Below are 56,641 nucleotides of genomic sequence, written 5' to 3'. Positions count from 1 at the left end.
CATAATCGCCTCCTTGGCGAAGGGGTTTGGCGTCGGGGAGCTGCTCCCGATTTACTCTTTTGTGATCTTGGCTTTTCCTATTGGCTTCATCGGTCATCGGGCGGAGGTCAAGAGAAGATTTCAGGATAGGGTGACGAGCGGCGAGCGGCCGGATAACGGCCTGTCCATGGGTTTGCAGTTGCAGCTGGTCTTGGTGATTGCGGTCGCTGCGTCTTTCGGGGCGCTCTTTTCCATGTCGGCGTCGTGATGAGATTAAGTGGGCCCGGATGGCGGGCGCTGCCGACTTTTGGGGAATGACGACCTCCTGTCATCTCCATGCCTATGTGGTGGTCCGTCGTTGTGATCAACGTGGCTGTATTCCTGGCATTCTGCGTCACGCTCATGCCGAACCGGCGGTACAAGATTCAGGTGTCTTACGCTCCGGTGGGTGGAGCAGTGATCGCCTTGGTGGCCAGATTTGTGAAGCATATGGATACGCATACATTGCTGGCGCTGTATTCGAGCGTGATGCTTGGAATCCCTCTGGGGCTGCTGGGGAATCGGCGGGAGATGAAGGAAAAAGCTCGGGATGTAGCGATCCACGGGAATCGCCCGGAGAATAGGGCGTCCCGCAGGATTATGGTGCAGCTTCTGACCACGCCGGCTGTCACGGCAGCGCTCGCGGCATGGCTCTCACGGCGAAGCCGTGAACGGGATATGGCCGCCGCGTCTGGCAGGGCCGTAGCGAGGCTGCTGCCTTCGGGCTCCGGAGTTGCATGACACGCCACGGCCGTCATCCGCTCCGCCCCGTCCGGCCGCACGGTGGACGGGCGTCTGGCGCATCCCGGCGGTGTCGCTTGGACAGCACCGCGGCTCTGGTTACCCCTCGTGGGCGGCCCACGGCGGCCCACGGCGGCACCGCCTGACCAGGCGAAAACGCGGAGGGCTATCATGTGAGCGCCGCCTAGCTCGAAAGATGAACCTGTGACTGTCAACGACGACTCGTTCACCAATTGGAAGCACCGCGAAGAGATCGCGGAGTCCATGATCCCGATCATCGGAAAGCTGCACCGGGAGCGTGATGTCACGATCCTGCTGCACAGCCGCTCGCTGGTGAACAAGTCGGTGGTGAGCATCCTCAAGGCGCACCGCTTCGCCCGGCAGATAGCGGGTGAGGAACTCTCGGTGACCGAGACGCTGCCGTTCCTCCAGGCCCTCACCGCGCTCGACCTCGGCCCCGCCCAGATCGACCTCGCCATGCTCGCCGCGAGGTACAAGGCCGACGACCGCGGACTCGCGGTGGCCGAGTTCACCGCCGAGGCGGTCGCCGGCGCGACGGGCGACAACAAGATCGAGAGCCGGGCGGGGCGCGATGTCGTGCTCTACGGCTTCGGCCGCATCGGCCGCCTCGTCGCCCGCCTGCTCATCGAGAAGGCGGGCTCCGGCAACGGCCTGCGGCTGCGCGCCATCGTCGTACGCGGGGGCGGCGGCCGGGCCGCCGAGGATCTCGTCAAGCGCGCCTCACTGCTGCGCCGCGACTCCATCCACGGCCAGTTCCAGGGCACGATCACCGTGGACGAGGCGAACAGCACCATCGTCGCCAACGGCAACGAGATCAAGGTGATCTACGCCAACGACCCCTCCGAGATCGACTACACGGCGTACGGCGTCAAGGACGCCATCCTCATCGACAACACCGGCAAGTGGCGCGACCGCCAGGGCCTCTCGGAGCACCTGCGCCCCGGCATCGACAAGGTCGTCCTGACCGCGCCGGGCAAGGGCGACGTCCCCAACGTCGTGCACGGCGTCAACCACGACATGATCAAGCCGGACGAGCGGATCCTGTCCTGCGCGTCCTGCACCACCAACGCGATCGTCCCGCCGCTGAAGGCGATGGCGGACGAGTACGGGGTCCTGCGCGGCCACGTGGAGACCATCCACTCGTTCACCAACGACCAGAACCTCCTGGACAACTACCACAAGGCCGACCGCCGCGGCCGCAGTGCGCCGCTCAACATGGTCATCACCGAGACCGGCGCCGCCTCCGCTGTCGCCAAAGCCCTGCCGGACCTCAAGGCCCCGATCACCGGTAGCTCCATCCGCGTCCCCGTGCCGGACGTCTCCATCGCCATCCTCAGCCTGCGACTCGGACGCGAGGCCACCCGGGAGGAAGTCCTCGACTACCTCCGCAACGTGTCGCTGACCTCGCCGCTCAAGCGCCAGATCGACTTCACCAGCGCCCCCGACGCCGTATCGAACGACTTCATCGGCTCGCGCCACGCCTCGATCGTCGACGCCGGCGCCACCAAGGTCGACGGCGACAACGCGATCCTCTACCTCTGGTACGACAACGAGTTCGGGTACTCGTGCCAGGTCATCCGCGTCGTCCAGCACGTGTCGGGGGTGGAGTACCCGACCTACCCGGCGCCGGTGGCCTGACGCCGGGGCATCTCCCGGCCGCGCCTGCGGCGGCCTCGGGAGTCCATGAGAGGTCATGGTCGTAGCCGCAGTCTGCGTAGATGGCCCGTGCCTTCCGTTCGGGGCCGTCCTCGCCGGCCCCGAACGGGAGGCACGGCGTCGGCCAGAGGGAGAGGCCGGGTGACGTCGTTGCGATGGCCGCCGGTGAGGGACACACGAGGCGAAGTGCCCGCTCATGGGGGAAATGGCGGTCGTCGCAGCGGGTCCCACTCCACGTGTGCGGCAGGTCGAATGCGCATGGACGGTCAACGAGGTCCTCGTGTTTGCCAGTCGAGACATCAGACTTCTTCCTCAACAGCACGAGGACCTCGCTCATTGCGGGACCGGCGCAGTTCTCTGGTCTGTGGCCAGACCGAAGGGCCTCAGTAGTCGATCTTCCCTGTGGCGCGTTCCGTTCCTCCGAACTGCAAGTAGAACTGGGCGCCATCGTTCACGTTTGATGCGGCCAGCCCCCATTGGCCTGCGCGGAGCGTCCGCCACTTGTTGCAGGGGAGGGTCTTGATGCAGGCCCGTACTTGACGGTCGTGATTGAGCTTCAGGTTGATGTCGTTGCACCGGTCCGTGGCCTTTGCATAGGTACCCCTGGCGGGCCAGAACGCGGGGTCCTTGGGGCCGGTACCCGGTGAGCTGGTGAAGTTGGGCGCGTCCACGGTGCAGGGCCGCTGGATGCTCACGTCGGGGGTGTTCGAGGCCGCGGCCGGTCCTGTTGTAGCGGCAGTCAGGCCGCTGCCCAGCAGCAGGGCAGCTGTTGCCATCGGTATGATCTTGAGCTTCCTACGCACGATCCACCTCATTCTTTTCCGGTTTTCCAGTGCATGCGCTTGGGACACGGCCGTCGTGCGTCCCTTCGTTCACGGATGGCTATCTGCTCGTCCTTTCGTCGGATCCCCACATCCGCCATTGGGCGCGGATCGTGACTGTGCGCTGAATTCACTCCGCTTGGCGGGGGTGGAGTCCGATCTCGACCTGCCCGGCAGGCACGCAGTCTCTGCCGGCAGGTCCTGCTGAGCCGCATCGGCACCGGGACATGGCGCAGATCGTCGATGGCCCGTGAGGCTCACAGGCGTCTCAGCAGTCGGCTCCCTCACGTCGGCGTCAAGGTGAGCGGAATGGGCCGTCGTGTTGTCACCGATTGGATCCCGACGTGTCCCAGCCGCTGCCGGTGTTGATGAAGAACAAGCCGAGATCGCGCCTCCTCTGTTGGGCCGTGCCGCTCGGTACGGCACCGACTCTTGGTGCCGACGGGTTGTCCCGCACCCCGTGGACGTGTTTCGCAACAAAGACCGGGGTTGTTGTGCTGCCGCGGCTGTACCCTGCATCAACTGACGCGAACAGCCCTGGAGAGTAAGGGAGTTGGCTGGCAGGTGCCTCAGCTGATCGCCGGGCTGGGGTGGGCGGGGAGGGGCCGTCGACGTCTATGGGGGAGGTCGGTGATGGGACGCAAGGAGAAGCCGGTCGATCCGCAGGGTGGCCCCGCCGCGCGGTTCGCGTTCGCGTTGCGCGAGCTGCGCTACGAGGCCGGCAGTCCGCCCTACCGGACCATGGCTCACCACGGCGGCTACTCGGTGTCCGCGCTGTCACGGGCTGCTGGGGGCGAGGTGCTGCCGTCCTTGCCCGTGGTACTCGCATATGTGAGGGCCTGCGGCGGTGATGCCACCGAGTGGGAGCACCGCTGGCGCGAGGCCCAGCGCACGGAGGCCGCCCAAGTACCCGCCTGGGAGGAGGAGCCGGCTGATGCTCCCTATCGGGGGCTGGCCCGGTTCGAGGTGCGCGACAGCGCTCGGTTCTTCGGCCGTGAGACGCTCACCGACGACCTGTTGCGCCTGGTGGGTGCGCACCGGTGCGTGATGGTGTTCGGTCCCTCGGGAAGCGGGAAGTCTTCCCTCCTGCGTGCCGGGCTGATCTCCCGCTTACAGAACGCCGTGGACGCGGGCCCGCGTCCGGCGGCCATCCGGATCTTCACGCCCGGCCCCCGGCCGGTGCAGGACCACGAGGAGCTGTTCGTACAGGCCTCGGCGCCGGGGGAGACCTGGCTGATCGTGGACCAGTTCGAGGAACTGTTCACCCTGTGCACCGACCCCCACCAGCGGGCCCGTTTCTTCGAGCTGCTGTCCACCGCTCAGGAGCCGGGCAGCCGGCTGCGAGCGGTGCTGGGCGTGCGGGCGGACTTCCTCGCCCGCTGTCTGACCCACCCGGTCCTGGCCGCGGCGGCGCAGGAAGCCAGCCTGCTCATCGGTCCCATGGCGCCGGCCGAACTGCGCGAGGCGATCGTCAAGCCGGCTGCCGCCCAGGGCCTGATCGTGGAGAGGGTGCTGACCGCCCGTCTGATCGAGGAGACGGGTCCGGAACCCGGAGGACTGCCGCTGCTGTCGCACGCTCTGCTGGAAACCTGGCGCCGACGCCGGGGCCGCACCCTGACGCTGGACGGCTACGAGGCGGCGGGCGGCATCCACGGTGCTATCGCCCAGACCGCCGAAGACCTCTACCGCAGCCTCTCTCCGCTACAGGCCACGCATACCCGCCGCATCCTGCTGCGACTGATCACTCCAGGCGAAGGCGCCCCGGACACCCGCCGCCCCGTCGACCGCACGGAGCTCGACACCCGTAACCCCACCGACACCGAGCTGGTCCTCGAACGCCTGGCCCGGGCCCGGCTGATCACCCTTGACGACAACCTGGTGGACCTCGCCCACGAAGCGCTCATCACCTCCTGGCCCCGGCTGCGCAACTGGGTCGAGGAGGGTCGTGAACGCCTGGTGGCCCACCGCCGCCTGACCGAAGCCGCTGCCCTGTGGGAGGAACTCGCCCGCGACGCGGGGGCCCTGTACCGGGGGAGCCGGTTGAGCACGGCCGAGGAGCAGTTCGGCCCGCCTCACGGTCAGGACGACTTCACCGCTGTCGAGCGGGACTTCCTGGCAACCAGCATCGAGGAGCGTGACCAGGAACGGCGTACGCTCGCCCGCCGCAACCGCCACGTCCGCTACCTCGCGGCCGGCCTCGCAGCACTCCTGGTCGTGGTGACCGGCGCCGGCGTGCTCACGGTCCGCCAACGCCAGGAAGCCGATCACGCCCGCCTGCAGGCCACCTCCCGGCAGCTCGCCGCGCAGGCGGTGTCCCTGGCTCCGACTCGCCCGACGGTGGCCAAATTGCTCAGTGTGGAAGCGTTTCACACCGCTGCCACTCCCGAGGCACGCAGCGCGCTGCTGACCATGTCCACCTACCAGTACCACCAGGCCGAACTCACCGGACACAGCGACGCCGTCTCCGAGGCCGCTTTCAGCCCCGACGGCCTGCTCGCCTCTGTCAGCCGCGACCGGAAGATCATGCTGTGGGACCCGCGGCGCCGCACCCACCTGGCCACCCTGACCGGTCACAACACCTGGCTACGGGCCGTGGCCTTCAGCCCCGACGGCGCGACGATGGCCACCGGAGGCGACGACAAGAAGGTGGCCCTGTGGAACGTGGCCACTCGCAAGCGCACGGCGACTCTCAGAGGCCACACCGAGCTGATCAAGAGCCTGGCATTCAGCCCCGACGGCCGCACCCTGGCCACGGCTTCCGCGGATCGCACCGTTGCGCTGTGGGACCTGCGCGACCGCGCTCGGCGGCACACCCTGACCGGCCACGCGGACACTGTCGGCGCCGTGGCTTTCAGCCCCGACGGCCGAACTTTGGCCACCGCCGCGGGTCGCATGGTCACGCTATGGGACACGGCGACCGGCAACCGTCGAACAGTCCTGAAGGGCCACACCGGTACCGTCGAGGCACTGGCCTTCAGCCCGGACGGCCGCACCATCGCCACCGCCGGCGAGGACCAGAAAGCGATGCTGTGGGATGCCGGGAGCAGCAAGCGCACCGCCATCCTCACCGGACACACTGGGCAGATCCGCGCCCTGGCCTTCAGCCCCGACAGTCGCACCCTGGCCACCGCAGGACTCGACCGCACCGTCATGCTCTGGGACCCCGCCCGTGCCGTCCGCACCGCCATCCTGACCGGGCACGGCACCAACGTCTACGGCCTCGCCTTCTCACCCGGGCCACGACCATTGCTCGCCTCGACGGGAGAGAACGGCGCTATCACCCTCTGGGATCCGTCCCGTATCGCACTGACCGGCCACCGCGACCGCGTCAACAAGGTGGCCTTCAGCCCTGACGGCACCACCCTGGCCACCGCCAGTGACGACGGAACCGCAGCACTGTGGAACCGACAGCGCGGCACTCGCACGGCGACACTCGACGCAAGAAGCGGACAGGTCAACTCAGTCGCCTTCAGCCCGGACGGCCGCACTATCGCCACCGCCACCGGGTCCGCCGTCCACCCGCCGCGAGCCCGTGACTACACCCTGACCCTATGGCGCGCGGCCACCAAGGCCCTCCCCGAAGACCTGGCCGAGAAACCGCCCGGCCCTCCTGTCCAACTCCTGGCCCGACTTACCGGCCACACCGCCCGCGTCACCGACGTCGCCTTCAGTCCCGATGGCAGCACAGCGGCTACCGCGGGCGAGGACGGCGCTGTCATACTCTGGGACACCGCCCGAAAGGCCCGCCTGGCCACCCTGCGCCAATCGGCCCGCTCCGCAACGACCACCGCACCCTCCGCCGAAGAGGCCGCAGGCATCAACGCGGTGGCCTTCAGCCCCGACGGCCGATCTCTCGCCTCGGCAGGTCACAACGGCACCACCGTCGTGTGGGACGTCGCCACCCGCACCCGTCGGCTCACGTTGTCCGGGCATACCGGATCCCTGCGGGCGGTGGCCTTCAGTCCCGACGACCGCACTCTGGCCACCGCCGGACTCGACCACAGAGTCATCCTCTGGGACGCCGCACGCGGCACTCGCGAAGCGGTCCTCACCGGCGACTCCTCCGTCATGGCCGTGGCCTTCAGTCCCGACGGCACCAGCCTGGCCACCGCCGGCGAGGACACCTCAGTCGACCTGTGGCAGGCGGACACTCGCCGACACCTGGCCACCCTGACCGGCCACACACGCCAGGTACGCACCCTCGCCTTCAGCCCCGACGGAAGTACTCTGGCCACCGGAGCCGTCGACGGCAGGGCCGTGCTGTGGAACACCGATGCCGAGCGCACCGCGAAGCAGTTGTGCGTCACCGTCGCCCGCAGTCTCACCCAGGAGGAATGGAAACGCTTCGCCCCTGAAGCTCCGTATCACCGCACTTGTCCGTGAAAGCCGAGTCGCCGTCAGTTCTTCCGAAGCCAGGGAGCGAACACTCAGCCGACGTAGCAGAATATGGGTTCGCCGCGGATCTGGGTGCAGATCGCAATCTCCTTCGAGGTGATCTTTGTCCACTCCCCGTGAATGGCGGGATACCAATGGGTGCCTTCGTCGAAAGTCACGTAGTAGTCCGAGTGGTTGTAGGTGAAGGCGTCGACGTCATCGCCGCTGAACCACCCGCCCTTTTTCGTGTAGGGCTTGAGAGTTTCCTGGTCACACGGTAGGTGGCGCCAGTGTCGGTCCGCTCCGCCCTTTCCATTCCAGACGTCGCAATATCCATTCCCTTTGCCGAGATCGAGGGTGTAACTCATCTCCGTGCTCGTATGATTGCGCACTTCGCCGCAGATCACATCGAAGACACATCCGGCGGCGGACGCGGGCCCCGCTGTGGCCAAGCCACCCCCGAGGGCCAGAGCCGTAACAGCGATAACGACGGTTAACCGACTGCGCCGACGCATCTCTCCTCCTCATGTCACGCTTTCATGAACAGCGTGCCCAACACCCTAGAGAGTCCTCGATCCCGCGCGCGCGTGCCGATTCGGCCAGTCATACGCGGTGAATGCGCACGGCGGGCCTGGCCGTCCGCCACTCGACCAGGCCCCTCCTGTGGCATCTAAGTTCATGCGACACCCAGCTCTGCGAGCGTGGGAGAGCCGAGGCTGCTGCTCCGGGATCTGGGGTGGGGCCAATCGCCGCCTGCGACCGTGCCCACTCGGTTGGCGTTCGCGCAGCCGCGTGGGCACCACGGAGCGCGTGCGGGGCGGCAGCTTGATGCTCGGAGTGTGATCCAGGGGAGAGTGGCGGGGAGTTGTAGGCACCGTGGTGAGCGGACCGCAGCTCACATCAGGGTGATGTGCATGCCGCCCTCGGCCAGGACATCGAGGACCTCGGCGAACAGGTCGTAGGGCTGGCCATCCGCCGTCAGGACCTGGGTCAGGTGCTCGCGTGCGGTCATGGCGTCCCGCCAGAGCAGGGTCGCGGGGGCGGTGTAGCCGAAGTTGCCGCGCAGGCAGTCGTCGAGGGCGGTCAGGCAGCCGCCGAAGTAGCCGCCCGGCCCGTTCACCGCCTCGCCGAGCGCCAGGTAGAGACTCGGTTCGTCGATGACGTGCCGGCCGTCGAGCTCGTAGGCGTGACCGGCCGGCCGGTCACGGCGGACGCGCTGACAGGCTCGCTCCCGGACGAGATCGAACCAGGCCCCGCGGCACCGAGTGCCGAGACCGGCCCAGATTCCCAGGGTGTCCGGCGGTCCGGCGAGCCACCGCTCCCAGATGGGCCGGGCGTATTCGGGAACGGGCAGGAAGAGTGCCCCGGCGAGCTCCAGGTCGATCAGGTCCTTCCCGTAGGAGGATGGGCTCCAAGCACTGACTCGCGGCCACAACAGTCGTTCGGTGAGCGGCACGCCCCGGTCATCCCGTATCTCCAAGGCGGCCTCGTCCAGATCCAGCGCCCGCCGGGTGCCCTTCATCAGGGCCGTCCGCAGCTGATCACCCGGGGCGAGTCCCCGCAGGACGAGCGGGGGTACCGCATCCTCGGGCGGCAGGATGCGGGCGAACCCCTGACCCGAGCCCAGCCACCGGCGCTCGTCGTGTACTCGGACGGGACCCGTGTGCCCCTCGGGCGGGCCTTCGTAGTCGGTCCAGGCCGGTGAGCACGAGACTGTCTGTCCTGGGGAGCCGCCTCAGGCTTTCCGCGTCCTCCAGCAGCCAGGGCTCAAGTGCCCCGTCTTCCGGCACCAGCCACACCCGGCTGCTGATCCAGCCGTGCACGTCGGCTCCCGGAACCCAGCCGAACAGCTCGTACGTCCCACGCCGAGGGGCCCCGAACAGCCCCTCCGCCTCGGCGCAGACACCCCAGACGTGCCCGTACTCCGTATCGGTCAGCGTGTACCGCATGCGCCCGCGAGGGTTCTCGTTCTCATGCACGGTGGGAATCATGCCCGGACCAGGCTTTGACGGCGAATCTTCACCGGCGCGTGAGCCTTTCCCTATGCGCCACGATGTCCCTCTCCGCGAGCGCCCCGAAGCCCTCACGCCCACGCTGCACGTCACGCTCGGTGCGCAGACCATCCAGCCCTGGAGGCAGCCGGGGAACGTCGATGTCGACCTCCTCCAGCCCCTCGCCCTGGAACCGGGCCACAGTCTCCGGGTCGGTGACCACCTCGACCCAGGCGAACGATTCGAGGACCTCCCGCTCGGAACGTGCTCGGACGCACCACCACGAACCGCCCATGCCGTAGTCGTGCAGAACGAGGAAGGGGCGCTTGCGCGCGTCAGCGTCATCGATCATGAAGGCTGAGCCTGGCGAGGCCCGTTGCAGGGCTGTTGGACCGGCCGAACACGTGGGGCATCAGCAGCCGCCCCCGGCGGTCACCGAGCAGCGGAGGAACGCGGGGCTGTCGTCATCGGCCGTGCTCGAAGCCCCCTGCCTGCTCACTACGCGGACCGGGGCCCAGGGCGGCGCTCTGAGAAGTCGGGCCACCTGGGGCGCGTTCCCCGGGTGGCCCGGCTCCGGAAGCCTTCGCTGCGTAGTCGCTTGGGCTGCCGGCTGGCACTGCGACGTGAACAACGCTGCGGATCAATACGTCTAGCGAGTGGTGCGGATGATGTCGACGGCCTCGGGGAGTCCCATGTACGGCAGCCGGATCTCCGCCATGTCGTCGGTCCATCGCTCGGCCAGGGCGTAGCGTTCCTTGGGCGTGGTCTCCAGGAGCCTGCGCCCGGGGAACACCTCGTAGTCGCGCAGGAGGGATCGGTGTGCCCCCATGCCCTCCTGGAACAGTTCCTCGCGGTGCAGTACGAACTCTTCGGAAGGCAGGTCGTCCCACAACTCGCGTCCCCGGCGGATCAGTTCGATCAGACGCGTGCGGTACTCGGGGTGCTCGCTCAGGTGCTCGCGCACGATGGAGCTGCCGACCGTGAGGTGACGGATCTCGTCGATGGACGCGCCTCGGGCGATCTCCGCTGCGGCCGGGTCCAGCCGTCCCCACTTGCGTTCGCTCAGTTCCGCGGCGGGGGCCAGGACGCCTTCGATGACGATGGTGAACACGGCGACGGCGCCGAAGAAGTCGCCCTCGTCACGCACGATCCTCGTCGCGAACTCGGCGATGGGGTTCAGTACGCGCCGCGTGTAGTCGGCCCCCTGCTCTGCGATGAGGTCCAACAAGCCCTCCTGGGGCACCTCCAAGTCCGTGAGGTGCTGCCGGAAGACCCGTGCGTGCCGGGACTCGTCGACGACCTGCGTGGTGAAGAACTCCTGTTCGGCGATGCCCGGCGCGGCGATGACGTAGTGCGACAGGACCTGTACGGCACGGGACTCGGCGAGGGAGCGGTTGCCCAGTTCGAGGACAAGCGCCTCGCGCAGCGGTCCCGGCGCGCGCATATAGGCCGGGGTGATGGCGTCGTGACCGCGCTCGGCGCGGCCGCGGAGCGTTCCCTGCGCCACGGCTGACAGCCAGTAGGCGAGGTCGCACTGGTCCGCGGTCAAGGTCAGTTCCTGGGCGCCGTCGAGCAGGTTGGGCGCCTGGTCCCAGTCGGCCTCGATCGGTAGGTCGGTTGTCATGACACCTCACTGTTGCGGGACGAGGGTTCGGACGAGGGTGTGATCACGGGGCACTGGAGTCGGCCGGCGAAGCTGAGGATCGGCTGCCCGCTCTCGTGCGCGCCGTCGATCACCTCGGCAAGCAGCAGATCGTGGTCGCCGACGCGATGCCGGCGCAGTATCCGGCAGGCCATGTGCGCGAGGCTGTCGGCGAGCAGTGGTGCGCCGGTGACTGCGTCGGTGGACCACCGGAGGCCGGCGAACTGGGCTTCACCCAAAGGTCGTTCGGCGTTGGCGAAGTGACGGGCGAGGGCCGCCTGGCGGGTGCTGAGCACGTTCACGGAGAATGTTCCCGTGCCCCGAGCCATCGAGGCGAACGCTGACGCGGGGCGCAGGCAGACGCCCAGGATGAGCGGGTTCCGGGACATCGCGATAACCGCGCTCGCGGTGGTGCCGTGCCGCACGCCGTCCTGGTTGACTGTCAGGACACTGATACCGGAGGCCACCTGACGCAGTGCCTGCCGCCCGGCGTCGCTGCGGTCGGCGGTCGGCGGCTCGACCGCCGGGGTGCCATTGCCCGTACGCTCCGTCAGCGGACCGGAGGAGCGGCTCACTGGCCGGCTCCGACCCGGAGTTCGCCGCGTTCCCCGTCGGCCGGCCGAGGCACCCGGTCGCCGACCGCGCGCGATGCCAGCATCGCCGTCACCTGGTCCACGACAGGGGTCGGTTCCGGTTCGAAGGGCAAGCCGAAAGACTTGAGGAAGTTGCCGAACACGCCGCGGTCGCCGAAGACGTGGAAGGGAAGCGCCAGCAGCGCCCACTCGGGTCCGACCAGCCACCACCACACCGCTCCCACGGCGGCACACGTGATCAGGCTGTGCATGCTGTTGTACAGCACGTAATACGCCTTGGCGATGCGCCGGTCAGGGCTGCGCCGGTAGGCGATGGCGCCGGGAATGTAGCCGATGAGGTCGATGTAGAGGAACAACGCGATGGCCGGAATCCAGCGGATCTCGCCGAAGTGCACGATGATCAGGGCGATGGTCACGACGAAGCCGACCAGGTACTCGGCCCGGTGCAGTTTGAAGGTGACGGGTGATTCGATCGGGTTCTTGATGTCCATGAGGGGGCCTCTTCCAGTGGCGTCGGGTCAGGACAGGCGCAGCGGCGCGCCCGCGAAGTACGCGGCCAGCTCAGCGGCCACGCTGCCGCGGGACGGCGGATGGAAGGCCAGCGCGCGCACCGTCGAGGCCAGGTAGGCAACATCGGGCGAGCCGATGAACGCCATGCCGCCGAGCAGTTCCGCAGCCTCGTCGACCGTCCTGGCGAGCAGGTCCTGAGTGGCGTAGCGGGCGGTGAGCACCGCCACGACGGCCTCGTCGCCCGTCAGTCCGTCCTGTAGCGCCCGTGCTGCCCCCTCGACGAGGTGCACCGCCGACTCCAGGCGCACGGCGAGTGCGGAGCGGTCCTGTGCGGTGCCCCGCTCACCGGCCAGCACCTGGTCGACGAGTGCGGACGCGGCGCCCAGGTAGGACGATGTGGTCAGCAACTCGAACCAGGTGAAGCCCGCCGTCTGGAGGTCGTCGAGCCGGTCGTGGTCCTGTGGCGTGCTGAGGATGACGAGTTCCTCGGATACCTCGACGTCGGTGAGGCGGACCTCGTCGCTCTGCGCCGCCGCCAGGACGGGCGTGCCCCAGAAGGGCCTGGTCACGATGCCGGGCGAATTCGCGGGAATGAGCATCAGGGCGAGGCTGGCGTGGCCCGTCGCATCAGTGACCATGACGCTGGCGGTGAGTATGTCCATCGACCGGGAGAGGCTGCACGGCTTCTTCACGCCGTTGACCCGGTATCCGGAGGGGGTCCGCCGCGCGGTCACGGCGGGGGAGAGGATGTTCTGGCCGGTACTCCCCTCGGCCCAGCCCGATGCCAGCAGGAGCCCGTCGGAGGCCACCGACGAGAGGACCTTCAACTGCGCCGGCGTCAGCCGGGAGGCGGAGGCGGCCAGTTGGAACAGCATCGCGACGGTGAAGTGATGCATCGCCGTCGCGACGCCCAGCGAGGGCGAGACCGAGGAGATGGCCCGCTGCACACGCACTGCGTCCAGCGGGCGCGCCGCCGCGCCGCCGAATGCCGCGGGTACGAGCAGGCCGGGGCCGGAGTGCTTCCGGTATATCTCGACCACCGGGCTGTCCGCCGCTTCCCGGTCCGTCAGTGAGATGGATTCGAGCTCGGCGAGAAGGCCCGGGTGATAGGACTCGCAGACGTCGCGCGCTGTCATCAGGGAACGCATCTGTGTGCTCTCCTCGTGAATTGAGACTTGGCATCGGGGAGTTACAGCTGAATGGCCGTTGCTGTTTCCTCGCATATTCAGGAGGACAGCCTTGCAGGTAACACCTGACGGTGGCCTGATAGCGCCCTGAACCGCAAACGGCCCGGGCGCGGTTCTGGTGCGTCGCTGACCGCCGTCTGACCGGGGCATCCGATGGCCTTGTGCAGGGGCGCCGAAGTGTGTGATAAATCAGCGACCGCTCGACGTCGAGTGCCGTGCGAGAACGGAAAACACATGGTCATGGCCTACAGAACTGAAGAGTCAGAAAAAGGGTCAGAAAAAGAGTCAGACCTGGCGCTTGATGCCATCCGGCGCTATTCGGAATCCAGTAACCCCAGCGCGTATTTCGCCTTCAACGAGGGGAACAGCTACTTTCGGCTGCCGGACGAGCCCGGGCTGATCGTCTACCGGCCGGTCGGTCGCTATCTCGTGCAGTTCGGCGGGCCGTTCGCGCCGTCGGCGTCCCGGTCGCGCCTGCTGTCGGCCTTCTGCGATCTGGCCCTTGAGCAGGGGCGGGAGATCGTCGCCGCGCAGGTGCAGTCCGCCGATGCCGATGCGTATGTGGCGCAGGGGTTCACGGTCAATCAGATGGGTGCTTCCTACGCCGTCCGGCTCGATACCTTCACGCTGGCCGGCGCCAGGTTCATGCAACTGCGCAACAAGATCTCGCGGGCCCGGCGCTCCGGTCTGGACATCCACGAGGCCCCCTACGAGAAGTGGGCGGAGGCCATAGCGGAGCTGGACGCCAGGTGGCTGAGCACGAAGGGCGAGGGGGTCAAGCCACTCGAATTCCTGATCGGCGAGACCGGCGGTCGATACCAGTCATTGCGCAGGCTGTTCGTCGCGGAGCGGGACAGCGAGCTGATCGGCTATGTGTCGTACGCACCCGTCTACGGCTCCCAGCCCGGGTGGATGCACGATCTGAGCAGGCGCAGGCCGGATTCTCCGCCGGGAGTGATGGAGGCGGTCAACAAGGCCGCCATCGACGTGTTCGCCGCCGAACGGGAACCGTGGCTGCACTTCGGGTTCACCCCGTTCACCTCGCTGACGGCCCCTCGGTTTCCCGGCTACAGCCGGGCCTTTCACTGGTTGATGGAGTACTTGTCGGAGCACGGTGCACACATCTATCCGGCACGTACCCAACTCGACTACAAGGAGAAGTGGGCGCCTGATCTGATCCTGCCCGAATATGTCGCCTTCCAGAACGGCGCCAGCCTGCCGGCCCTGGTGCACATCTTCCGGGCGTGCAACGCGGTGTGATTCCGTGCATGAACCGGCTATCACTGCCGAAGGGAGAAATCACCATGCGTGAGAGCATCGAGATTCAGGGCGAGAAGGTCGTTGAATCGTTCACCCGGTGCACAGTCGATCCCGACGACCGGGCCGTGGGCGAACAGGCCGACCGTGAACTCGGCCGGTTTGAGGAACTGCTCCGGGACGCGGAGTCCACGCCGTAAGCCGTAAGCCGTAAGCCGTAAGCCGTAAGCCGTAAGCCGTAAGCCGTAAGCCGCCAACCGGCAACCGCCAACCGCGGCCGTGCCTCTCCGGACGCGGCCCGACGACGCGCTCGCCCCTGCCGGGTTCACTCCGGGGGCGGGGGTGCCCCTTGTCTCTTTGGGCAAGAGGAACGGGGCCGCGTTGGATCGAGGAGCCGGGCGGCACGGCGGTGTTGCTGATCTGCTGCGGGATGACGCGAGCTGTCTCTTCGAGCCGGAACTGATGGGTCGTCGCCGGACCCGAGGGCCCCGGACGCCTCAATGGAGGACCGACAAGCCGGGAAGGCGCTGCCGTCGCCGGTGTCGATCCCGCGTGGGCCGCTCCATCACGCTTTCGTCCGGTCTCGCCTCGGCACCGAGCTGCCACCTCACGCTACGGAGAGCTCTTCCGGCTCGGGCGAAGACAGTGCTCAAGCCCTCATCAGCGGTCCGCCGATGCCTTCGGGTCCGGGGGACATCACCCTCGGATCATGAACAACCAGGGGGAAGCCATACCGGGCCCGAAGGCCGGAGGCCCCATTGCGGAGCCACGAAGAAGGCCACGGGGGCGTTGCGTAGAGGGGGAGCTTGGCGGGTGAGCAGGGCCACGGCGGCCCGGAATCGGCGGCCGGCCCTTGCCGCTATCGCCCACCTCGAAGAACCAGCCTTTGCCGGCCGCTCAGGGCATCCGCATCCGCAAGGCCCGTCTGCCGCCGGCGGCAGACGGGCCTTGCGGCAGGTCGCGGGAGCCCCTGGGGGGTTCGCCCCGCCACCGGCGAGAGCCGGATCGACGCGATCCCTCGTCCGCGCCGCGGCATGGAGTCCGCTTCCGGTCAGCCGACGGACGTCGGGGCGAGAGCGGTCGGCCGCTGGGCCCGTTCCAGTCGCTCGTCGAGGAGCCGAGCCGAGGAGTTGGCCCGCCATAGGGCGCCGCGGGCCACGCCGCGCCTCATGTAGGGGGAGTCGGCGGTCGGGATGACCACGTTGTGGAACCACCCGGCCGCGTGTTGGGAGTCAATGGTGATGTGCAGGCGGTGATAGGTGATGCCGACCTCGGGAAGCCCCAGGCGCTCCCAGGCGCGGACCACGTTGCGGAACCGGTCCGGGGCCAGCCACTCGGTCATGCCGAGGAAGCCGACAGCTTCCGGGAAGAGGTGGCGGTAGCGGCACATCATGACGGCGAGGTTGCCGGAGAGCAGGTCGGTAGCGGTCATCGCGCCCTCCAGGTCCTCCGTACGGACGTCGAAGACTTCGTAGATCTTGTTGAAGAGGTGGGTGTGCACGGACTCGGGGTCGCCGTTGCCCATTTCGTCCCAGTAGTTGGCGGCGATCTCCATCTTGGTCGCGCCAGCCGTACCCACCTGCATCAGAGCCAGGAAGTCGTCGAACCGGCCGTCGATCAAGGACTCCTGGATCACGTAGGTGCGGAGGTCGTCTCGCTGGGCTTCACGGTTGATGAACTGCGTGTAGTAGGGGTGCTTGAAGGCGCGGTGCCGGCGTACCTGTCCCTTGAGCCAGGACATGAACTGCTTGGGCTCGTCAGGAGCGGATGCCAGGAGGTCCGGCTCGATGAAGGAGTCCTCGGCGGCGATCGTCGCGCTTTCCAGGAGCCGCGTGACCTCGTGGAGCAGCACGGAGCCCTCGGCCGTAGGGCCCGCGGGGATCTGCATGACCGTCTGGTAGATGCGCGAGAGCAGGAGCTGCTGGCGGTAACGGGACTCGGCGTCGCGAAGGGCCTCGTGATTCAGGTCGCGTACGGCCGCGACGACGCGCTCGCGCTCGCCGGTGAAGGTGCGGTCCACCTCGTCTGCCGACGTCCTCAGCCAGGAGGAGATCTCGTCGACGATCGCTGTGTGTCCGGACGGGCGGTGGGTGGGCAGGGCAGCCATGACATTGCTGGACACGCCTAATCCAATCTCTGGGGATTCATGCGTTCGCATGTCGCCGGGAAATGTGGCGGCGGCCACGAGAAACCGCGGGCGACTGGATCTGAAGCGATCCTCGGGTCGGCGGCTGAGGCGCCGACTTGTGTTCCGGTGCTCACGCGGCAGGCGCACGCATCCAGAGGATCGGGACGCGTGCGCCTGCGATCTGCACCTTGCGGAGAGGGCAGGATTCGAACCTGCGTGGGCAAAACCCGTCCAGCGAGAACACCGGACCCTATTAGGCCGCTTTAGGTACCTCTCCTCGGAACTTCTGCACACAGCCTCACACGCCGGTCATGACGGCTTCCTGATATGGGGCTGAGAGAGTCCCGCCGCTTTTTGGCAGAGCTTGTCAGAGTCCCATCAGGGCAATTCTGAGATAGTCCTTGAAGCGCGTTCGTGGCTCATCTGATCGCGTTGCCTCGCATTCGATGAGGTTCCGCATAAAGCAAGGAGGAAGCTCGTGAGCGAGACCCAAAAAATACCCGTGTCGAGGCTTTACAACGATGAACGTGGGGAGTCGCATTTCATCGACGAGACGCTGGAGGTGACGGCCGTGAACTTCGCGCCGCCTGCGCCGCCCATCTACGTCTCCGACGGCACCCCGGCACAGCAGGTCGTCTATCTGTTCCTGCCCAAGGGGTACGAGGGAGATCTGCACCCGGCACCGCGCCGACAGATTATGACGCTGATCAGCGGTTCCCTCGAATGCTGGGTCAGCGACGGCCAGACCCGCGTCTTCTCGCCGGGCAACACGCAGTTGGTGGAGGACACCGTGGGCAAGGGCCATGGAACGCGGGCGCTGGAGGACTGCGTCATGGTGGTCTCGCAGCTCGGATAGCCGGGTCGCCCCGCCGGCGTGACGCTGGGCGCGCGCAACGGGCCGTGGCATGGGCCGCGGCACGGGGCGCGCTCCCGTAGCGCCGGTTCGGAGCGCGCCCCGCTCATGCCTCAGCTCTTGACGTAACCCATGCTCTCGACGATCAGTCCGTCACGGAGCCTCGTCACATTGACGCCCCGGATGAAGTCCGCCGCGCCCGGGCCCCACTGGAGCCGCCACCGGCATACGGCCCGCTCGCCGGCGACCCACACTTCCTCGGGCTGGAAGGTCGACTGCTCGTTCGCCGCGATCTGGGACCAGAATTCCAGGCAGGAATCATGCCCCTCGTGCCGGGAGCCATCCGGGGCCGGACTTGAATTCTCCAGGACGCAGTCCTCGGCGAGCAGGCCCCGCAAAAGAGCTGGATCATGCTCCTGGAATGCGCGGTTGAACTGCGCGATGACTTTGCGTGTGAGCTCGTCTGACATCGGATTCCCCTTGCCATTTCGCCGGAATCCGGAGCGGCCGGCGCCCTCATTCTCAGAATTGATGATGCCGGGCTGGCTGCCGCCCCGGCGAGGCCCTTGCCCGCTCCGGTCGTGCACAACACTGAATTCATACCGCCCGGGACGCGATCAAGTCCATCCACCGAGGCACTCCGGTCAGCCGGAAGTCAGCCCAGTAGAAAAGCGGTGAAATAGTGACCCAAATGGACAGAGCGCCACTCGATGCGGCGTACCAGCAAGCGATGGAGTATCTGACCGGTCTCCCCGAGCGGCCGGTCGGCGCCACCGCGAGCGCCGAACAGCTGCTGAAGATTTTCGGAGGCCCGGTGCCGGAGGGCCCCGGCCCAGGCGCCGAGACCATCGAACTGCTGGGCCGCGCCGTCGCCGAAGGCGGAATTCCCGCGGCTTCCGGGCCGCGTTACTTCGGCTATGTCACGGGCGGCACCCTGCCCGTCGCCATCGCCGCGGACTGGCTCGTCGCGGCCTGGGACCAGACCGCCAGCCTCTACAACCTCTCGCCCGCGATCTCCGTGGCCGAGCACGTGGCCGGCCAGTGGATCATCGACCTGCTCGGCCTGCCGGCGCACGCTTCGGTGGGGTTCCCGACCGGCTGCACCATGGCTCACCTGACGTCGCTGGCGGCCGCCCGTCACCACCTCCTGGCCAAAGAGGGCTGGGACGTCGAACGCGACGGCCTGTCAGGCGCCCCCGAGGTGCACATTGTCGCGGGCGCGCAGCACCACATGACGATCGACCTGGCCGCCCGCTACCTCGGGTTCGGCACCGGGCGCATCCGTAACGTGCCGACGGACGCGCACGGCCGGATGCGGCCCGACGCCCTGGCGCGGACCCTGGCCCCGCTCACCGGACCGATCATCGTCTGCGCCCAGGTGGGCGATGTGAACTCAGGCGCCATCGATCCGGTCGGCGAGATCTGCGACATCGCGCACCGGCACGAGGCATGGGTCCACGTCGACGGCGCGTTCGGACTCTGGGCGGCGGCCAGCCCCACCCTGCGGCCCCTGCTGGCAGGCGTGGAGAAGGCCGACTCCTGGGCCTGCGACGCTCACAAGTGGCTCAACGTGCCCTACGACTGCGGCATAGTCCTCATGGCACACCCGCAGGCGCACCAGGCGGCGATGCTCAACGAGCGAGCCGGCTATCTGCCCGCCGGCGTGACCGGCGAACGCGATGCCATCGAGTGGGTCCCGGACTTCTCCCGGCGGGCCAGGAGCCTGCCGGTCTGGGCGGCGCTGCGCACCCTGGGCCGGTCCGGAGTGGCCGACCTGGTGGACCGGTGCTGCGCCATGACCCGGCGCTTCGCGCGGGAGATCGCGCGGATTCCCGGCGCGACGCTGCTCAACGAGGTCGTCCTCAACCAGGTGATGGTGCGGTTCGGCGACGACACGGCGACCCGGGAGGTGATCGCGCGGATCCAGGCCGGCGGCGTGTGCTGGTTCGGCGGCACGGTGTGGGAGGGCCGTGCGGCCATGCGAGTCTCCGTGGTGTCGTGGCGCACCGCGGAGGACGACGTGGACCGCAGCGTCGCGGAGATCCGCGCCGCGGTCGAGGCGGTGCGTTCCCGGGCCTGAGGCGTACGGGCGTCGGGGCGTCGGGACATGGTTCCGCGCCCCGACGGGGGCGGGACGGACGCGCCCGTGCCGGAGCCCGGACGAGCGCCGCGTGTGTTCCGCCGGCGCTCCTCGCACCGCCCGGCCCGGGCGGTGCCGGTCAGAGCGCTCGCACTGTGGCGAGCTGCGGAGTGAACCAGCTCGGGTCGTCCCTCAGCAGCATCGGGTCGTGGGTGAGGATGGCGCGCTCGTACTGGCGCAACAGCGGTGTGGGATCGATTCCCAAAGCCTCGATGAGGTTGTGCCGGCACTGCCGGTAGACGTTCAGTGCGTCGAGCTGGCGTCCCGACCGGTAGAGCGCGCGCATGAGAAGCATGCACAGCTGTTCGTGCGACGGATTCCGCGAGTAGAACTCAGCGAGTTCCGGAATGATCCGTTCGTGGTTTCCGGCCCGGAGTTCCAGCTCGTAAAGTAAAGTCAGCGCGGAATTTCGGATCTCGGTGTATTTTGCCGCCGCCGTCTGGCAGATGAGGCCCCCCGTCAGGCCGCCGAATACTGGCCCTCGCCAGTGGTTCAACGCCGCCCGCAGGTCCTCTATGTCATGGCGCAGATCGCCCGAGGCGCCCAGCGTCAGCCGCGTGCGGATCGCCTCGAAAGTGTCCAGGAGTACGTATGCGTCGAGTTCCCAGCGGTCGAGGATGAACAGATAGCCCGAAGTGCTGGTCGCGACCCGCGAGGTGGTGCGGTCGGGCTCCAGCCTGGCGAGCGTCCGGCGCGTGCGACTCACCTGGGCCTGCAAGGCGTTCTCGACCTTGGAAGGGGGAGTGGTACCCCATAGCTCGCTGATCAGGGCATCGACCGGGACGAGCGCGCCGTCGGCGACCAGTAACGTGGCGAGCAACGTCTGCTGCATCGCACCACCGGGCCGGAAAGGCTTTTTCGCTTTTCGTACTTCCACGGAACCCAAAACAGAAAAGAACAGCATGAACCTTCTCCCCCGCGAGATGGAAAGCTGTAGCCTGATAAGCCATTCCGTGCCACATGCCCCGAGTGTTTTACGGGGTGTACGCACTGCCCCGCGCCCACCGGAATGGCGGCGCTGGATATTTGCGGCCTCACTGAACGGACTTTTCGAGATCTGACATTATCCGACAGTTTCAACTATGTCAATGATGTGGTACACGCCGGACTTCCGTACTGGTCAGCGATTCGGCGCCCGGGAATGCACCCAGTGTCCCGGTGCTTCGGCGGCTTACCGGATACCGTGATGCCTGTAAGGGGAATTTACGCCGATTGTGGGACTCTTGGGGTCGCGGAATGCGACGGTCCGTTCCTCAGCCGCCGGGGGAAATGCGCACCGGGCTGGCCGACCTCGTCGCGACGCCGTGCTCCTCGTATCCGTCATTGTAGGTGAAGGACGTCGGAAGCTTGTCGTGGAACTGGTAGTCGGTCTGTATGCGGCCGTCCTCGCTGAGCACGAGGGTGTCCTGGCCGGCCACCTCCAGTTCGCCGGTGGCCGCCGAGACCATCACCCAATTGAGCCGGACGACATTGTGGTGGCCCATCGCATTGTGCGAGGACTTGAAGAGATACCCCATGGGGTCATAAATTTGATGTGTATATGCCATTTGGGCTGCGATCGCCGCGTGCCCGTGCACCGGATCGCGCCGGTAGAACATATACATGGCGTCCGGTGCGTAGAGCCGTTCCACCGCCCGTCGGCAGCGCTCGGGGTCGGCCTCGTTCCACGCATCGACGTAGCGATCGGTCAGTTCGTTGGGGCGGAGCAGCATGTCGACTCCCATTCATCCGTCGTGAGCCGCCGTGTGGCGGCGTAGTAGCAGGACCAAGTCGGCGGTGACGGCGTCCACGTGCGCGTCGATGAAGAAGTGGTCCCCGGGGAACTCCCGGCACCCCAGATACCGGGACGTCCGGGCGGCCCAGGAGCGCATCGCGCCGGGCGCCAGCAGCGGATCGCTCCCGCCGCGGTAGGCGACGAGGGGGGCCGCCGTGACCGCGCCGTCGTCGCGGTAGTCGGCACAGACCGAGGCGTCGGCGCGGAACGCGCGGACGCTCTCCGCCAGCACCTGCGGATCGTCGAGGACCCACGGTGGCAGCGCACCGAGTCGCCGCATCGCCGCGACCGCCTCGTCGAACGTGCCGGGCGCCCCGGGCGGCCATGGCGCCGGCGGGCCGAAACCGCGCGGGGCCCAGCCCGAGACGGCGACGAGGGCCGGCGCCGGGTGTCCCCGGGCCGCCATGGCAACGGCCACCCGGTAGCCGAGCAGAGCACCCATGGAGTGCCCGAACACCGCGTACGGGCGGTCGTCGAGGTCCGCGGCGAGTACCCGCACGAGGGCGTCCACGAGCGGTTCGAGCTCGGTGTACGGGGCCTCACGCCCCCGCTCCTGGCGGCCGGGAAGCTGAACGCGCTGACTCGTGACATCGCTGGGGAGCAGGCGCGGCCACGCGCGGTACGCCGCGACGCTGCCTCCGCTGTGGTGGAAGAGGAAGAGCCGGGAGCGGGCATCCGGCTCGGCGTCGGCCGGGTGGAGCCACCGAGCCGCCGCCGTCATGCCCCCGCCGCCGCTCGTGCCGCGGCCGTATGGTGTTCCTTCAGGGCCCGCCGAAGTATTTTGCCGGTCGGGTTGCGCGGCAGGCTGGGGACGATCTCGTACCCGGTAGGGATCTTGAAGCCGGCGATGCGGCCGTTCAGGAACTTCAAGAAGTCCCGGGGAACGGCGTCGGTGCCCGGCCGCAGCACGACCGCGGCGCGGACGGCCTCCCCCCAGTGGACATCAGGCACGCCGTAGACCGCGACGTCCGACACCGCCGGGTGGTCGCGCAGGGCCTTCTCCACCTCGGTGGGGTAGATGTTCTGGCCGGCCACGATGATGGTGTCGTCGAGCCGATCGACGAGGAAGAGGTACCCCTCGTCATCCAGGTAGCCCATGTCGCCCATGTGCAGCCGCCCGTCGACCACGGACCGTTCGGTGGCGTCGGGCATCCGCCAGTATTCGAGGAATCGGGCAGGGCTGCGCACGGTCACCCGGCCGACCTCGTGTGCCGGGAGGACCTCGCCGTCGTCCCCGAGGATTCGCACATCGATGCCCGGGCAGGCCCGGCCGGCCGAACCGAGCACCTTGCTGTCCGGTGTGTGGTCGCCGGGCGCCAGGCAGGTCAGAAAGCTGCCCGCCTCCGCCGACGAATATCCCTGCGCGAGCTCGCAGCCCAACACCTCGATGCAGGTCAACAGCAGCTCGCGGTCGATCGGCGAGCCGCTGTAGACCACCTTGCGCACCGACGCGAAAGTGTCGCGGCGCGTGTCCCGCTCGGCCAGCATCATGCGCAGCATCGCCGGGGCAGCCCACACAGTGGTCACCTTGTGCCGTTCGATGAGCCGGGTGGCCTCGTCGGCGATGAACCGGCGCATGATGACGGTGGTGGCGCCGACGTTGAAGGAGTGCATGAACCAGCCGAACCCGGAGGTATGGAGGGCCGGGAAACAGCTCAGTCCCCGGTCCTGCGGCCGCCAGTCGATCCAGTCCACGCCCTGGCGCTTCATGTCGGCGATGAAGGTGAAGAAGGTGCGCTGCGCCAGGACCACCCCCTTGGGCAGCCCGGTGGTGCCGCTGCTGTACAGCTGGGCAACCGCGTCGTCGAAGCCGCCCGCGCCGGGCAGGTCGTGATCGGGCGCCGCGGCCTTCCAGTCGAACAGCCCGCCCGCCAGGTGCTCTTCCGAGTCCGTCTCGACGACGCACCGCAGGTTCGGCAGGTCGGGTCGCAGCCGCTCGACGACGTCCAGGAATTCCCGCTCGACGAAGAGCAGTTCGGCCCGTGCGTCAGCCAGGACGTGCTCGACCTCCCGCGGCGTCAGCCGCCAGTTCATCGGCACCAGCACGGTGCCGCTCTTCGCGCAGCCCAGCGCGATGTCGTAGTAGTACTCCGACTCCCGGCCCAGATAACCGACCCGTGCGCCCGCCGACAGCCCCGCGCCGAGCAGGGCGTGGGCGGTGCGATTGCTCTCCCGGTGCAGTTGGCCGTAGGTCAGGACACGGTCTTCGCAGATGACGGCGGGGTGGTCGGGGCGCTGCTCGGCGTGCAGCGCCGATCGCGCGGCGAGGGTGCTCTGCTGACGGTCGTACATGTCTCCCCTTGGGTCGTGTGGCCTGGCGCCCCGCATGGCGCCGGCCGGCGTCGTCGCCTGTGCCGGGGCTCCGCGGACGGGCCGTCGGCGGGATCATGCGCCGCCTACTCGGGTACGAGCTGACGGCCGAGGAAGTCGGCGAGCTCCGCCACCGAGGGGTGGTCGAATACCGCCGAGGAGAGCAGTGGGGTGCGCAGCCGCGCCTGGAGCCGGTTCTTCAGGTCGATCGCCGTCAGCGAATCCACACCGAGCTCCATGAACGTCGAGGACGCATCGATGCTCCGGGGGTCCTGGACGGCGAGCAGCGTGGCGGCCGTCTCGCGGATCAGACCGACGAGCGCACCGCGGCGCTCGCTGGCGGGCGCGGCCAGCAAGGCCGCACGGTCCAGAGGCGCGCCGGGCTCGGGCACCGCGCTCCGCGCCGTGGCGGGGCGGGGTGTCAGGCGGGTGAAGCCCATGCCGCTCAGCTCCATCACCGGGACGCCGTGCTCCGTCAGCAGCACATTGACGGTCACCGCCGGGCCGGGGCGGCCTGCGACGGCCCGGGTGACGTGCAGCGCCGACCGTAGCCTGGCCGACCTGGGCTTCTTGAAGACGACGAGGCGATCGACGCGGGTGGCGAGGTACTGCCGACCGTCGTCGAGGAACGCCGCCAGGCCGTGCGTGGCCCCGTCCAGGACCGGCGGGGGAAGGAACTCGCCCCAGTCGATCCCGCCGCCGTCCAGCTCGCTGACGGCGACGTCGTGGCCGTACCGGGCGAGCGACCGGATTCGGGAGAACTGCGGACCGTACTCCAGACCGGCCCTGGCGTAAGCCGCACGCACTGCCTCCCCGCTGAGGACCTGATCGGGCGTGCCCGGTTCGGCCAGCCGGTCCGCGAGCCCGCGCCCGGCCTCGGTCAGGCCGCAGTCCGCTCCGGCCGCGGCGACGACCGCGGTCGCGTGCAGCCGCTCCCCGGCGCCGTCCCCGTCGGGCGGACGGCTGAGGATCTCCACCGCGAGCCGTCCGTCGGGGCGGGCGGTGGCGCGGGTGATGAGCGGGACGGGCCGGTCGGTCAGGAACAGCGCCTCGTGAAAGCGCATGTCCTCCACCGGCCGCGCGGTGTCCCCGTGGAGGGCGTCCTGCAACGCCAGCAGGATCTCCAGGTACCCGGCGGCGGGCATGAAGGACCGGCCCCCCGCGGTGTGATCGGCGAGGTAGGCGGGGTGAGCCGCGCTGATCCGCGCGCCGAACTCCCGCACCGCGCCGTCTGCCGGGCCGACCGGGCGCCCCAGCAGCGGATGCGCGCCGCCTCCCGCGCTTCGGGCCGTGACCGGCGAGACCGGGAGCCGGTAGCGATGCCGTTCGAAGGCGTAGCCGGGCAGTGGGATCCGGTGGCCGACCCGCCCCGCGTAGACGCCGTTCCAGTCGATGGGGAGGCCGGCCCGGTACGCCCCGGCCAGCGCGGTCCGGATGGTGGCGCCGGTGCTGTCCTTGGGCTGGAGGCAGTTCAGCCACCGGTGCCGGGAGGCGTCCACCGACCGGCGGGCCAGGGAGGTCAGCGCGGCGGTCGGGCCTATCTCCAGGAACACATGGCGTCCGCGCTCGTCGATGGTCCGCACGCCGGCGGCGAACCGTACGGTCTCCTGAAGGTGGCGCACCCAGTACTCGGGGTCTGCCAGCTCCCCGGGGGAGGCGATCCGGCCGGTCCGGTTGGAGACGATCGACAGGGTGGGCTCGTGGAAGGCCACGCCGGCCAGCGCTTGCCGCAGCCGGTCGGCGACCTCGGCCATCAGGGGGGAGTGGAAGCCGGAGGCCACGCGCAGCGGGGTGACCTTCCGGCCCTGGCCGCGCAGCCGCTCCACGGCGGCGGCCAGCGAGGCGGCCCCGCCGGAGATCACGCACTGCTCGGGTGCGTTGACCGCGGCGATGGCCAGATCCGACCAGGGGGCGAGCAGGGGGAGGACCTCTGCCTCGGGCGCCGAGACGGCGGCCATGCCGCCGGGCGCGGAGACCGACTGGATCAGGGAGGCGCGGGCCATGAGGAAGGCCGTGCCGTCCTGAAGGGTGAACAGACCCGCGACGGTCGCCGCGACGATCTCGCCCACGCTGTGCCCGACCAGTACGCTCGGCCGGACCCCCCACGACAGCCACAGCCCGGCCAGCGCGTACTCCAGCGTGAACAGCGCCGCGTGGGTGTACACGGTCTGTTCGAGCATGTCCTCGGCATCGGGGGCGGCACCGAACATGACGTCGGCCACCGAGCGCCCCAGTAGGGCGGCGAACTGGGCGTCGCACGCGTCGACCCGTTCCCGGAACACCGGGTACCGCTGGTAGAGCGGCAGCCCCATGCCGACGTACTGAGAGCCGGAACCGGTGAAGAGGAAGGCCGCTTTGCGGAACGCGTCGGGGCTCTGCTCGCTCCCCTCCGGCTCTCGCGCGCTGTGCCGTTCCAATGTCTCGGCCAGCTGGCCCGGGCTCTCCACGGCGACGGCCAGGCGGTGGCGGAAGTGCGAGCGCCCCACGGCCCGCGTGTAGCAAAGGTCTGCGAGGGCGGTGTCCGGATGCTCGGCCAGGAACCGCGCATGACGCTCCGCCTGGAGCGCCAGCGCGGGGCGGCTCTTGGCGGACAGCGTGAACACGTGAGGGTCCGCGGCGTCCGTCGGCGAAGCGGTCTCGGACGGCGGGGCCTGCTCAAGGACGGCCACCGCGATGGCTCCGGCGACCCCGAACCCGTTGACGGCCGCGCGCCGGACCGGTACCTGCCAGGGGGAGGACCGGGTCGGTACCCGCACGGAATAGCTCTCCCATGGGATGCGGGCGGACGGCGTCTGCCACAGATGGGGGTAGAAGACGCCCGCACGCATCTGCGCGATCACCTTCACCAGGGCGCCGAGACCGGCCGCCGGCTCCATATGCCCGAGGTTCGACTTCAGCGAGCCGACCATCAGCGGGGCGTCCCGGTCGTGGGCGTCCCCGAAGACACCGTCGATGGAGCCCAGTTCGATCGGGTCGCCCAGCGGGGTGCCGGTCCCGTGCGCCTCGACGTACTGGATGTCGCCGGGCTCCAGCCGGGCGTTGGCCAGGGCAGCGCGCATCACGGCCTCCTGCGCGGTGCCGTTGGGCGCGCTCAGCCCGGCGCTCTCGCCGTCCTGACCTATCGCGGTGCCCCGCACCAGAGCGAAGATCGTGTCCTCGCTCGTCAAAGCGTCGGACAGCCGCTTGAGCACCAGCGCCCCGCAGCCCTCGGCTCGCGCGTACCCGTCGGCGGCCTCGTCGAAGGTCTTGCAGTGCCCGTCGGGCGCCAACATCTGCCCGTGGCTGAGGATGACGAACGACCGTGGGCTGTGCAAGGCGTTGACCGCGGCACACAGCGCGATGCCGCACTCGCCCCGGCGGAGCCCCTCGACAGCCAGGTGCAGGGCGGTCAGTGACGACGCGCACGCGGTGTCGGTGGTCAGGCTGGGCCCCCGCCAGCCCAGGAAATAGGACAGCCGTCCCGACATCGAGTAGCCGCCCAGGCCGGTGGCCAGGCCGCCGTCGAGCTGCTCGTCCGCCAGCGACTCCAGCTCCAGCGCGAAGTCCAGTGGGGAGGCGCCGACGTAGACGCCGCCGTCGCCGTGCCGCAGCCCCGCCGGATCGATGTTGGCGCTCTCCAGGGCCTCCCAGCCGGTCTCCAGCAGCAGCCTCTGCTGCGGGTCGATATAAGGGGCCTGCTTGGGCGGGATGTTGAAGAACTGCGAGTCGAACTCGTCGATCTGGTCGAGGAACCCTCCGGCCCGCGCGCTGATCGACTCCTCGGGCACCTCGTGACGCCAGCGGTGGCGCGGCAGCGGACCGATACCGGACCGACCCGCGCGGAGAAAGGAGTCGAACTCGGCCAGAGTGTTATTGCCGCCCGGGAAACGCATGCCGACGCCCACCACGGCAATCGGCTCGTGCTTGTTCAGTAGTAATTTCCCCAGCGTGCGCCGCTGCTGCCGAATTATCCTCTCTGCCTCCTCCAGTTTCTTCCGGACTTCCGTCATGTCCGATTCCGCCATGCTGACACTCCTCATCCTGGAACCGCTATGTGGCCGACGGATACCGCCGCTCGGCAGCGCTCTGTTAATCCGTCACATCAACCGCTCCGAAGAGGTCGATCAGCGTGTCGGTCGTCAGGTGGACCATCAGCTGCTCCACAGTGGGGCAATTGAAGAACACCGTGCTGCCGATGGCGCGGCCCAGCAGCCCCTCCAGGCGCTGCTTGACATCGGTGAGCGCCAGCGAGGTCAGCCCCAGCTCGAAGAAACTGTCCTCCAGCGGCAGTTCCTCGTCATCCCCCATCAGCAGGGCCGTCTTGAATTCCGTAATTACCGTCGATTCCAGAGTCGACAGCCGTTCCGGCCTGGACAGCGGTTCGAGAAGCTCGATAATCAGCGTCACTGGACTACCTTCCTGTCATGCAGGCCGAGTACAACATGGCAGGCTTGACAACTGGCTGACGAGACCCTGACCGTCGCCCATGCCAAGGCCGTGTCAGTTCACAGTCAGCGACCGCATGCGACGGTCGGCCGGGAATAGTTGGACAACTGGCCGCCATCTCAGGAGGCAAAAGAGTGTCGATCAACACCCGGGACGAGTTGCGAGCCAACGGCTACTCGCTGGTGCGCGGTGACCAGCTGCCGATTGACCCGGAGTTACGCCGGTACGAGGCCGAACTGGCGACGGAATGGAATAACCTGGAAACCGACAGATACCTGAAGAATAATTCGCGCTTCCGCGAGCGTCGATACGACCGGTTCTCTTTCCTGCCCAGGACTGGTGAAATCCGGCTCCGACCGCACCGGCCCTACTTCCAGTCCGGCGAGGCCAACGACTACGCCGGCGGACTCCACCGGGAGGTCGCCCCGCTCTCCCCCGCCACCCTGGACAACCCACTGCTGACGGCGCTCATCCCCTTCGACTTCGCGCGGTTCCCGGTCGACCCGGAGACCCTGGACGACCCCTGGGACGTCCAGTGCCACCAGTTCCGGATCATCAGCACGTCCTCCGAGACCGGCGACCCGACCCCGGAGGGCCCGCACCGCGACGAGGTCGACTACGGCGCGATCCACCTGATGGGCCGCCGGAACACGGAGGGCGGGGAGTCCCAGGTCTACAGCCACTCGAAAGAGCTGATCACAGAGTTCTGCCTCACCGCGCGCATGGACACCATGTACTGGGCGGACCGGAAGATCCTGCACGCGGCACGCCCGATCAACGCCGCGGACCCCCGGCAGGAGGCACTGCGCGACGTCCTCATCCTCGGTTACAAGCACTCGCCGGATCTGCGGCCCGGCGAGTGAACGAACCACGGCGTGGCGACGGCCGGCCGATCAGCCGTCGATCAGCAGAGGGTCAGTGGCCCGAACCTACGATCACGCCACGCCACGTCGGCGCGACACCCCCCAGCCGTCAGGCGCCCCTATTCCGGAGATTCCATGAAGATCTCATTGTTCGAGCAAGCCGCCTACCGGTACTTGGACGACGACTTCGAACAGCATCATGAGTCCGTCTGCAGCGTGCCGTACGCACTGGTGGACAACGAGCACATGTACACGTCGATGCGGCACTTCCTCGACGAGCTGATGGCCGGCGCGCGGGCCGGATTCGACGGACTGATCGTCACCGAACACGCCCAGAGCAGCTACGACCTCATGCCCAACCCGGACGTGGCCGCCGGCGCACTCGCCTATGCCACCGAGACGGAGGGCCTGGAGACGGCGATCTACCCGATGGGGCGCTCCCTGGGCAAGACCCGGGAGCCCGTACGGGTCGCCGAGGAGTACGCCATGCTCGACGCGATGAGCGGCGGACGGCTGGTCGCCGGATTCCCGATCGGTCTCCACTACGACGCGTCGATCAACAACGGCGTGCCGCCCATGGAGATCCGCGGGCGCTTCGAGGAGAACCTCGAACTGGTCCTGCGTGCCTGGCACGAACGGGAGCCGTTCTCCTGGAACGGCCGCTACCACCAGTACCCCCAGGTCAACATCTGGCCCCGTCCTCTACAGGCGGCCCCGCCTGTATGGATCACCGGCGTCGGCAACCCCGTGACCATGCGACTCACCCTGGAACGGGGCTTCGGGTTCAACTACTTCGGCTTCGCCGGAGCCAAGCTCACCGGCCGGCGGATCTTCGACCGGTTCTGGGACCTGGCCGACGAGATCGGCGTCCCGCGCAACCCGTACCGAGTCGGCTTCCTCCAGACCGTCGCCGTCGCGGACACCGACGCGCAGGCCGAGCGAGACTACGGGAAACACCTGGAGTACGCCTTCCGCAAGGGCTTGGGCGCGATTCCGTTGGAACGGCTCGCGATCCCCGGCGGTATGGATATCCGCGGTGTACGGGCGCTGATGAAGGACTCCGCCGACTACGGAATCTCCGGCCAGATGCGCACCAACGACTTCAGCCAACTCGTCGAGGCCGGAGTCGTCGTGGCAGGCAGCCCCGCGACCGTGCGCGACCAACTCATGGACTACTGCCGCCAGTACGGGATCGGCAACCTGCACGTGATGCTGGGATTCGGCTCGCTTCCCAAGGAGCTGGCGCTGCGCAACATCGACCTGTTCGCCCGCGAAGTCGCCCCCCACCTGCGCACCCTGTGGCAGGACACCGACCATCCGCACCACTGGTGGCCCGAACGCCTCGGCGGTGTGCGGCCCCCGCTCACCGCTTCCGCTGCCGACCGCGACGCCCGCATGGCGGTGGCGTCATGAGCGCCCCGACGACGCGGCCCGAAGTCCGCGAAGAGACCGTACGGGTATGGGACGGCCGGCTGAACGTCCGTGTCAGGATCGCGGGCACCGGCGAGCCGCTGGTCTTCCTGCACTCGGCCGCCGGCCTGCTGTGGGACCGGCTCCTGACCGAGCTCGCCGGGCAGTACACGGTCTACGCGCCGGAGTTCCCCGGCACCACCCCTGACGACCCCGACGCCGTGCACGTGATCGACGAGCTGCCCGACCTGGTGCTGGCCTACGAGGAGGTCATCCGCCGCCTCGGCATCACCCGGCCGACGCTCGTCGGCCACTCGTTCGGCGGGATGCTCGCAGCCGAACTCGCGGCCGCCTTCCCGCGGCTCCCGCGCCGACTCGTCCTGCTCGACCCGCTCGGACTGTGGTCGCCCGACGCTCCCGTCGCCAACTGGGCCGCCGCCCCGCCGGAAACGCTGCCCGCGCTGCTCTTCCACGACCCGGCCTCCGCCGCCGCCGTGCTGTCCCCGCCGGGCGACCCCGCGCAGGTCCAGGAGCACGCGGTCATGATGGTGTGGGCGGTCGGCTGCACCAGCAAGTACATCTGGCCGATCCCCGATCGCGGCCTGCGCCGCCGGCTGCACCGGATCACCGCGGACACCCTGATCGTCTGGGGGCGCCAGGATCGGATCGCCCCACTCGCCCACGCGGGCCAGTTCGCCGAGGCCATACCCGGATCCGCCGTCGCGATCGTCGACGACAGCGGACACTTCCCGCACGCGGAACAGTTCGACGCCACCTGGCAGGAGCTGTCCGCCTTCCTGAAATGACACCAAGCACGCGGTAGCCATCCCTCAAGCACCGCCGTACGGGCCGGGGCGCACCACGCCCCGGCCCGTACGAGTGCGTCCTACCGCTGCCTGCCCTCTCCCGGGGCCGTCCGGATCATCTGCAGTTGGGCGTCGCAGCGGGCGTACTCGGCGAACAGCGGGAGCAGTGCCAAGCGCAACTGCACGGCGGCGAGCCGCCCCTGGGCGTACAGGTCGGTCAGATGCGCCGCGGCGAGCCGGGACTGCTCGCACGCGGCCCGCCAGGTCTCGAAGAGCTCGGCGACCTCGTGAGTGTCGTGATCCGGCTCGCCCGCCGCGGCGAAGCCCTGCGGAAAGAGCGGCTCGTCGAGGTAGTGGAGCCAGCCCAGCTCCAGCCGGGTCAGCCGCCGCAGGATGTCGGCGGTAACCGTCCGCGCCGTGAGCCCCACGCCCGCATCGTCTGCCGCGACCCCCGCGCACCGCTCGGTGACGGCCATGCGGTAGACGGCGATGGTGTCGAGCAGCGAACGCGTGTGGTCGTCGAGCGCCTCATGGCACCGGCCTACGGACATGGTGAATCTCCCTATCGGTTGGTCGGGGAACCGCTTCTCGGTGCAGGCGGCCTGCCGCGCGGGCGGCGCGGATCATGGGAAATGTCTGCGACTTCCAGCCGGTGCACGGGGACTGTCAAGAACTCGAACCGCCCGGCGGCCCCGGTCCGGGACCGGCTCAGGGGGCGGGCCGCCCCCCGCCCCGGCGGCCGCCGGCGGCCCACAGATACTGCACGGCATACGCGCGCCAGGGCTCCCAGGCACGGGCGTGCGCGCTCAGGCCGGCCGGCGTGTCGGGCAGCCCCAGGACGCGGGCCCCGCGGCGGACGTCGGCGTCGGCGGGGGCGAAGGCGTTCGGGTCGCCGAGGGCGCGCATGGCGATCGTCTCGACCGCCCAGGGGTCGAGCCCGGGGAGCGTGGCGAGCGCGGCACGGGCCCGGCGCCAGTCGCTGCCCACCCCCACGTCGATGCCGCCGTCGGCCAGCACGGTGGTCAGCGCGGTAAGTGCGGTGCGCCGGGCGGGCGGCAGGGGCAACTCCTCGGGCCCCAGCTCGGCCAGCGCGGCCGGGGCGGGGAACAGGTGGGTCAGCTCCCCGGCCGAGTCGGTGACGGGCTCGCCGTGCGCGGCGACCAGCCGTGCGGTGTACGCGCGGGCGGCCACCGCGGAGACCTGCTGTCCGAGGACCGTGCGTACCGCGAACTCGGCCGGGTCCACGGTGCGGGGCACGCGCCGGCCCGGGTGTTTGTCGACGGCCTCGGTCAGCCACGGGTCGCGGCGCAGCAGATCGCCGATGGCGACCGGGTCGGCGTCCAGATCGAGTAGCCGGCGGCACCGGTTGATCGCGCTCGACAGGTCCCGCATGTCGGTGAGGACCAGCTGCGCGCCGATGTGGTCGGGCAGCGGGCGCAGGGCCACGATGCCGTGTCCGTGCGGGAGCCGTAGGGTGCGCCGGTAGGCTCCCGCACGCCACTCCTCCACCCCGGCCACCGCCGTCGCCGCCAGCGGGCCGAAGAGGCTGTCCGGGTGCAGCGGCGCCCGGAACGGCAGCCGCAGCGAGACCGCGCCGTGCGTCGCCGGAGGGCGGGCCCGGGCGGCGCGCTGCCGCAGCTCGGTGGGGGTCAACGCGAAGACCTGCCGTACGGTCTGGTTGAACGTGCGCAGGCTGGCGAATCCGGCGGCGTGCGCCACGTCGATCATCGACAGCGCGCTGGTCTCGATGAGCACCCTGGCGGTCTGCGCGCGCTGGGCGCGCGCCAGTGCCAGTGGCCCCGCGCCCAGCTCGGCGAAGAGCTGCCGTTCCAGCTGGCGGACGCTGTAGCCCACCGCCGCGGCGAGGCTCGGCACGCCGCCGCGGTCGACCAGCCCGTCGGCGATCAGCCGCATCGCCCGGGCCACCAGGTCCTCCCGGTGGTCCCACTCGGGGGAGCCGGGGCTGGCGTCCGGCCTGCACCGTTTGCACGCCCGGTAGCCCGCCTGCTGGGCCGCGGCCGCGCTCGGGTAGAAGCGCATGTTCTCGACCTTCGGCGGCACACCCGCCGGGCAGCTCGGCCGGCAATAGATCCTCGTGGTGGCGACCGCGACGAAAAGCCAGCCGTCGAAGCGGGGGTCCCTGGACTGCGCCGCCCTTACACACTGATCCACGTCGTCAAACACGGTGTCAGTCTTGCCGGTTGGCCGGGCGTGCGCTCGCCGGAAAGCGACACCAACCTACGGTGCTGTCGCAATCCGGCGGGACCTCCGCGCGGCCAGGGTGCTGAACTGGCCGCGCACAGTGGCCCGTAGCCACTGAACGACGGGGAAGAAAGGCCAATATCGTGTCGAGCACCGAGAAGCCGGACGTGGAGTCGCTCAAGGAGAGGCCGCCACCCCTCGACCCACCCAGAGCCACCCGCACGGGGTTACTGCTCGCTGTCGTGTGCGCGGTCCAGTTCCTGGACGCGATGGACATCGCCAGCATGGGCCCGGCCCTCCCCGTCATCCAGCACGACCTGGGCATGTCCGCCGGGGCGCTCCAATGGGTGGTCAGCGCCTACTCGCTGGGCTTCGGCGGGTTCCTGCTGCTGGGGGGACGGCTGGCCGACCTGTTCGGCCGCAAGAAGCTGCTGCTGGGCTGGCTGGCGGTGTTCGTGGTCGCCAGCTTCATCGGCGGGCTCACCGACGACGGAACCGTCCTGGTCATCGCGCGCCTCCTCAAGGGTGTGAGCGCCGGTTTCACCGCCCCGGTCGCCCTGGCGATCCTGCTCGACGTCTTCCGAGGCGAACACGAGCGCAACCGCGCGCTCGGCGTCTTCCTCGCCATCGCCTCCGCCGGCTACTCGCTCGGCCTGGTCTTCGGCGGGCTGCTGGCGGACATCGACTGGCGGCTCGTCCTCTTCCTGCCCGCCCTGATGGGAGTGCTGGCCATCGCCCTCGCCGTCGCCACCGTGCCCGCCGACCGCCCCCACCAGGGCGAGCGCGGCCGGGTGGACGTCCTGGGCGCCGTGACCGTGACCGGCGGCGTGGTGGCCTTGGCCTACGGGGTCAGCCACGCCTCCACCGCCGGGTGGACCACCCCGGCGACCATCGCCACCCTCATCGCGGCCGTCGTCCTGCTGGTGCTGTTCGTCCTGATCGAGCGGGCGCACAAGGCGCCGCTGGTCCCCCTGGTGATCTTCACGCGGCCGCAGCTGTCCCGCGCGAACATCTGCATGCTCTTCTTCGGCGCCTACGTCGGGTTCCAGTTCGTCCTGACCCTCTACTACCAGAACACGCTCGGCTGGTCGCCGCTCCAGGCGGGCCTGGCCTTCCTCCTCGGCGGCGTGCTCACCGCGACCACCGCACGCGGCGGCGCCGCCGCGGTCACGCGGTACGGCGCGTGGCCGGTGGCCACCGCCGGGCTGCTGCTGCTCACTGTCGGATACCTCGGCTGGGCCCTGCTGATCGGCCACGTCGACCCCATCCCGCTGCTGCTCGCTCAGCAGCTCCTCGGCGGCATCGGCTTCGCCGGCGCGTACCCCGCCCTGAGCATCGCCGCCGTCGGGCAGGCCGGCGAGAGCGAACAGGGCCTGGCCTCAGGACTGTTCAACACGAGCTCCCAGATCGGCGCGGGTCTGGTGATCGCTGTCACCGCCGGCGCCCTCACCCTCAACGGCGCTTCCGGACTGAGCAGTTACCGGGCCGGGCTGTGGACCCTCACCGTCATCAGCGCGCTCGTCACCGTCACCGCCGCCACGGGCATCGCCCGCTACCGGCAACGCCCCGTCTCCTGACGCGATCCGCGGACACGCGGCGCGAGAGCCGGCCCCAGGCCCGGCGACCCTCGGAACAGGGCCGCCCGGTCGCGGCGCCGGCACGCTCCCCAAGCCGGCTCTGGCCAGGTATTCACTCATCCCCCGTCCTGGCCAGAGCCTTCCCGCGGCGGCGTACGCCTGACCTCTCTCCAGGAACGCCCCAGGTTGCTCCATGACGTACTCGCGCACGTCGTCGCCGACGGCGTCGGCCTTCCACGAGGCCCGACACAGCCGCCCCGTCCTCGACGCGAGGCCACGCTGACCTATGCGAGGTCCGCGGCCTTGTTCTCAGATATCCCGGAACGTCTCGATCTGGGCGCCGATCGAGTTGAGGCGCTCCGCCAAGTCCTCGTAGCCGCGGTTGATCACGTACACGTTGCGCAGTACGGACGTTCCCTCGGCCGCCATCATGGCCAGCAGGACCACCACCGCGGGGCGCAGGGCGGGCGGGCACATCATTTCGGCTGAGCGCCAGCGGGTGGGGCCCTCTACCAGGACGCGGTGCGGGTCCAGGAGTTTGACGTCCGCTCCGAGGCGGGTGAGGTCGGTGAGGTAGATGGCGCGGTTGTCGTAGACCCAGTCGTGGATGAGGGTCTGGCCCTGGGCGGCCGCGGCGATGGCCGCGAAGAAGGGGACGTTGTCGATGTTGAGGCCGGGGAACGGCATCGGGTGGATCTTGTCGATCGGCGCGCGCAGCTTCGAGGGCCGCACGGTCAGGTCGATCAGCCGGGTGCGGCCGTTGTCGGCCGGGTATTCCGGGGTGCGCTCGTGGTCGAGGCCCATCTCCTCCAGGACCGCGAGTTCGATCTCCAGGAACTCCACCGGTACCCGACGGATCGTCAGCTCCGACTCCGTCACCACGGCCGCCGCCAGCAGGCTCATGGCCTCCACCGGGTCCTCCGACGGCGCGTAGTCCACATCGCGGTCGATGTGGCGGACGCCGTGCACGGTCAGCGTCGTGGTGCCGACGCCCTCCACCCGTACGCCCAGCTCCTCCAGGAAGAAGCAGAGGTCCTGGACCATGTAGTTGGAGCTGGCGTTGCGGATGACGGTGACGCCCTCGTGCCGGGCGGCGGCCAGCAGCGCGTTCTCCGTCACGGTGTCGCCGCGCTCGGTCAGCACGATGGCGCGGGTGGGGGCCACGGACCGGTCGACCTCCGCGTGGTACGTGCCGTCCGTCGCCGTCACCTCCAGGCCGAAGTGGCGCAGCGCCGTCATGTGCGGCTGCACGGTCCGGGTGCCGAGGTCGCAGCCGCCCGCGTACGGGATCTTGAAGCGGTCCATGCGGTGCAGCAGCGGGCCGAGGAACATGATGACGCTGCGGGTCCGGCGGGCCGCCTCGGTGTCCATGGCGGCGAGGTCCAGTTCGGCCGGCGGCACGATCTCCAGGTCGTTGCCGTCGTTGATCCAGCGGGCCCGTACGCCGATGGAGCCGAGCACCTCCAGGATCCGGTAGACCTCCTCGATCCGGGCCACCCGGCGCAGGGTCGTGCGGCCCGCGTTGAGGAGCGTGGCGCAGAGCAGCGCCACGCACGCGTTCTTGCTCGTCTTCACGTCGATGGAGCCCGAGAGCCGGCGCCCGCCGACTACGCGCAGATGCATGGGCCCCGCGTACCCGAGGGAGACGATTTCACTGTCGAGCGCTTCACCGATTCGGGCGATCATCTCAAGGCTGATGTTCTGGTTGCCGCGCTCGATGCGATTGACCGCGCTCTGGCTGGTGCCGAGAGCCTCCGCGAGGTGTGCCTGGGTCCATCCCCGGTGCTGTCGGGCATCACGGATGAGCTTGCCGATGCGGGCGAGGTACGCGTCTGTCATGCGCCAGACGGTATCTCAGATATGAGATCACTTCCTAATCGAGAGTTGTTCTACTACTATGCGAACAACGGGAGGTTCAATATGACTTTTTCTCGCACGCCGGCACCGGTCGTCACGCAACGCAACCCCTGGGTCGCCGTAGTCGCGGCCCTGCCATTTGTGGCCGGAGCCCTGGTCGTGGGCGGCGTGTACATCGCCTTGCACGACCGTCTTCCCGACCCCATGGCCACCCACTTCGGCTCCGGCGGCAAACCCGACGGATTCACCTCATTGGGTGCCATCCTCTGGGGCTCGGTCGCCATGACGCTCGCCCTCGGAGCCATATTCACCGCCTTGCAGTACCTCTCCGGCGTTCCGCTCCGCGCCCAGCGCGGCTTCATGGCGACCGGTTACGCCGTCGCCGCCGTCCTCGGCTACCTCTTCACCGCGCTCTTCCGCGTCAGCGCGGATGTCCCCGACGCGTCGGACGTGGCCTTCTCGATGTGGCAGTTCCTCATAGCCCTCGGCCCGGCGGCCGTCGCCGGGGCGATCGGCTGGCTCATCGCCGCGCTCGTACCGTCGCCCGCCCGCATCGCACCACAGGGCGCCGCGCCCGAGGCCGTACGGCTGGGCCTCGCCGACGGCGAGCGCGCCGCCTGGACGCGCACCATCGGCTCCGTCTCCGTGGAGCTCGCCGGCATCGTGGCGCTCTGCGCGGGCATCGTCCTCATGATCACCGTGGGGGAGGGGCTGGGCCTCACCTTGATCCTGCTCGGTCTCACCGCCGCCATGTTCGGCACCGTCCGCGTCACCATCGACCAGCGCGGCCTCGGCCTCGCCCCGCGCGTCCTGCCCCTCCCTCGCGTACGCATACCGCTGAGCCGCATCCAGGAGGCGCGCGTGCGCGACATCCGCCTCTTCAGGGACTTCGGCTGGGGGTATCGCGTACAGCCCGGCCGCAGCGGCGTCATACTGCGCTCCGGCGAGGCCATCAGCCTGCGGCTCGCGACCGGCAGCGAATTCCTCGTCTCCGTCGACGACGCCGCCACCGCCGCCGCTCTCCTCAACACCCTCATCGACCGGCGGCCCGCCCCATCGGGTCCCAGCGCCCGGAGCTGACGTGCTCTTCCGCGTCGACCCCACCTCTCCGCTACCGCTCGGCGACCAGGTCGCCGGGTGCGTCCGCGGTGCCATCGCCGACGGCACGGTACGTACGGGCGACCGCCTGCCCGCCGCCCGCGAACTGGCCCAGTCCCTCGGCGTCAACGTCCACACCGTGCTGCGCGGCTATCAACGCCTGCGTGACGAAGGGCTGTTGGAGCTCCGCCGGGGGCGCGGCGCGGTCATCACCGCCGGCGCCTCCCCGTCCCACGCCCGCCTCGTCGAGGGCGCCCGCGACCTGGTGGCCCAGGCGCGGGCCCTCGGCCTGGCCGACGACGAGATCCTCGCCCTGGTGCGGGTCGGACTCACCCCCGGGTGAGTCGCCGCGTGAGAGCGGCCAGGTCCCTGGCCCGCCGGGTGGCGCGACGGCCCCGAGCGCGACGGCCCCGAGCGCGATGGCCTCGGGGCGGCGGGCCTCGGGGGCGAGGACTTCGGAGGTGAGGGCGCCGGTGCGCCCGCCGTCGGCGTCTCGCTCTCGGCCATGTCGTGCCACGCCCGGCCACGGGGCGTCATCATGCGGGGATGAACTGGAATCCGATGAACGGACCGCCGGTCGTCACGCGGCTCGCGCGGTACACGGCGAGCGAATTCGACGAGATCAGAGGGGACGTCGTCGACCCCTTCGAGGTCGAGGGGGGCGGCCTGGTCTGGCGGCCCACGAGGGAGCACTTCGGCATTCGGCTGAACGGCCGCCTGGTGGCGCACGCGGGTTACGTACCGGTGCCGCTGACGGTGGGCGCCACGCGGCTACGGGCCACGGGCGTCGGCAGCGTCATCGTCGCCCCCGAACAGCAGCGACGGGGGCTGGCCCGTGCCGTCGTGGCCTCTGCGGTGGAGCACGGCCGCGAACGGGGGCTGGAATACGGGTTCCTCTTCTGCCGGCCGGACCGCGTTCCCGTGTACGACCGGATGGGGTGGCGGCTGCTGGAGGGCGGGATACAGGTCGAACAGCCCGGCGGGCCGATCGTCATGCCGCTCTGCTCGATGTGGCTGCCGCTCCAGGAGGGGGCGGTGTGGCCGAGCGGACCGATGCGGCTGCTGTCTCTGCCGATGTGACGAGTTCGCCCCGATGCGCGGCTCGAAGGCCCTGCTTCAGCAGGCATATGACGCATCATCAGGCGAAAGAGTTGAATGACCAGGCAAGAGCGTGGCCGGGCCGAAGTTGCCGAACATCTCGTGAAACTACGGACGTTCGGCGGCTGCGGCGGTCGGGCGCCGTCGACGTCAGCCCTGCGTCGAGGCGATATCGCCGAGGAGAGCGGCCAGTTCGGCGGGTGCCGACAGGAAGGGGGAGTGGCCCGTGGCGATGCGCTCGATGCGCTCGGTGCGCGCGGCCATCTTCTCCTGCATCGGGGGCCGGAGCGCCTGGTCCTGTTCGCAGATGATGTACGTGGAGGGCACGGTCCGCCATGCCGCTTTGGTGACCGGCTCATGGAACGACCGCACGCTCTGCTCGACGAGTTGGCCGATGGCGCGCTCGGCCTGGTCCTCGGGCAGGTCCTGGTACAGCGAGGCGCGGGGGTCCTCGAAGCCGGGGGCGGAGCCTTCGAGGTCTTCGATCTGCGGGGCGCCGTGCATGCCGCGGGTGTACTCGCCCTCCTCGGGCACGTAGGCCGTGAGGTAGACGAGACGGGCGACGTTCGGGTGGTCGGCCGCCGCCTGGGTGGTCGGAACGCCGCCGTAGGAGTGGGCCACGACGACCACGGGGCCGGGTGTCTGCCGCAGTTGCGCGGAGATCTCTTCGGCGTCGGCGTACATGCCCGCGCTGGGCGTGCCCTGCGGGCCGGCGCTGGGCAGGGCCACCGTGCGGGACTGCCATCCGCCGGCGGTGAGGGCGTCCTGAAGCGCTGCCCAGCAGACAGGCCGGTGCCAGGCGCCATGAACGAGAAGGAAGGTCGGGCGGGGCTCGGCAGTGGGCATGGGGGTGCTCCTTACGTTGTGACAGGCATACTGTTAACTTGACAGTAAGCCTGTCATCCCGTGCCGGTCAAATCCCAGGTCCGGACGTCGGACATGACAAACTGAGGCGAGCACGAGAGGTGGAACCAGCGATGCCCCGAACGCCGCCGCGCGTCGAGACGGTCAGCGATGCCCATGAGGCGCGGCTCGAATACGCCCTGTGGCAGGTGAACCGGACCCTGCTGAAGGCCCTCGATGACGAGCTCAAGCCGCTCGGGCTCACCATGGGGCAGTTCGGCGCGCTCAACCGGTTCGCGACGCGCGGCCCGATGTCCGCCGCCGACCTGGCCCGCGACGCCGGGATGCGCCCGCAGACGGTGGCGCAGAGTGTGACCGTGCTGCTGAAGGCGGGCCACGTGCACCGCCGCCGCCATCCGGTGCACAAGCGCATCCTGCTCATCGAGTTGACCGACCAGGGGCGCCGCGTCTGGGAGGACGCCGAGCGCCGGGTCGACGCGGTCGAGCGGCGCATCCACGACGCGCTCGGCGAACGGTGCCATCAGACCATGTGCCGCGACGCCTGGAAGATCGTGGATGCGTTCGGCGGCCTGCCCGACGAAGCCGCCTCCGGGCCGCTCTAGCCTTGGGGGCCGTCCGGCTCGCACTCGATCTGCCGGGACGGCCGCCGACGCTCGCGCATCACGGAAGATCGAGGTTCAGGCCGGGGTTTCCTTTGGCGTGACCTTCTTGCCTTTGGCCAAGAGCCATACCATCAGGACGAATTCACCGATGAAGGCGAACCTGGCCACTTCGGCCGCATAGTCGTCGGACAGCAGGGCGCCAAAACTGTCCGCCAGGTAACCCAGCCCTGCGATCACGAGCAGCACCCCCAAGATTTTGGGTACATACCCTGACTTGTGGACCAGGTATCCAAGCGTCAGCAGGTGGAAGGCGAAGAGAATGAGACCGGCGTCCCAGAGGTCGTGAAAGGTGTCGACCTTCATCAGCGCTTCGACATGCATTTGGTCGGCGCTTGATGCCCCTGGGCGAACGTCATCCTCTGTGAGGGCGGGGACTCCGACCAACTGGCCCACGGCGGCCATCAGCACCGCCGCGTACGCGAGCCTGAACCACGCCGCAAGCGTGGAGACCCCCTTGTGCACCGGCGCGAAGAAGGTCAGCAGAGCCCAGGCCACTACGACATCGAGAACGGCCACCAACGCCAGAGCGGCGACACCGGAACGGAACATCATCTCGGACGCCCGTATGTCGCGTGCCGTCTTTTCGGCATCGCCTTCAGTGACGAAATTCTCCACGACGGCGAAATTCGCGAAGGCGGCGAGTGCGGCCATCACCAGAATCCCGAACCCCGCGGCCAGTGCCGCTCTGCGCATATCCCGGATCGCCGGCTCCAAGGTCTCCATGTGCTTCCCTTCCGGATGAACGCCACGGCTGGAGAAGTCCTCTGGCCGCTCTCTGCCGGCGGATGTCACCTGCGAGGCCGGTCGGAGGCCATCCCCGGGTGCCCGCCCTCCGAGCGGGCACCCGGTTCGGGGGAGCGGAAACCCCTGACGATCAACAACAGCGGGAACACTATTTCGAACAGGCCCCCCGGCACCAGGAACACGATTCCGGAACCGGAATCGAGATCGACCGCACCCAGCGCACTGGCCAACACCCCCGCCAGCAGTGCGGCATAGCCGACTGCCCCCAGCAGCGACAACCACCGGGCGACCAGCCCGGAGCGCAACAGCAGGTAGGACAGGACGATTCCACCAGCACCTGACAGGGCGTAGACGAGCAGCTCATAGTCCTCGAACCGGTTCCGGCTCGCCAGGAAATAGACCCCCACGGCGACGAGCGCCGCCCCCTCCGCGGCCCGAAGAACAAGATAGGCCGCCGAAGTCCTCTCCCCATAAGGACGCAGAACTGGGAACAACGCGACGCCGATCGCAGCGACAGCCAGTGCTGTATACCACTCCAGCGAGACCCCGCCCACCAGCGTTCCGCTACGTGCTGTCTCATCCGAGAAGTAGGCATGCACGAGGGAACTGCCTATGGAAAAAGTGATCGTTGACGAGATGAAGAGCAGCCCCACGAGAATGGCAGTTCCTCTATGCGGCATGTGCCTTCCCCTCTTCTGCCTCTGCGTGGCGCACGCCGGAGCCGCACTCAAGTGAGTCCGTGACCGTCGCAGGCGATATGCGGTCCGCGGTGTGGGCCGCGGCCCTGCGTCCCCCCCGCGTGACACCGCGGGTGAGCCCCAGGGCCCCGGTACGCGCAGCCGAGCAATGGGCTTCGGGTCCGGTCGCCGGCCAGAAGACGGCGTCCCGGGCAAGGGATGCGGGCATCATCGGGCTCCCCTCCGATGCCGTCGCGGAACGGCCCGAGGGCCGAGTCCTTGAGAGTTTCCTCCCGGCGGCGCTCACCCGCCAGAGACCGAACAGATCTCTTCGGCGCAGCGGCAAGGAACCCGAAGATCTCCTCTTGGGGGCACTCGCGAAAAGGGTTCCGTGTGGTGTGGCGATCACTCGCCACACCACACGGAACCCGGAACCGCTAGCTCCGTACGTGTGCCGCCGGAGGGCATTCAGGCGTCGTGCGCGGCACGGGCCTCCGCGAATGCTTCCGGAGTGACGTCGGCGACCGTCAGCGCCCGTGGCCGTCCAAGACGCTGACAGCAGGGTTGAGCGTGTTCCATTCCAAGATCTTGGTGCCGTCCATCCGTTCCACGGTGTAGCGGTCGCCCCGGAACCAGAGACACTCGGCGACCCTGACGCCGTCGGCCTGGTATTCCCGTTCGACCTTCTCCGTCTTGCTGCTCTCGTGCACCTCGCCGGTATAGGTGGTCACCTTCAACTCGCGGCTGTAAGTCGAGCTCAGAGATGCGGCGAAGCCCTTGTAGGCGAACGACGCCTCGGCGGTCACCGAGATGCTGGTCGTCTCCTCCACCGTCTTGGAGGTGCTCGTCGTGAGGCCGACCGTGACCGACTTGGTCTTTGTGACCTTGCTGGTGCCGGCGTGATCGTAGAAGTACACCTTCTCCCAGTAGCCGTACCGCTTGAGGATGTAGTACGGGCTGTTGTCGATCTGCCACTGGGGCGAGGAGTCCCCGATCGTGAAGAAGGGCACGGCCAGGTGGCCGATCAGCACATCCGGTGTGGTGTCCCGCGGGGGCTCCGAGAAGCCCGTGAGCCGGATGACGTCACCGATGTCGTTGGGGTCCCTGTCAATCGGCCTGAGGCTGGTGATCTGCGGATACTCGTCTTCCACCTCCAGCGCCCAGTACTGCCGCTCCCGGGTCTCCGGCCCGCCGGGGGTGTACTGCTGGAGGTTGGTCGACGGCGAGGTGCCCCAGCTCTGAGGGGTCAGTTCCAGGCCGCTCTTCTTGTTGACGACGGTGTAGTAGCCGCTTGTCGCGGGCCTGAGCATCCACGTCTGGGCGGAGGCGACCTCGGGGGACTGGATGTCGTACTGCTGTACCCCCATGGACGGAGCCGTGCTGTTCTTGTGGATGTTCATGCACAGGCCGGTCCGCTTGCTGACGAGCATGACGTTGTCGTTGTCCAGTGGCATCACGTGCCAGACCTGTTTGGCGCGGTTCCCATCGCCCACGCCCGTCAGCGTGTAGATCTGAAGCTGGGTCTCGCCCGAACTCCAACTCTTGGGGGTCACGACCAGACCGTTGCTCGCTTTGTTGCGGATGCGATACGTCCTACCCGGCGTAAACGCCACGACGTTCTCCTCCTGCCGGCCCGCACGGTCTGGCTGCGGGCAACCGAGTAGTCACAGGCTGCGCCCGTGACGCCGAACTCGGCTACGGCCAGGGTCATTTGATGGCCAGTCACGTCGGCTATCGCACGCTACCGCCAAACATCGCCAGCGGTCAGGTGGTCACGTAGGGCGATGTCGGCGCGCAGGTCGAGTCCACCGACAGAGCCGCGGTGCGGCCGTTGTGCGACCGGACTGCCGCCCTCGGCATGCCTACAGGTCAGCGATGCGCCATACGCCGATCGACTTGTCGGTGAAGTCGTGTTCGACGCTCGACCCGCCCTCTTGGGCCACAAAGACCTCCGAGCAGTTCTCGTTGATCAGGTGGCTCGGTGCGGGAAGGGAGAACGGCGCGAGGCAGAGGTTGAGCGAGCGCCAGCCGCCGGTCTCGATGTCGGCGGCGTTGTCGGTCCGGGCCGTGAAGGTGGTCGCCGCGAAGTACGTGGAACCGCTGCGCTTGACGTTCTCCAGCGCGCTGTGCACGGCGGCATCGCTGAAGTGCACCAGGCAGTCCCGGGAGAAGACCATGTCGACCCTTGGAAGCGGACTCCGGGTGATATCGAGGACGCGGAACTCATGGCCCGCCCGTGCGAAATCCATTTCGTTCCGCTCGATGACTTCGGGGACGAGGTCGGCTCCGATGTAGGCGTCGACCCCGAGGCCCAGCCGGGACATCCAGTAGAAATCCCCGCACGGGATGTCGAGAAGAGTACGGACGCCGAGCCGCGCGATCAGCTCGGGAAGCTCGGAGCGGAGCGTGGCGGTCTGCGTCAGGTCCGAGCCGTTGCCCGAACGCGATGCATTCCCGCCACCGCCGCGCCTGTCCGCGCGGCCTTCGCCACCGCCTCCGCCCTCGCCGCCGGGGAAGAGATTCCACGTGTCGCTGTCGTACAACTCGGTGAAGACATCTTTCATCGTCCGTTCCGATGGCGATGGCGATGGCGATGGCGATGGCGATGGCGATGGCGATGGCGATGGCGATGGCGATGGCGATGGTGATCCGGGGGAGTAGCGCACGCCGGGGGAGGAGAATCCGCGATTCATGTGACTCATGTCGACCCTTCAATGGAGGTTTATGAACTGAACCGCCGCTCGGAAGGTTTCTACAACAGAATGAATCGATACCCGGACAGGCTCTCGTGGCTCCGTGAGCTTGTCAACGGCGCACTTTTCCGCGGTCAGAAGTCGTACGGCTTCTTGGTGTTCCAGTTCAGGACGTCGGCCTCGTTCCAGCTGAACTGCGGCTTGTCGCCCTTGGTGTCGACGGAGTAGGAGGGGCCGTCGTGGCCGTTGGCGTCGCGCAGCGCGAGGGCGAACGTGTTGGCGGTGTGGTGCTTCGAGCCGTAGTCGAAGAGGTTCACCGCGCTGTAGACCTTGCCGCCGGGCTGGAGCGTGATGTGCTTGCCGCCGCCGCCCCGCTCGTCCTTCTTCGAGTGCGGCAGTGCGGCGCTGTCGACGTCGCCGCCGAGCCTCACGGACGGGTATGAGGTCACCCAGCAGGGCTTGTCGCCCTTGTTCACCGCGGTGACCAGCAGGTGGTCGCCCTGCTGTCCGGCGAACCGGTGCACCGCGGTGACCAGCAGTTCGTCGCCGCGGCACTCCCCGCCGCCGGCTGTCGCGCCCTTGCCCGCGGCCTCGTCCGTACCGCCCGAGGCGTTCGTCGAGCGCGTGCTCTCCTTGCTGCCGCTGCCGCCGCCGGCCTGCTCCGTGCTGCCCTTGCCGTCTGCGGTGGACGCGAGACGGCTCTGCGCGGTACCGGCGTCGTGGCCGCCGCCCGCCGCCTTCGAACCGCCGTCGCCGTCGCCGCCGCCGCAGGCGGTCAGGCCCAGCGCCAGTGCGGCGGTGACGGTGGCCAGGGCTGCGGTACGAATCCGGGAAGTACGCATGATCAGGTTCCCCCTGCGTCTCGTGCGGGCTGCTTCTTCGGTCGCTCCCGCGGTGTGGACACCACTGTTCCCGGGGCCGCTGACGTTCCGGAAACGTCTCGCTCACGTCCCGCTGAGTGCCTGCTCAGCGCGGCGACGGACGCCACGGACGCCACCACGAACGCCATCACGAGCCGCCACGACAGCCGCCGCCTTCGACCGCCGCCTCGCCCGCGCCGGCTACGAGGTGACGGAGATCCGTACGGTCTTCGAAGCCCGGGGCCGCCTGACTCATCGTCAGCCCGTGTCGTCAAGCAGGCGTACGCCGGGTTACAGGCCGAGGCTCGGGGCGTCGGCGTGACTGCCGCGCGGCGTCGAGCGCGCGAAGGTGCGGCGGTAGGCGGTGGGGGTGGTGTCGAGTGCGCGTCGGAAGTGCAGGCGCAGGTTGGCCGCTGTGCCCAGCCCGCAGTCGCGTGCCACCCGGTCGACCGAGTGGTCCGTGGTCTCCAGCAGTTCGCGCGCCTTGCCGAGGCGGGCGTTGAGCAGCCACCGCAACGGGGTGGTGCCCGTCTCCTCGGTGAACCGCCGCATGAAGGTGCGCTGCGAGAGACCGGCGTGCCGGGCGAGCGCGCGCAGCGAGAGCGGCTCGTCGAGCCGGTGCAGGGCCCATCCCCGGGTATCGGAGAGCGACGCCCGGCCGGCCACCGCGACCGGGGCCGGTACGTACTGGGCCTGCCCGCCGTCGCGGTGCGGGGCGGCTACCAGGCCGCGGGCGATCTGGTTGGCCACCACCGCGCCCAGGTCGCGGCGGACGATGTGCAGGCACAGGTCGATGCCGCAGCACACTCCGGCCGAGGTCAGCACGCTCCCCTCGTCGACGTAGAGCACGTCGCGGTCGATCGTGACGGCCGGGAAGTCCCGTTCGAGGTCGTCGATGTGCTTCCAGTGGGTCGTGGCGTGCAGGCCGTCCAGCACACCCGCCGCGGCCAGTACGAACGCCCCCGTGCAGATCGACACCACGCGCCGGCCCCGGTCACGGGCCTCGGCCAGGACGTCGAGCACGGCATCCGGCGGCCGAAGGAGCGGCTCGTATCCCGGCACGATCACGGTGTCGGCGGCGCGCACCTGCTCCACGTCCCCGTCGGCGACCAGGGTGAACCCCGCGGTGGTGGTCACCTTCGCGCCGAGCGCGCACACGGTCATCGCATAGGGCGTCTCCGGCCGGGCGTTGAAGATCTGCGTCGGGATCGCCAGGTCGAGCGGGGTGACCCCGTCCAGCGCCAGGACCGCGACTCGATGGACTGCCATGGCAATATCCTAACGAAGTCAGGGAATTTTGCCTCTCGCCAGGTCAGAGGGGTGCGGCCAGGCTGAAGACATGACCGGACCCACTACTCCCACTACTCCCGAGGCGACTGCCCAACTGGTCGCGCTGCCCGGCACACCGCTTGCCGACGCCGTCGTGAACCTGATTCAGCCGGTGGAATCGCCATCCGTGTTCAACCACAGCATCCGCACCTACCTGTTCGCACGGCTGGTGGCCGCCCGCCTCGATCTGACCGCCGGCGACGACTACGACGACGACCTGCTGTTCGCCGCGTGCGCGATGCACGACCTCGGCGTGGCGTCGGACGGCCCGCACCGGCAGCGGTTCGAGGTTGAAGGCGCCGACCGTGCCGCCGCGTTTCTCATCGACCACGGATCGCCCGCGGCGGACGCCGACCAGGTCTGGCAGGCCATCGCCCTGCACACCTCTCCCGGCATCGCCGAACGCCGCGGCACGCTGTGCGTACTCGTCCGCGAAGGCGTCGCCCTCGACTTCGGCGGCCCGCTGGGCGCCGACCATGTTGAGGCCGTCACCGACGAGCAGGCCGGCGCCGTGCACACCGCGTATCCACGGCTGGACATGATCCGCTCACTCACCGACGCGATCGTCGCCCAGGCCGCGAAAAACCCGAAGAACGCACCCCGGTACGCGATCCCTGGCGAATTCCTGCGCGAACGCGAGACCTTCGGCCGGACCCGGATGGAACACGCCTGCCGTTCGTCCCGCTGGGACAACTGACCCCGCGCCGCGTCGACAAAATCCCGTCGGCAGGAGTCCCGTCGGCAGGAATCTTCGTCGGCAAGGAAATCCGCGTCGACAAGGAATCCACGTCGCAGAGGAACCCGCGTCGAAAAGCCCCCCCAACAAGCCCCCCAACAAGCCCCCCAACGAGTCCCCAACAAGCCCCCCAACGAGTCCCCAACAAGCGACCCCATCGCCGAACAATCCCCGCCAGCAAGGAAAAGGAAGCACCCCAATGACCATCCACACCGTCGAAGTCCCCGAGGACAACGCGGTCTTCGGACAGACCACCAGCGCCTTCGCCGGCTTCGGCTATTCCGCCGCGGTGCGTGCGCACGGCCTCCTGTTCATCGCGGGAACGATCGGCCGCCGCGCCGACGGAACCATCCCGGACACCGTTGAAGAGCAGAGCGAGATCGCCATTCGGAAGATTGAAGAGATCCTCCGGCTGGAGAACCTCGACCTGTCCGCCCTCGTCGACGTCACCAGCTACCACGTCGACATCCGCCAGCACCTGACCGGCTTCGTCGAGGCCAAGCAGCGCCTCGTCAAAGCGCCTTATCCGACCTGGACGATCATCGGGGTCGACGGCCTCGCCAGCCCGGGACTCCTCGTCGAAATCCGCGCGACCGCCGCGTACCCCGACGCATCCCGGTAGACCGGCTGCTCCTGGGCCCGTTTCCGGGCCCAGGAGCCCGGCCCGGCCTCCAGGAACGGGCCCAGGAGCCCGGCCCGGCCTCCAGGAACGGGCCCAGGAGCCCGGCCCGGCCTCCAGGAACGGGGCTGGGGCCGGGGCCGGGGCCGGGGCCGGAGGACCCTGCGGTGTTCGGGGAAGACGACGGCTCAAGCCGTCCGCAACGGGAGCCTCGACGCGTTCGCGGTAGCCCTCGCGCGCATCGCCACCCCACGGTGGCCGGCAACCACCCTTGAACAGCCGGACCTTGAAACAGCCCTGCCTGCCGTCTACCGCCCCGCCGTCCGAGTCCGTACCAGCAGCCAGAGGAAATACGGCGTCCCGATGACCGCCGTGAGCAGCCCCGCCCCGAGCTGGGCCGGTGCGATCACCGTCCGGCCCACCATGTCCGCCGTACCCACCAGCACCGCGCCCAGCAGCGCCGCCACCGGCACCACCCGTACGTGCCGGCGGCCGACCAGGGCGCGCGCGGCGTGCGGGGCGACCAGGCCGACGAAGGCGATGGTGCCGGCGCAGGCGACGGCCGTCGCACTCAGCAGCACGGCCAGCGCCAGAAATCCGAGGCGCGACCGGGACAGCCCCAGGCCCAGCAGTCTCGGGGTGTCCTCGTCGAGGGAGACGAGGTCGAGTTCGGCGCGGCGCACGACCGACACGGCGACCGCCGCCACGAGGACGACGGCGAGCGGCAGCAGATCGGGCAGCGTGCGCCCGTACGTCGAACCGGACAGCCAGGTCATCGCCTTGGTGGCGTTGAAGGGGTCGGTGAGGACGATGAACAGGCTGATCAGGGCGGCGCTCGCGGTGGCGACGCCCATGCCGACCAGGACCAGACGGTTCTGCCGGAAGCCGCCGCGCGCGGACAGCCCGAAGACGAGTGCGGCGGCAAGGGCGGCGCCCGCGAAGGCCGCGCCGGCGAGGCCCGCCGACCCGGCCTGCGGCACGGTCGTCACCAGGATCACCGCGCCCAGCGCGGCGCCGCCGGAGACGCCCATGACGCCCGGTTCGGCGAGCGGGTTGCGCGTCACCGCCTGGACCAGGACGCCCGCCAGGGCGAGGGCCGCGCCCGCGAGGAGCGCGGCGAGCACCCGTGGTATCCGGGTGTCGAGGACGAAGGAGACGGCCCGGCCGGCCCTGCCCTGCGTCCAGTTCACGACGTCGCCGAGCAGCAGTTTGGAGTCGCCGAGCAGTACGGAGCCGATGGCCAGCGCGATCAGCACCGCCACCAGCGCCCCGGTCACGACCAGGAAGACGGTCCGGCTGCGGATGTGCAACCGGTCGGGCGGGGCGGCGGCGCCGGTGTCGCGTCCCCTGGTCGCCAGCACCACCAGGAAGACGGCGCCGACCAGGCTCGTCACCACGCCGGTCGGCACGGCCACCGACGTGTCCGCCGACACCAGCGCCCGTAGCGTGACGTCCGAGCCGAGCACGAGGACCGCCCCGGCCAGGGCGGACAGTGCCACGCTCGTACGTACCCGGGCGAAGCCGCGGTAACGGCGAGCCGCCAGGCGTACGACGGCCGGGGCGCACAGCCCGACGAAGCCGATCGGCCCGGCGAGGGTGACGGCCGTGGCGGAGAGCAGCGCGGACAGTACGACGGTGGTCACGCGAGTGGCCCGTACGGGTACGCCGAGGCCCCGCGCGGCGTCGTCGCCGAGCGCCAGGGCGTCGACCCGGCGGGCGATCAGCAGCAGCCCGGTGAGCGCGGCGACGGCGAGCGGCATCATCCACAGCACGCCGCCGAAGCCGTTCTGCGCGATGCTGCCCTGGTTCCACGCGTACAGCCCCTCCGTCTGCACGGGGAAGAGCAGCAGCAGCCCTCCCGTGACGGAGGCGAGGCCGAGGGTCAGGGCGCTGCCCGCCAGCACCAGCCGTACGGTCCCGGTGCCCAGGCCGGACAGGCCGAGCACGACGGCGGCTGCCGCCAGACCGCCGACGAAGGCGACGCCGGAGGACGCGAAGACCGGCAGCGAGACGCCGGTCGCGGCGACCAGCCCGAGCGAGAAGTAGGAGCCGGCGTTGACGGCGAGGGTGTCGGGCGAGGCGAGCACATTGCGGCTGACGGCCTGGAGGGCGGCGCCTGACATGCCGAGCGCCGCGCCGACGAAGAGTCCGGCGGCCATGCGCGGCAGCCGGGAGGCGACGACGACGGAGGCGTCCGCCGGGTCGGCCTGTCCGGTGAACGCCTTCCAGACCTCCGCCGCGCCGACGGCGGAGGTGCCCTGGGTGATGTCGACGACCGCGAGGACGGCGACCAGCAGGACGAGCGCGGCCGTCACCGCGACCGCGCCGCCCGTCCGGGAGGCCGCGACCGCGGTGGGGGCGGGAGGAGCGGGGGGAGCGGTGGTGGTGACGGCCATGATGTCTACGCGCGTCCCGTCATCACTTCTTCAGCGCGGCGACGACGGAGTCGATGTACGACTCCATCGACCCGGTGCCGCCGAACATCCACACGCCGTCGGGCAGTTGGTGCGTCTTGCCCGCCTTCACGAACGGCAGCGACTTCCATACCGCGTTGTCGGCGAGGGCGCCGGAGAACGGCGAGCTGGACTTGTCGTCGTCGTTGCCGATGTACCCGAACTCCGTGTCCTTGTCGAGCTTGGTCAGCCCTTCGACGTCGGTGGAGCCGAGCCCGTAGGCCGGGTCGCCCTTGACCTTCCAGGGGTTCTTCAGCCCGAGCTTGTCGTTCACAGCGCCGATCAGCGAACCGCTGAGGTACGGGCGGATGGTGACCTGGCTGCCGTTCGCATACCCGTCCGCGAAGGCGAACTTCGTGCCCTTGTGCCCGGACTTCTCCAGCGCCTGCCTGCCCTCCGCGAGCTTCGTCTCGAAGCCCTTCTTGAGCTTGCCGGCCTGCTCTGTGGTGCCGGTGGCCTGGGCGATCAGGTCCATGTTCTTGGTCATCCGCCCGATCGGGTCGGCCCCGTCGGCGGACTTCAGATCCAGGACGGGGGCGATCTTCCGCAGCTGTGCGAGGGCGGCCTTGGGCAGGCCGTCGGTGGCGACGATGAGGTCGGGCGCGAGGGCGGCGACGGTGTCCATGCTCGGCTCGCCGCGCGTGCCGATGTCCTTCGGCTCGTTCTTCAGCGGAGCGGCCTTGTCCCAGGTCTTGTACCCCTTGACGTCGGCGACGCCGACCGGCTGGACGCCCAGGGAGGCCAGGTGCTCGACGACGTTCCACTCGGTCCCGACGACCTTCTTGGCGGGCCCGTTCAGCTCCACCTTCGCGCCGGACGCGCTGGTGAGGGTGATGTGCCCGTCGGACTTCTCGGACTGGTCCGCGGCGGGTTCGGTCGTACCGCACGCGCTCAGGGCGAGCGCGGCGGCGGTTGCCGCGGCTGCGGTGAGGAGGAGTCGTCTCATGAGGTGGCACTGAGCCTTTCACTGTGCGCGTCGCGCGCGTTCCGCTTGCTGTCTTGCGTGGTGTCGTCGGCTTGCGTGGTGTCGGCGTCCGATGCCGTGCCGCGGGCTTGCGTGATGTCGGCGTCCGGCGTCGTGCCGCGGCTTTGCGTGGTGTTGGCGTCCGATGTCGTGCCGCGGGCTTGTGTGGTGTCGGTTTCCGATGCCGTGCCGTGGGCTTGCGCCCGGCCGCTGTCCCGCGCCGTACCGCCGTCCGGCGTCCGGCGTGTGTGGTACCGGCCGATCGCGCGGGTCCGCAGCCGCCCGGTCAGCGGATCGGCCGAGACCTCGATCCGGATGCCGTACGTGTCCGTCAGCCGCTCCGGGGTGAGTACGTCCTCGGGCCCCCCGTCCGCGATCACGCGCCCCTCCCCGAGCAGCACGATCCGGTCGGCGACGGCCGCCGCCTGGTCCAGGTCGTGCAGCACCACGCCGACGGCGATCCCGTGCGCCTCCGCCAAGTCCCGTATCAGGTCCAGCAGTTCCACTTGGTACCGCAGGTCGAGGTAGGTCGTCGGCTCGTCCAGCAGCAGCACGCCGGTCTCCTGCGCGAGGCAGCCCGCGAGCCATACCCGCTGCAACTGGCCGCCGGAAAGGTGCTCGGCACCCCGCTCGGCCAGGTCGGCCACGCCGGTCATGGCGAGCGCCCGGTCCACCGCCGCCCGCCCGCCGGGGTCGGACCGGCCCCAGCGCCCCCGGTGCGGATACCGCCCGAACTCCACGACGTCCCGCACGGTCAGCCCACTGGGCGTGGGCCGCCCTTGGGGCAGCAGTGCCACGCGCCGCGAGAACTCGCGGGGTGTCAGCGCGAAGCAGTCCGTTCCCTCATCGAGCGTCAGCGCCGCGCTCCGCGCCCGCTGTAGCCGCGCCGCGGTCCGCAGCAGCGTCGACTTCCCGCTGCCGTTGGGCCCGACCAGTACGGTCACTTGCCCGGGCGACAGCTCAAGGGACGCCTCGTGCACGACGTCGACACCGTCGTACGCCACGGTGACGCCCGTGGCGGAGAGGGCGTGGCCGCGGGCATGCGCGGCCTGGGGGAGTTCTTCACCGACCTTCACGGAGCAAAGGTTAGCCTAACCTAACCTTGGCTGAAAATAGCCCCACGGAGAGGCTCTTGTCGGGTCGCTCGGCCCTGGTTCGGGGGCTGTTTTGCGGTTCGCCCAAAACAACACAAACCGCACAAGTGATGTGTATGGTCACCGCAAGCGGTCGCCCGGGCGGGCATGGCGCGGAGCCGGCCGGGCACTCGCCTCGACCTGACCCCCCGCCCCGACCCAGGAGGCCAGCACATGCCACACAGGCTGGGGAGCGCGCTCGCGGTCGAGGTCCGCGGCATGGCGCGTGCCGCCCGACGGGCCGCGACGTCCCCGGGCCCGGAGCGCGATACGGCCGTCCAGGCGCTCAAGGCGGCGGTGGCCGCGCTGGCGGCGTGGGCGCTCGCGGGCTGGTGGTGGAGCGCGCCGATGGCGCTGCTCGCGCCGTGGACCGCCGTGGTCCTCGTGCAGAGCACCGTCTACCGCTCACTCCGGTCCGCGGCGCAGCAGTTCGTGGTCGTCGCGACGGGCACCCTGATCGCCGCCGCGGCGGCCACGCTCACCCATGACGTGATGGCCGCGATGGCGATCGCGCTGCCGATAACGGTGCTCATCGGCACGTACTCCCGGTTCGGGGGGCAGGGGTGGTACGCGCCGACGGCCGCGCTGTTCGTCCTGACGTACGGCTCGTACGGACCCTGGGAAATCCTGCACCGGCTCCTGGAGACGCTGCTCGGGGCGGTCGTCGGCGTCCTGGTCAACGCGCTCGTGCTGCCGCCGGTGCACACGGGCGGCGTGCGGCAGCTGCGCGCCCGCGTGCCGACGGACTGTGCGGAACTGCTGCGCGAGGCGGCGGACGGGATCGAGGCCGGGTACGGCTCGGCGGAGGCCGAGGACTGGTACGCGCGGGCGCTGCGGCTCGGCACGACGGTGGCCGAACTCGAATCGGCCCGCCGCCATTCCGAGGAGAGCCGCCGCCTCAACCCCGGCCGCAGGCTGCGCCGTTCGGCGCCGCGCCCGCCGGCCGGCGGCGGCGACTTCCGGTGGGAGCGGGTGGCGGGCCACCTCTCGGCGATGATGCGCTCGCTGGCCGAAACCGTTCGGGAGCGCCCCCGGTTCGCCGCCCCTCCCGAGACGGCGCTGGGCGCGCTGGCCGCGCTGCTGCGGGCGGCGGGGGAGGTGTGCGCGGTGGACGCGGACCGGTTCGGCGCGGCGGAAGCGGACGAGGAACGGGCGGTACGCGCGTGGGAGGAGGCCCGCGAGGCGGGCCGCCGCCTCGCGTCCCACCACACCGATCCGCGCGGCGGTCCGGTCACCGCGTCGCTGGGCGAACTGACGGCGGCGGCGACGCGGCTGTTGGACGACTTGGAGGCGGTGGCGGTGCCGCCTGACGTGACCGGTCGGTCTTGAGTTTTCGACGGTGCGACGGGGTGCGACGGTGTGACGGCGCGGCAGCCCGGCAGACTGACAGACAGGCTCTGACAAGGGCGCCTACGCCCTGGCCCGCGACAGAACGACGGAACGCGACGGAACACGACCGGGGTAGGGCCGTTCGCGCCCAACTCCGCGACTCCGCGGCGAGCCCCGTTACGTCCAGTTCGCACCCGGCCGGGCGGCGCGCGTACGGCGAGAACCGCGCCGACACCGTCCGGGCACCGTGCCCTTCGGCACGATGTGTCGGCCGTCGGCCGCGAGCCCGCGCACGTCATCCGCCACCACCCCCTGAAGCGAGGGCACGTCTGAAGCGAGGGCACGTCCGGGGCCGCTCCGGCGAGACGAGCGGCGGGAGCGCGCCGCCGAGCGGGCCGCGTCGGCGTACCGGGGCCCGAGCACGTTCACCGCCGGCGCGCACAGCCGCAGGTCCGTGGGCCCGGCGGTGTCACCCGGTCCGTTGGTTGTAGGCGTGGGCCGCCTTGTCGTTCATGGCGCTGCCCCAGGACCGCAGCCGCCTGGCGACGAGACCTTCGGGAGGCGCGATGGTCTTGCCCTCGCGGAGCGGTTCCCGGGTGCCGGTGCCCTTGGGCAGCAGTTTCGCCGCGAGGCCGCTGAGGCGGATCGTCGTGGCGGGGGCGATGCCGTGGGCGAGGCTCGCGGCGCGCGCCGCGGGGGTCAGTACGATCCGGGCCCGCCTCCGGGTCACGCCGTCCACGATGCGTTCGGCCGCCCGCTGGGCGTTCATCGAGATCAGCGGGGCCCCGGCCAGCGCCGAGAACCACGCGAACTCCTTCGACCGGTCACCGCCGAACTGGGCGTGCAGATGCGATCCGGTGCGCATCAGCCCGGGGTGGACCGCCGTCACGCTCACTCCGTCGGCGGCCAATTCGGTGAGCAGCCCCTCCGCGAGAACGCCCGTCGCCGCCTTCGCGCACGCGTATGGCAGCAGATGCGGCACACCGAGTAGGCCGCCCACCGAGGAGATGAGCGCGAGCCGCCCGCCGTACGGGCTCTGCCGAAGGTAGGGCAGGGCCTCCAGCGCGGTGTGCAGAGCCCCGGTGAACATGGTGTCCATGGCGGCCCGGAACTCCTCGGCGCCGATCGAGTCCAGCGGCGCGACCTGGATGATCCCGGCGTTGGCGACGACGATGTCGGGCCCGCCCGCCGTCTCGTGCGTCCCGCGCATCAGGGCCTGTACGGACTCCTGGTCGCGTACGTCGCAGACGACACTGCGCACGGCCGCCCGGGGGTGGCGGTGGAGCAGCATCGCCTCGGCTTTTCGGAGCTCGTCGCCGTCGCGGGCCGCCAGGGTGACGGCGCAGCCGCGAGCGACCAGCCGGTCGGCGATCAGCAGGCCGAGCCCGCGCGACCCGCCGGTCACGCAGGCCGAGTGGCTCGACAGGTCTGGGGGAGAGGCGGAGGTACGCATGGCCGGGATCGGTCCTCTCGTGGTGGTGGGTGGCGGCATCAGCGACAGGCGGCAGGGGCCAGGCATCTGGGCGTCGGCATCAAGGCGTAAGCATCAAGGCATCAAGGCATCAAGGCGTCAGGGCAGCGGCGTGCCGCCCGTCGCGTTCATGACCTCGGCGGTGATGAAACCGGCGCGCGCGGAGGCGAGGAAGACGTAAGCGGGAGCCATCTCCGCCGACTGCGCGGGCCTGCCCAGCGGGGCCCGCTTTCCGACCTCGACGGTGCCCGGCGGCGTCGCGGGGATCAAGGGGGTCCATACGGGGCCCGGGGCCACCGCGTTCACGCGGATCCCGTCGTCCACCAGGAACGGGGACCGACCTCCGCCCGCGTCCTCGACGGGCCGAGGCTGGGTGGTGGTCGGATCCTGCGGGGCGCGCGCATCGCTCATGGTTCCCCTTCTCCCTCTGCTCCCTCTGCGGTCTCGGATACGTACTCTTCGGTCTCGGATACGTACGGTTGCGACGGCCGCCGGGCCGGCGGACACCCCTCATCGGCCGCAATCGCACGCGAGGCCGTGTCGTCCTCCACACTCCGCTGGTTCGCCCCTCTTCACCACCTAAGCGACTACATAGCGTGACTGTCAGGGATTTGCCGGGAATGCTCCTTCTTCTTACGTCCTGTCGCCGAGTGCCCTAGTTGTTCTGTCCAGGGAGGTTGGTGACAGTGATCACGGCTGGGTGATCTTGAATGAGTGAGGGCCTTCCGGGTTCGGTGTGGATTGCGACATCTACA

The 56,641-nt window shown here is 69.5% G+C and carries 46 protein-coding genes, 1 tRNA gene and 4 pseudogenes (1 of these 51 cut by a window edge); 18 read left to right on the top strand and 33 right to left on the bottom strand.

Annotated features, from left to right (window positions below):
* Positions 1–247, top strand: partial view of a hypothetical protein gene (locus AC07AB_RS38150; RefSeq protein ID WP_478576776.1) — the 3' portion only. It extends 149 nt beyond the left edge of the window; the window shows 247 of its 396 coding nt (coding positions 150–396); the start codon falls outside the window, past its left edge; the stop codon is at positions 245–247.
* A gap of 716 nt (positions 248–963) precedes the next feature.
* On the top strand, positions 964–2,418 hold the full coding sequence (locus AC07AB_RS38145) for a glyceraldehyde-3-phosphate dehydrogenase (protein WP_478576773.1): 1,455 nt from the start codon (positions 964–966) through the stop codon (positions 2,416–2,418).
* 52 nt (positions 2,419–2,470) lie between these two features.
* On the opposite strand, the pseudogene AC07AB_RS38140 reads toward AC07AB_RS38145, so the two are convergent.
* A pseudogene (locus tag AC07AB_RS38140) lies at positions 2,471–2,606 on the bottom strand (IS5/IS1182 family transposase); the annotation flags it as partial.
* 213 nt (positions 2,607–2,819) lie between these two features.
* Positions 2,820–3,212 carry a hypothetical protein gene (locus AC07AB_RS38135; protein WP_478576770.1) on the bottom strand — a complete coding sequence of 131 codons (393 nt, stop codon included), beginning with the start codon at positions 3,210–3,212 and terminating at the stop codon, positions 2,820–2,822.
* Between the two features lie 678 nt (positions 3,213–3,890).
* On the opposite strand from AC07AB_RS38135, the gene AC07AB_RS38130 reads away from it, so the two are divergent.
* Positions 3,891–7,640: an nSTAND1 domain-containing NTPase gene (locus tag AC07AB_RS38130; RefSeq protein WP_478576767.1), complete on the top strand. Its 3,750-nt coding sequence runs from the start codon at positions 3,891–3,893 to the stop codon at positions 7,638–7,640.
* A gap of 44 nt (positions 7,641–7,684) precedes the next feature.
* Here AC07AB_RS38130 and AC07AB_RS38125 read toward each other — a convergent pair whose 3' ends face one another.
* The 7 genes and pseudogenes from AC07AB_RS38125 to AC07AB_RS38095 all read right to left on the bottom strand — a co-directional run bounded on the left by AC07AB_RS38125 (position 7,685) and on the right by AC07AB_RS38095 (position 13,515).
* The gene (locus AC07AB_RS38125; RefSeq protein WP_478576766.1) at positions 7,685–7,999 is read right to left on the bottom strand and encodes a hypothetical protein; all 315 of its coding nucleotides are present in this window, start codon (positions 7,997–7,999) and stop codon (positions 7,685–7,687) included.
* 527 nt (positions 8,000–8,526) lie between these two features.
* Positions 8,527–9,622: pseudogene (locus tag AC07AB_RS38120) on the bottom strand (barstar family protein).
* 28 nt (positions 9,623–9,650) lie between these two features.
* Complete coding sequence (locus AC07AB_RS38115; protein WP_478576763.1) at positions 9,651–9,974, bottom strand: hypothetical protein; 324 nt, start codon at positions 9,972–9,974, stop codon at positions 9,651–9,653.
* 297 nt (positions 9,975–10,271) lie between these two features.
* Positions 10,272–11,246 carry a VlmB-like protein gene (locus AC07AB_RS38110; RefSeq protein WP_478576760.1) on the bottom strand — a complete coding sequence of 325 codons (975 nt, stop codon included), beginning with the start codon at positions 11,244–11,246 and terminating at the stop codon, positions 10,272–10,274.
* Complete coding sequence (locus AC07AB_RS38105) at positions 11,243–11,839, bottom strand: flavin reductase family protein (RefSeq protein ID WP_478576757.1); 597 nt, start codon at positions 11,837–11,839, stop codon at positions 11,243–11,245. Before AC07AB_RS38105 ends, AC07AB_RS38110 begins: the two co-directional genes overlap by 4 nt.
* Positions 11,836–12,348 (bottom strand): hypothetical protein, encoded by a 513-nt coding sequence (locus AC07AB_RS38100; RefSeq protein WP_478576754.1) that lies wholly within the window; start codon positions 12,346–12,348, stop codon positions 11,836–11,838. The genes AC07AB_RS38105 and AC07AB_RS38100 overlap by 4 nt, the downstream gene beginning before the upstream one ends.
* Positions 12,349–12,375: 27 nt before the next feature.
* The gene (locus AC07AB_RS38095) at positions 12,376–13,515 is read right to left on the bottom strand and encodes an acyl-CoA dehydrogenase (protein WP_478576752.1); all 1,140 of its coding nucleotides are present in this window, start codon (positions 13,513–13,515) and stop codon (positions 12,376–12,378) included.
* 273 nt (positions 13,516–13,788) lie between these two features.
* Here AC07AB_RS38095 and AC07AB_RS38090 point away from each other — a divergent pair, with 273 nt between their 5' ends.
* Both AC07AB_RS38090 and AC07AB_RS38085 read left to right on the top strand, forming a co-directional pair.
* On the top strand, positions 13,789–14,814 hold the full coding sequence (locus tag AC07AB_RS38090) for a bifunctional lysylphosphatidylglycerol flippase/synthetase MprF (protein ID WP_478576749.1): 1,026 nt from the start codon (positions 13,789–13,791) through the stop codon (positions 14,812–14,814).
* Between the two features lie 44 nt (positions 14,815–14,858).
* Positions 14,859–15,011, top strand: coding sequence for a hypothetical protein (locus AC07AB_RS38085; RefSeq protein ID WP_478576747.1), 153 nt, complete (start codon positions 14,859–14,861; stop codon positions 15,009–15,011).
* An 851-nt stretch (positions 15,012–15,862) separates the two neighbouring features.
* Here the strand turns inward: AC07AB_RS38085 and AC07AB_RS38080 are convergent.
* Positions 15,863–16,933, bottom strand: a complete 1,071-nt coding sequence (locus AC07AB_RS38080) for an iron-containing redox enzyme family protein (protein ID WP_478576745.1) — start codon at positions 16,931–16,933, stop codon at positions 15,863–15,865.
* A gap of 197 nt (positions 16,934–17,130) precedes the next feature.
* Positions 17,131–17,216, bottom strand: a tRNA-OTHER gene (locus tag AC07AB_RS38075).
* 201 nt (positions 17,217–17,417) lie between these two features.
* On the opposite strand from AC07AB_RS38075, the gene AC07AB_RS38070 reads away from it, so the two are divergent.
* Complete coding sequence (locus AC07AB_RS38070) at positions 17,418–17,795, top strand: cupin domain-containing protein (protein WP_478576744.1); 378 nt, start codon at positions 17,418–17,420, stop codon at positions 17,793–17,795.
* A gap of 110 nt (positions 17,796–17,905) precedes the next feature.
* On the opposite strand, the gene AC07AB_RS38065 is transcribed toward AC07AB_RS38070, so the two are convergent.
* Positions 17,906–18,262: a nuclear transport factor 2 family protein gene (locus tag AC07AB_RS38065; RefSeq protein WP_478576742.1), complete on the bottom strand. Its 357-nt coding sequence runs from the start codon at positions 18,260–18,262 to the stop codon at positions 17,906–17,908.
* A 221-nt stretch (positions 18,263–18,483) separates the two neighbouring features.
* On the opposite strand from AC07AB_RS38065, the gene AC07AB_RS38060 reads away from it, so the two are divergent.
* On the top strand, positions 18,484–19,872 hold the full coding sequence (locus AC07AB_RS38060; protein WP_478576740.1) for a pyridoxal phosphate-dependent decarboxylase family protein: 1,389 nt from the start codon (positions 18,484–18,486) through the stop codon (positions 19,870–19,872).
* A 139-nt stretch (positions 19,873–20,011) separates the two neighbouring features.
* On the opposite strand, the gene AC07AB_RS38055 is transcribed toward AC07AB_RS38060, so the two are convergent.
* From AC07AB_RS38055 to AC07AB_RS38030, 6 genes are all read right to left on the bottom strand, one after another.
* Positions 20,012–20,836 (bottom strand): AfsR/SARP family transcriptional regulator, encoded by an 825-nt coding sequence (locus AC07AB_RS38055; protein WP_478576738.1) that lies wholly within the window; start codon positions 20,834–20,836, stop codon positions 20,012–20,014.
* Positions 20,837–21,185: 349 nt separating this feature from the next.
* Positions 21,186–21,644, bottom strand: coding sequence for a nuclear transport factor 2 family protein (locus AC07AB_RS38050; protein ID WP_478576736.1), 459 nt, complete (start codon positions 21,642–21,644; stop codon positions 21,186–21,188).
* 12 nt (positions 21,645–21,656) lie between these two features.
* The gene (locus AC07AB_RS38045; RefSeq protein ID WP_478576734.1) at positions 21,657–22,427 is read right to left on the bottom strand and encodes a thioesterase II family protein; all 771 of its coding nucleotides are present in this window, start codon (positions 22,425–22,427) and stop codon (positions 21,657–21,659) included.
* Entirely contained in the window at positions 22,424–23,998 is a 1,575-nt protein-coding gene (locus AC07AB_RS38040; RefSeq protein ID WP_478576732.1) for a long-chain-fatty-acid--CoA ligase, read from the bottom strand. The genes AC07AB_RS38045 and AC07AB_RS38040 overlap by 4 nt, the downstream gene beginning before the upstream one ends.
* A 104-nt stretch (positions 23,999–24,102) precedes the next feature.
* Entirely contained in the window at positions 24,103–28,020 is a 3,918-nt protein-coding gene (locus AC07AB_RS38035; protein ID WP_478576730.1) for a type I polyketide synthase, read from the bottom strand.
* 64 nt (positions 28,021–28,084) lie between these two features.
* A complete protein-coding gene (locus AC07AB_RS38030; protein WP_478576728.1) occupies positions 28,085–28,402 on the bottom strand; it encodes an acyl carrier protein in 318 nt (105 codons plus the stop codon).
* Between the two features lie 173 nt (positions 28,403–28,575).
* Between AC07AB_RS38030 and AC07AB_RS38025 the strand changes: the two genes are divergently transcribed.
* The 3 genes from AC07AB_RS38025 to AC07AB_RS38015 all read left to right on the top strand — a co-directional run bounded on the left by AC07AB_RS38025 (position 28,576) and on the right by AC07AB_RS38015 (position 31,520).
* The gene (locus AC07AB_RS38025) at positions 28,576–29,304 is read left to right on the top strand and encodes a 2OG-Fe dioxygenase family protein (protein WP_478576726.1); all 729 of its coding nucleotides are present in this window, start codon (positions 28,576–28,578) and stop codon (positions 29,302–29,304) included.
* 135 nt (positions 29,305–29,439) lie between these two features.
* Positions 29,440–30,717: an LLM class flavin-dependent oxidoreductase gene (locus tag AC07AB_RS38020; protein ID WP_478576725.1), complete on the top strand. Its 1,278-nt coding sequence runs from the start codon at positions 29,440–29,442 to the stop codon at positions 30,715–30,717.
* Positions 30,714–31,520 (top strand): alpha/beta fold hydrolase, encoded by an 807-nt coding sequence (locus AC07AB_RS38015; RefSeq protein WP_478576723.1) that lies wholly within the window; start codon positions 30,714–30,716, stop codon positions 31,518–31,520. Before AC07AB_RS38020 ends, AC07AB_RS38015 begins: the two co-directional genes overlap by 4 nt.
* Positions 31,521–31,600: 80 nt before the next feature.
* Here the strand turns inward: AC07AB_RS38015 and AC07AB_RS38010 are convergent, their stop codons facing one another.
* Entirely contained in the window at positions 31,601–32,071 is a 471-nt protein-coding gene (locus AC07AB_RS38010) for a mycothiol transferase (protein WP_478576721.1), read from the bottom strand.
* Positions 32,072–32,228: 157 nt separating this feature from the next.
* Positions 32,229–33,704 carry an AlkA N-terminal domain-containing protein gene (locus tag AC07AB_RS38005; protein WP_478576719.1) on the bottom strand — a complete coding sequence of 492 codons (1,476 nt, stop codon included), beginning with the start codon at positions 33,702–33,704 and terminating at the stop codon, positions 32,229–32,231.
* Between the two features lie 161 nt (positions 33,705–33,865).
* Between AC07AB_RS38005 and AC07AB_RS38000 the strand changes: the two genes are divergently transcribed.
* Complete coding sequence (locus AC07AB_RS38000; RefSeq protein WP_478576717.1) at positions 33,866–35,299, top strand: MFS transporter; 1,434 nt, start codon at positions 33,866–33,868, stop codon at positions 35,297–35,299.
* A gap of 309 nt (positions 35,300–35,608) precedes the next feature.
* On the opposite strand, the gene AC07AB_RS37995 is transcribed toward AC07AB_RS38000, so the two are convergent.
* The gene (locus AC07AB_RS37995; protein ID WP_478576715.1) at positions 35,609–37,138 is read right to left on the bottom strand and encodes a UDP-N-acetylglucosamine 1-carboxyvinyltransferase; all 1,530 of its coding nucleotides are present in this window, start codon (positions 37,136–37,138) and stop codon (positions 35,609–35,611) included.
* An 81-nt stretch (positions 37,139–37,219) separates the two neighbouring features.
* Here AC07AB_RS37995 and AC07AB_RS37990 point away from each other — a divergent pair, with 81 nt between their 5' ends.
* The 3 genes from AC07AB_RS37990 (at position 37,220) to AC07AB_RS37980 (ending at position 39,334) form a co-directional block, all read left to right on the top strand.
* Positions 37,220–38,236 carry a DUF1648 domain-containing protein gene (locus tag AC07AB_RS37990; protein ID WP_478576713.1) on the top strand — a complete coding sequence of 339 codons (1,017 nt, stop codon included), beginning with the start codon at positions 37,220–37,222 and terminating at the stop codon, positions 38,234–38,236.
* Between the two features lies 1 nt (position 38,237).
* Entirely contained in the window at positions 38,238–38,597 is a 360-nt protein-coding gene (locus AC07AB_RS37985) for a GntR family transcriptional regulator (RefSeq protein ID WP_478576711.1), read from the top strand.
* A gap of 203 nt (positions 38,598–38,800) precedes the next feature.
* Positions 38,801–39,334 (top strand): GNAT family N-acetyltransferase, encoded by a 534-nt coding sequence (locus AC07AB_RS37980; protein ID WP_478576709.1) that lies wholly within the window; start codon positions 38,801–38,803, stop codon positions 39,332–39,334.
* Positions 39,335–39,502: 168 nt separating this feature from the next.
* Here the strand turns inward: AC07AB_RS37980 and AC07AB_RS37975 are convergent, their stop codons facing one another.
* Entirely contained in the window at positions 39,503–40,198 is a 696-nt protein-coding gene (locus AC07AB_RS37975; protein WP_478576708.1) for an alpha/beta hydrolase, read from the bottom strand.
* Between the two features lie 131 nt (positions 40,199–40,329).
* Here AC07AB_RS37975 and AC07AB_RS37970 point away from each other — a divergent pair, with 131 nt between their 5' ends.
* Complete coding sequence (locus tag AC07AB_RS37970) at positions 40,330–40,818, top strand: MarR family winged helix-turn-helix transcriptional regulator (RefSeq protein ID WP_478576706.1); 489 nt, start codon at positions 40,330–40,332, stop codon at positions 40,816–40,818.
* 75 nt (positions 40,819–40,893) lie between these two features.
* Here AC07AB_RS37970 and AC07AB_RS37965 read toward each other — a convergent pair whose 3' ends face one another.
* From AC07AB_RS37965 to AC07AB_RS37940, 6 genes are all read right to left on the bottom strand, one after another.
* Positions 40,894–41,601, bottom strand: a complete 708-nt coding sequence (locus AC07AB_RS37965) for a DUF4386 domain-containing protein (RefSeq protein ID WP_478576704.1) — start codon at positions 41,599–41,601, stop codon at positions 40,894–40,896.
* Between the two features lie 65 nt (positions 41,602–41,666).
* A complete protein-coding gene (locus AC07AB_RS37960; protein ID WP_478576703.1) occupies positions 41,667–42,275 on the bottom strand; it encodes a DUF4386 domain-containing protein in 609 nt (202 codons plus the stop codon).
* A gap of 551 nt (positions 42,276–42,826) precedes the next feature.
* Positions 42,827–43,852 (bottom strand): RICIN domain-containing protein, encoded by a 1,026-nt coding sequence (locus AC07AB_RS37955; protein WP_478576701.1) that lies wholly within the window; start codon positions 43,850–43,852, stop codon positions 42,827–42,829.
* 309 nt (positions 43,853–44,161) lie between these two features.
* Positions 44,162–44,863 (bottom strand): class I SAM-dependent methyltransferase, encoded by a 702-nt coding sequence (locus AC07AB_RS37950; RefSeq protein ID WP_478576699.1) that lies wholly within the window; start codon positions 44,861–44,863, stop codon positions 44,162–44,164.
* 263 nt (positions 44,864–45,126) lie between these two features.
* Positions 45,127–45,834: a DUF4232 domain-containing protein gene (locus tag AC07AB_RS37945; RefSeq protein WP_478576697.1), complete on the bottom strand. Its 708-nt coding sequence runs from the start codon at positions 45,832–45,834 to the stop codon at positions 45,127–45,129.
* A gap of 309 nt (positions 45,835–46,143) precedes the next feature.
* The gene (locus tag AC07AB_RS37940; protein WP_478576695.1) at positions 46,144–47,121 is read right to left on the bottom strand and encodes a GlxA family transcriptional regulator; all 978 of its coding nucleotides are present in this window, start codon (positions 47,119–47,121) and stop codon (positions 46,144–46,146) included.
* A 70-nt stretch (positions 47,122–47,191) separates the two neighbouring features.
* Between AC07AB_RS37940 and AC07AB_RS37935 the strand changes: the two genes are divergently transcribed.
* Positions 47,192–47,878: an HD domain-containing protein gene (locus AC07AB_RS37935; RefSeq protein WP_478576693.1), complete on the top strand. Its 687-nt coding sequence runs from the start codon at positions 47,192–47,194 to the stop codon at positions 47,876–47,878.
* A gap of 238 nt (positions 47,879–48,116) precedes the next feature.
* Positions 48,117–48,539 (top strand): Rid family hydrolase, encoded by a 423-nt coding sequence (locus AC07AB_RS37930; RefSeq protein WP_478576691.1) that lies wholly within the window; start codon positions 48,117–48,119, stop codon positions 48,537–48,539.
* A gap of 305 nt (positions 48,540–48,844) precedes the next feature.
* Here AC07AB_RS37930 and AC07AB_RS37925 read toward each other — a convergent pair whose 3' ends face one another.
* The 3 genes and pseudogenes from AC07AB_RS37925 to AC07AB_RS37915 all read right to left on the bottom strand — a co-directional run.
* Positions 48,845–50,932, bottom strand: coding sequence for an iron ABC transporter permease (locus tag AC07AB_RS37925; RefSeq protein WP_478576689.1), 2,088 nt, complete (start codon positions 50,930–50,932; stop codon positions 48,845–48,847).
* A 22-nt stretch (positions 50,933–50,954) separates the two neighbouring features.
* Entirely contained in the window at positions 50,955–51,935 is a 981-nt protein-coding gene (locus AC07AB_RS37920) for an iron-siderophore ABC transporter substrate-binding protein (protein WP_478576688.1), read from the bottom strand.
* A gap of 260 nt (positions 51,936–52,195) precedes the next feature.
* Positions 52,196–53,029 (bottom strand): annotated as a pseudogene (locus AC07AB_RS37915) (ABC transporter ATP-binding protein); the annotation flags it as partial.
* Between the two features lie 231 nt (positions 53,030–53,260).
* Between AC07AB_RS37915 and AC07AB_RS37910 the strand changes: the two are divergent.
* A complete protein-coding gene (locus AC07AB_RS37910) occupies positions 53,261–54,415 on the top strand; it encodes an FUSC family protein (RefSeq protein WP_478576686.1) in 1,155 nt (384 codons plus the stop codon).
* Between the two features lie 469 nt (positions 54,416–54,884).
* On the opposite strand, the gene AC07AB_RS37905 is transcribed toward AC07AB_RS37910, so the two are convergent.
* Positions 54,885–55,868 (bottom strand): SDR family NAD(P)-dependent oxidoreductase, encoded by a 984-nt coding sequence (locus tag AC07AB_RS37905; RefSeq protein ID WP_478576685.1) that lies wholly within the window; start codon positions 55,866–55,868, stop codon positions 54,885–54,887.
* A gap of 117 nt (positions 55,869–55,985) precedes the next feature.
* Positions 55,986–56,213: pseudogene (locus tag AC07AB_RS37900) on the bottom strand (SDR family oxidoreductase); the annotation flags it as partial.
* Between the last annotated feature and the right edge of the window lie 428 nt (positions 56,214–56,641).

The organism is Streptomyces sp. NPDC044033, from assembly GCF_056434425.1.
This window is presented reverse-complemented; position numbering and strand designations above follow the sequence as displayed.

What these genes read in the sequence shown, in the direction of transcription:
- AC07AB_RS38135 (WP_478576770.1), bottom strand. Translation starts at nt 3,212, where the DNA reads ATGGCAACAGCTGCCCTGCTGCTGGGCAGCGGCCTGACTGCCGCTACA.
- AC07AB_RS38130 (WP_478576767.1), top strand. Translation starts at nt 3,891, where the DNA reads ATGGGACGCAAGGAGAAGCCGGTCGATCCGCAGGGTGGCCCCGCCGCG.
- AC07AB_RS38125 (WP_478576766.1), bottom strand. Translation starts at nt 7,999, where the DNA reads ATGAGTTACACCCTCGATCTCGGCAAAGGGAATGGATATTGCGACGTC.
- AC07AB_RS38115 (WP_478576763.1), bottom strand. Translation starts at nt 9,974, where the DNA reads ATGATCGATGACGCTGACGCGCGCAAGCGCCCCTTCCTCGTTCTGCAC.
- AC07AB_RS38110 (WP_478576760.1), bottom strand. Translation starts at nt 11,246, where the DNA reads ATGACAACCGACCTACCGATCGAGGCCGACTGGGACCAGGCGCCCAAC.
- AC07AB_RS38100 (WP_478576754.1), bottom strand. Translation starts at nt 12,348, where the DNA reads ATGGACATCAAGAACCCGATCGAATCACCCGTCACCTTCAAACTGCAC.
- AC07AB_RS38095 (WP_478576752.1), bottom strand. Translation starts at nt 13,515, where the DNA reads ATGCGTTCCCTGATGACAGCGCGCGACGTCTGCGAGTCCTATCACCCG.
- AC07AB_RS38090 (WP_478576749.1), top strand. Translation starts at nt 13,789, where the DNA reads ATGGTCATGGCCTACAGAACTGAAGAGTCAGAAAAAGGGTCAGAAAAA.
- AC07AB_RS38085 (WP_478576747.1), top strand. Translation starts at nt 14,859, where the DNA reads ATGCGTGAGAGCATCGAGATTCAGGGCGAGAAGGTCGTTGAATCGTTC.
- AC07AB_RS38065 (WP_478576742.1), bottom strand. Translation starts at nt 18,262, where the DNA reads ATGTCAGACGAGCTCACACGCAAAGTCATCGCGCAGTTCAACCGCGCA.
- AC07AB_RS38060 (WP_478576740.1), top strand. Translation starts at nt 18,484, where the DNA reads ATGGACAGAGCGCCACTCGATGCGGCGTACCAGCAAGCGATGGAGTAT.
- AC07AB_RS38055 (WP_478576738.1), bottom strand. Translation starts at nt 20,836, where the DNA reads ATGCTGTTCTTTTCTGTTTTGGGTTCCGTGGAAGTACGAAAAGCGAAA.
- AC07AB_RS38050 (WP_478576736.1), bottom strand. Translation starts at nt 21,644, where the DNA reads ATGCTGCTCCGCCCCAACGAACTGACCGATCGCTACGTCGATGCGTGG.
- AC07AB_RS38045 (WP_478576734.1), bottom strand. Translation starts at nt 22,427, where the DNA reads ATGACGGCGGCGGCTCGGTGGCTCCACCCGGCCGACGCCGAGCCGGAT.
- AC07AB_RS38040 (WP_478576732.1), bottom strand. Translation starts at nt 23,998, where the DNA reads ATGTACGACCGTCAGCAGAGCACCCTCGCCGCGCGATCGGCGCTGCAC.
- AC07AB_RS38035 (WP_478576730.1), bottom strand. Translation starts at nt 28,020, where the DNA reads ATGGCGGAATCGGACATGACGGAAGTCCGGAAGAAACTGGAGGAGGCA.
- AC07AB_RS38020 (WP_478576725.1), top strand. Translation starts at nt 29,440, where the DNA reads ATGAAGATCTCATTGTTCGAGCAAGCCGCCTACCGGTACTTGGACGAC.
- AC07AB_RS38015 (WP_478576723.1), top strand. Translation starts at nt 30,714, where the DNA reads ATGAGCGCCCCGACGACGCGGCCCGAAGTCCGCGAAGAGACCGTACGG.
- AC07AB_RS38010 (WP_478576721.1), bottom strand. Translation starts at nt 32,071, where the DNA reads ATGTCCGTAGGCCGGTGCCATGAGGCGCTCGACGACCACACGCGTTCG.
- AC07AB_RS37995 (WP_478576715.1), bottom strand. Translation starts at nt 37,138, where the DNA reads ATGACAGACGCGTACCTCGCCCGCATCGGCAAGCTCATCCGTGATGCC.
- AC07AB_RS37990 (WP_478576713.1), top strand. Translation starts at nt 37,220, where the DNA reads ATGACTTTTTCTCGCACGCCGGCACCGGTCGTCACGCAACGCAACCCC.
- AC07AB_RS37980 (WP_478576709.1), top strand. Translation starts at nt 38,801, where the DNA reads ATGAACTGGAATCCGATGAACGGACCGCCGGTCGTCACGCGGCTCGCG.
- AC07AB_RS37975 (WP_478576708.1), bottom strand. Translation starts at nt 40,198, where the DNA reads ATGCCCACTGCCGAGCCCCGCCCGACCTTCCTTCTCGTTCATGGCGCC.
- AC07AB_RS37970 (WP_478576706.1), top strand. Translation starts at nt 40,330, where the DNA reads ATGCCCCGAACGCCGCCGCGCGTCGAGACGGTCAGCGATGCCCATGAG.
- AC07AB_RS37965 (WP_478576704.1), bottom strand. Translation starts at nt 41,601, where the DNA reads ATGGAGACCTTGGAGCCGGCGATCCGGGATATGCGCAGAGCGGCACTG.
- AC07AB_RS37950 (WP_478576699.1), bottom strand. Translation starts at nt 44,863, where the DNA reads ATGAAAGATGTCTTCACCGAGTTGTACGACAGCGACACGTGGAATCTC.
- AC07AB_RS37945 (WP_478576697.1), bottom strand. Translation starts at nt 45,834, where the DNA reads ATGCGTACTTCCCGGATTCGTACCGCAGCCCTGGCCACCGTCACCGCC.
- AC07AB_RS37940 (WP_478576695.1), bottom strand. Translation starts at nt 47,121, where the DNA reads ATGGCAGTCCATCGAGTCGCGGTCCTGGCGCTGGACGGGGTCACCCCG.
- AC07AB_RS37935 (WP_478576693.1), top strand. Translation starts at nt 47,192, where the DNA reads ATGACCGGACCCACTACTCCCACTACTCCCGAGGCGACTGCCCAACTG.
- AC07AB_RS37930 (WP_478576691.1), top strand. Translation starts at nt 48,117, where the DNA reads ATGACCATCCACACCGTCGAAGTCCCCGAGGACAACGCGGTCTTCGGA.
- AC07AB_RS37925 (WP_478576689.1), bottom strand. Translation starts at nt 50,932, where the DNA reads ATGGCCGTCACCACCACCGCTCCCCCCGCTCCTCCCGCCCCCACCGCG.
- AC07AB_RS37920 (WP_478576688.1), bottom strand. Translation starts at nt 51,935, where the DNA reads ATGAGACGACTCCTCCTCACCGCAGCCGCGGCAACCGCCGCCGCGCTC.
- AC07AB_RS37910 (WP_478576686.1), top strand. Translation starts at nt 53,261, where the DNA reads ATGCCACACAGGCTGGGGAGCGCGCTCGCGGTCGAGGTCCGCGGCATG.
- AC07AB_RS37905 (WP_478576685.1), bottom strand. Translation starts at nt 55,868, where the DNA reads ATGCGTACCTCCGCCTCTCCCCCAGACCTGTCGAGCCACTCGGCCTGC.